The organism is Priestia sp. P5 (assembly GCF_029522155.1).
Classification (GTDB): domain Bacteria; phylum Bacillota; class Bacilli; order Bacillales; family Bacillaceae_H; genus Priestia; species Priestia megaterium_E.
In genome coordinates this window covers 1-57,671 of sequence record NZ_JAKWFJ010000001.1, presented here as the reverse complement: position 1 = coordinate 57,671, position 57,671 = coordinate 1, and the positions used below count along the sequence as shown (strand labels likewise).

Annotated in this window: 57 protein-coding genes, 3 tRNA genes, 2 riboswitches and 1 other annotated feature; of the genes, 19 read left to right on the top strand and 41 right to left on the bottom strand. The window is 38.7% G+C overall.

What is annotated here, in order from left to right; genetic code table 11:
• Window positions 1–40: 40 nt before the first annotated feature.
• On the bottom strand, window positions 41–757 hold the full coding sequence (locus tag MMB69_RS00300; RefSeq protein ID WP_221784712.1) for a pseudouridine synthase: 717 nt from the start codon (window positions 755–757) through the stop codon (window positions 41–43).
• A gap of 50 nt (window positions 758–807) precedes the next feature.
• A complete protein-coding gene (locus MMB69_RS00295) occupies window positions 808–2,451 on the bottom strand; it encodes a putative polysaccharide biosynthesis protein (protein ID WP_014457980.1) in 1,644 nt (547 codons plus the stop codon).
• Window positions 2,452–2,662: 211 nt separating this feature from the next.
• Between MMB69_RS00295 and MMB69_RS00290 the strand changes: the two genes are divergently transcribed.
• Window positions 2,663–3,934, top strand: coding sequence for a BaiN/RdsA family NAD(P)/FAD-dependent oxidoreductase (locus MMB69_RS00290; protein ID WP_221784713.1), 1,272 nt, complete (start codon window positions 2,663–2,665; stop codon window positions 3,932–3,934).
• Between the two features lie 4 nt (window positions 3,935–3,938).
• On the opposite strand, the gene MMB69_RS00285 is transcribed toward MMB69_RS00290, so the two are convergent.
• The 8 genes from MMB69_RS00285 to MMB69_RS00250 form a co-directional block, all read right to left on the bottom strand.
• A complete protein-coding gene (locus MMB69_RS00285; protein WP_013059521.1) occupies window positions 3,939–4,118 on the bottom strand; it encodes a sporulation protein Cse60 in 180 nt (59 codons plus the stop codon).
• Between the two features lie 211 nt (window positions 4,119–4,329).
• Entirely contained in the window at window positions 4,330–4,641 is a 312-nt protein-coding gene (locus MMB69_RS00280) for a rhodanese-like domain-containing protein (protein WP_014457977.1), read from the bottom strand.
• Between the two features lie 239 nt (window positions 4,642–4,880).
• On the bottom strand, window positions 4,881–7,295 hold the full coding sequence (gene leuS / locus MMB69_RS00275; protein ID WP_221784714.1) for a leucine--tRNA ligase: 2,415 nt from the start codon (window positions 7,293–7,295) through the stop codon (window positions 4,881–4,883).
• 64 nt (window positions 7,296–7,359) lie between these two features.
• Window positions 7,360–7,578, bottom strand: a binding site (T-box leader).
• A gap of 243 nt (window positions 7,579–7,821) precedes the next feature.
• The gene (locus MMB69_RS00270) at window positions 7,822–8,013 is read right to left on the bottom strand and encodes a hypothetical protein (RefSeq protein ID WP_221784756.1); all 192 of its coding nucleotides are present in this window, start codon (window positions 8,011–8,013) and stop codon (window positions 7,822–7,824) included.
• Window positions 8,014–8,077: 64 nt separating this feature from the next.
• A complete protein-coding gene (locus MMB69_RS00265) occupies window positions 8,078–9,400 on the bottom strand; it encodes a GntP family permease (RefSeq protein WP_014457974.1) in 1,323 nt (440 codons plus the stop codon).
• 156 nt (window positions 9,401–9,556) lie between these two features.
• The gene (locus MMB69_RS00260; RefSeq protein ID WP_029319939.1) at window positions 9,557–10,744 is read right to left on the bottom strand and encodes an MDR family MFS transporter; all 1,188 of its coding nucleotides are present in this window, start codon (window positions 10,742–10,744) and stop codon (window positions 9,557–9,559) included.
• Window positions 10,745–10,902: 158 nt separating this feature from the next.
• Entirely contained in the window at window positions 10,903–11,058 is a 156-nt protein-coding gene (locus MMB69_RS00255) for a hypothetical protein (RefSeq protein WP_013059527.1), read from the bottom strand.
• 12 nt (window positions 11,059–11,070) lie between these two features.
• Window positions 11,071–11,334, bottom strand: a complete 264-nt coding sequence (locus tag MMB69_RS00250; protein WP_013059528.1) for a YtzC family protein — start codon at window positions 11,332–11,334, stop codon at window positions 11,071–11,073.
• Between the two features lie 169 nt (window positions 11,335–11,503).
• Between MMB69_RS00250 and mnmL the strand changes: the two genes are divergently transcribed.
• Together mnmL and mnmM are read left to right on the top strand one after the other, a co-directional pair.
• Window positions 11,504–12,466, top strand: a complete 963-nt coding sequence (gene mnmL, locus MMB69_RS00245; protein ID WP_221784715.1) for a tRNA modification radical SAM protein MnmL/YtqA — start codon at window positions 11,504–11,506, stop codon at window positions 12,464–12,466.
• Window positions 12,463–13,032: a tRNA 5-(aminomethyl)-2-thiouridylate-methyltransferase MnmM gene (gene mnmM, locus MMB69_RS00240; protein ID WP_221784716.1), complete on the top strand. Its 570-nt coding sequence runs from the start codon at window positions 12,463–12,465 to the stop codon at window positions 13,030–13,032. The genes mnmL and mnmM overlap by 4 nt, the downstream gene beginning before the upstream one ends.
• A 12-nt stretch (window positions 13,033–13,044) precedes the next feature.
• Here the strand turns inward: mnmM and MMB69_RS00235 are convergent, their stop codons facing one another.
• Both MMB69_RS00235 and MMB69_RS00230 read right to left on the bottom strand, forming a co-directional pair.
• Window positions 13,045–14,103 carry a tetraprenyl-beta-curcumene synthase family protein gene (locus tag MMB69_RS00235; protein WP_057233135.1) on the bottom strand — a complete coding sequence of 353 codons (1,059 nt, stop codon included), beginning with the start codon at window positions 14,101–14,103 and terminating at the stop codon, window positions 13,045–13,047.
• Between the two features lie 31 nt (window positions 14,104–14,134).
• A complete protein-coding gene (locus tag MMB69_RS00230; protein WP_013059532.1) occupies window positions 14,135–14,911 on the bottom strand; it encodes an alpha/beta fold hydrolase in 777 nt (258 codons plus the stop codon).
• A 107-nt stretch (window positions 14,912–15,018) separates the two neighbouring features.
• Here MMB69_RS00230 and MMB69_RS00225 point away from each other — a divergent pair, with 107 nt between their 5' ends.
• The 3 genes from MMB69_RS00225 (at window position 15,019) to MMB69_RS00215 (ending at window position 17,425) form a co-directional block, all read left to right on the top strand.
• Entirely contained in the window at window positions 15,019–15,546 is a 528-nt protein-coding gene (locus tag MMB69_RS00225; protein ID WP_014457969.1) for a gamma carbonic anhydrase, read from the top strand.
• Between the two features lie 191 nt (window positions 15,547–15,737).
• A complete protein-coding gene (locus MMB69_RS00220; protein WP_221784717.1) occupies window positions 15,738–16,262 on the top strand; it encodes a phosphatase PAP2 family protein in 525 nt (174 codons plus the stop codon).
• A 17-nt stretch (window positions 16,263–16,279) separates the two neighbouring features.
• Entirely contained in the window at window positions 16,280–17,425 is a 1,146-nt protein-coding gene (locus MMB69_RS00215; protein WP_221784718.1) for a glycosyltransferase family 4 protein, read from the top strand.
• A gap of 31 nt (window positions 17,426–17,456) precedes the next feature.
• Here the strand turns inward: MMB69_RS00215 and metK are convergent, their stop codons facing one another.
• Window positions 17,457–18,659, bottom strand: a complete 1,203-nt coding sequence (gene metK, locus MMB69_RS00210) for a methionine adenosyltransferase (protein ID WP_013059536.1) — start codon at window positions 18,657–18,659, stop codon at window positions 17,457–17,459.
• A gap of 132 nt (window positions 18,660–18,791) precedes the next feature.
• Window positions 18,792–18,909: riboswitch (SAM riboswitch) on the bottom strand.
• 374 nt (window positions 18,910–19,283) lie between these two features.
• On the opposite strand from metK, the gene pckA reads away from it, so the two are divergent.
• Complete coding sequence (pckA, locus tag MMB69_RS00205) at window positions 19,284–20,873, top strand: phosphoenolpyruvate carboxykinase (ATP) (RefSeq protein ID WP_221812661.1); 1,590 nt, start codon at window positions 19,284–19,286, stop codon at window positions 20,871–20,873.
• Between the two features lie 34 nt (window positions 20,874–20,907).
• On the opposite strand, the gene MMB69_RS00200 is transcribed toward pckA, so the two are convergent.
• Together MMB69_RS00200 and MMB69_RS00195 are read right to left on the bottom strand one after the other, a co-directional pair.
• Complete coding sequence (locus tag MMB69_RS00200) at window positions 20,908–21,150, bottom strand: DUF2584 domain-containing protein (protein ID WP_013085261.1); 243 nt, start codon at window positions 21,148–21,150, stop codon at window positions 20,908–20,910.
• A gap of 54 nt (window positions 21,151–21,204) precedes the next feature.
• Window positions 21,205–21,987: an alpha/beta hydrolase family protein gene (locus MMB69_RS00195; protein WP_221784720.1), complete on the bottom strand. Its 783-nt coding sequence runs from the start codon at window positions 21,985–21,987 to the stop codon at window positions 21,205–21,207.
• Between the two features lie 172 nt (window positions 21,988–22,159).
• On the opposite strand from MMB69_RS00195, the gene MMB69_RS00190 reads away from it, so the two are divergent.
• Genes MMB69_RS00190 through MMB69_RS00180 form a run of 3 tightly spaced genes read left to right on the top strand, consistent with a single transcriptional unit; the run spans window position 22,160 to window position 24,723 of the window.
• Window positions 22,160–23,158: an ABC transporter substrate-binding protein gene (locus tag MMB69_RS00190; RefSeq protein WP_221784721.1), complete on the top strand. Its 999-nt coding sequence runs from the start codon at window positions 22,160–22,162 to the stop codon at window positions 23,156–23,158.
• Between the two features lies 1 nt (window position 23,159).
• Window positions 23,160–23,930 carry an ABC transporter ATP-binding protein gene (locus MMB69_RS00185; protein WP_277447003.1) on the top strand — a complete coding sequence of 257 codons (771 nt, stop codon included), beginning with the start codon at window positions 23,160–23,162 and terminating at the stop codon, window positions 23,928–23,930.
• Window positions 23,917–24,723, top strand: coding sequence for an ABC transporter permease (locus tag MMB69_RS00180; protein ID WP_277447002.1), 807 nt, complete (start codon window positions 23,917–23,919; stop codon window positions 24,721–24,723). The genes MMB69_RS00185 and MMB69_RS00180 overlap by 14 nt, the downstream gene beginning before the upstream one ends.
• A 46-nt stretch (window positions 24,724–24,769) precedes the next feature.
• Here MMB69_RS00180 and ytkD read toward each other — a convergent pair whose 3' ends face one another.
• From ytkD to MMB69_RS00155, 5 genes are all read right to left on the bottom strand, one after another.
• The gene (gene ytkD / locus MMB69_RS00175; protein WP_221784753.1) at window positions 24,770–25,240 is read right to left on the bottom strand and encodes an RNA deprotection pyrophosphohydrolase; all 471 of its coding nucleotides are present in this window, start codon (window positions 25,238–25,240) and stop codon (window positions 24,770–24,772) included.
• Window positions 25,241–25,344: 104 nt separating this feature from the next.
• Window positions 25,345–25,665 carry a hypothetical protein gene (locus tag MMB69_RS00170; RefSeq protein ID WP_028410467.1) on the bottom strand — a complete coding sequence of 107 codons (321 nt, stop codon included), beginning with the start codon at window positions 25,663–25,665 and terminating at the stop codon, window positions 25,345–25,347.
• Between the two features lie 74 nt (window positions 25,666–25,739).
• Entirely contained in the window at window positions 25,740–26,165 is a 426-nt protein-coding gene (locus tag MMB69_RS00165) for a phage holin family protein (RefSeq protein ID WP_014457957.1), read from the bottom strand.
• A gap of 81 nt (window positions 26,166–26,246) precedes the next feature.
• Entirely contained in the window at window positions 26,247–26,687 is a 441-nt protein-coding gene (locus MMB69_RS00160; RefSeq protein WP_013059546.1) for a Dps family protein, read from the bottom strand.
• A 163-nt stretch (window positions 26,688–26,850) separates the two neighbouring features.
• Complete coding sequence (locus tag MMB69_RS00155; protein WP_013059547.1) at window positions 26,851–27,324, bottom strand: S-ribosylhomocysteine lyase; 474 nt, start codon at window positions 27,322–27,324, stop codon at window positions 26,851–26,853.
• Window positions 27,325–27,474: 150 nt separating this feature from the next.
• Between MMB69_RS00155 and yidD the strand changes: the two genes are divergently transcribed.
• Complete coding sequence (yidD, locus tag MMB69_RS00150; protein WP_221812662.1) at window positions 27,475–27,702, top strand: membrane protein insertion efficiency factor YidD; 228 nt, start codon at window positions 27,475–27,477, stop codon at window positions 27,700–27,702.
• 3 nt (window positions 27,703–27,705) lie between these two features.
• Here the strand turns inward: yidD and MMB69_RS00145 are convergent, their stop codons facing one another.
• Complete coding sequence (locus MMB69_RS00145) at window positions 27,706–28,278, bottom strand: beta-class carbonic anhydrase (RefSeq protein WP_013085269.1); 573 nt, start codon at window positions 28,276–28,278, stop codon at window positions 27,706–27,708.
• Between the two features lie 119 nt (window positions 28,279–28,397).
• Here MMB69_RS00145 and MMB69_RS00140 point away from each other — a divergent pair, with 119 nt between their 5' ends.
• Window positions 28,398–29,585 (top strand): GTP-binding protein, encoded by a 1,188-nt coding sequence (locus MMB69_RS00140; RefSeq protein WP_221812663.1) that lies wholly within the window; start codon window positions 28,398–28,400, stop codon window positions 29,583–29,585.
• A gap of 83 nt (window positions 29,586–29,668) precedes the next feature.
• The gene (locus MMB69_RS00135) at window positions 29,669–30,628 is read left to right on the top strand and encodes a metal ABC transporter substrate-binding protein (protein WP_221779468.1); all 960 of its coding nucleotides are present in this window, start codon (window positions 29,669–29,671) and stop codon (window positions 30,626–30,628) included.
• 29 nt (window positions 30,629–30,657) lie between these two features.
• Here MMB69_RS00135 and MMB69_RS00130 read toward each other — a convergent pair whose 3' ends face one another.
• Window positions 30,658–30,903 carry a type B 50S ribosomal protein L31 gene (locus MMB69_RS00130; protein WP_221784725.1) on the bottom strand — a complete coding sequence of 82 codons (246 nt, stop codon included), beginning with the start codon at window positions 30,901–30,903 and terminating at the stop codon, window positions 30,658–30,660.
• 152 nt (window positions 30,904–31,055) lie between these two features.
• On the opposite strand from MMB69_RS00130, the gene MMB69_RS00125 reads away from it, so the two are divergent.
• Window positions 31,056–32,390, top strand: coding sequence for a cytochrome ubiquinol oxidase subunit I (locus tag MMB69_RS00125; RefSeq protein ID WP_221784726.1), 1,335 nt, complete (start codon window positions 31,056–31,058; stop codon window positions 32,388–32,390).
• 15 nt (window positions 32,391–32,405) lie between these two features.
• The gene (locus MMB69_RS00120) at window positions 32,406–33,443 is read left to right on the top strand and encodes a cytochrome d ubiquinol oxidase subunit II (RefSeq protein WP_217026759.1); all 1,038 of its coding nucleotides are present in this window, start codon (window positions 32,406–32,408) and stop codon (window positions 33,441–33,443) included.
• Between the two features lie 29 nt (window positions 33,444–33,472).
• Here the strand turns inward: MMB69_RS00120 and MMB69_RS00115 are convergent, their stop codons facing one another.
• Genes MMB69_RS00115 through MMB69_RS00105 form a run of 3 tightly spaced genes read right to left on the bottom strand, consistent with a single transcriptional unit; the run spans window position 33,473 to window position 35,038 of the window.
• Window positions 33,473–33,931, bottom strand: a complete 459-nt coding sequence (locus MMB69_RS00115) for a flavodoxin (protein ID WP_221812664.1) — start codon at window positions 33,929–33,931, stop codon at window positions 33,473–33,475.
• A 15-nt stretch (window positions 33,932–33,946) separates the two neighbouring features.
• Complete coding sequence (locus MMB69_RS00110) at window positions 33,947–34,702, bottom strand: hypothetical protein (protein WP_260507777.1); 756 nt, start codon at window positions 34,700–34,702, stop codon at window positions 33,947–33,949.
• A 54-nt stretch (window positions 34,703–34,756) separates the two neighbouring features.
• Complete coding sequence (locus tag MMB69_RS00105; protein WP_221812665.1) at window positions 34,757–35,038, bottom strand: DUF2325 domain-containing protein; 282 nt, start codon at window positions 35,036–35,038, stop codon at window positions 34,757–34,759.
• 207 nt (window positions 35,039–35,245) lie between these two features.
• On the opposite strand from MMB69_RS00105, the gene MMB69_RS00100 reads away from it, so the two are divergent.
• Both MMB69_RS00100 and MMB69_RS00095 read left to right on the top strand, forming a co-directional pair.
• Window positions 35,246–35,404 (top strand): DUF1540 domain-containing protein, encoded by a 159-nt coding sequence (locus MMB69_RS00100; protein ID WP_013059558.1) that lies wholly within the window; start codon window positions 35,246–35,248, stop codon window positions 35,402–35,404.
• A 66-nt stretch (window positions 35,405–35,470) separates the two neighbouring features.
• Window positions 35,471–35,674 (top strand): hypothetical protein, encoded by a 204-nt coding sequence (locus MMB69_RS00095; protein ID WP_013059559.1) that lies wholly within the window; start codon window positions 35,471–35,473, stop codon window positions 35,672–35,674.
• Between the two features lie 29 nt (window positions 35,675–35,703).
• Here MMB69_RS00095 and MMB69_RS00090 read toward each other — a convergent pair whose 3' ends face one another.
• The 8 genes from MMB69_RS00090 to MMB69_RS00055 form a co-directional block, all read right to left on the bottom strand.
• Window positions 35,704–36,747: a ribonucleotide-diphosphate reductase subunit beta gene (locus MMB69_RS00090; protein WP_013059560.1), complete on the bottom strand. Its 1,044-nt coding sequence runs from the start codon at window positions 36,745–36,747 to the stop codon at window positions 35,704–35,706.
• A gap of 16 nt (window positions 36,748–36,763) precedes the next feature.
• The gene (locus tag MMB69_RS00085) at window positions 36,764–39,007 is read right to left on the bottom strand and encodes a ribonucleoside-diphosphate reductase subunit alpha (RefSeq protein ID WP_269871785.1); all 2,244 of its coding nucleotides are present in this window, start codon (window positions 39,005–39,007) and stop codon (window positions 36,764–36,766) included.
• A 133-nt stretch (window positions 39,008–39,140) separates the two neighbouring features.
• A riboswitch (cobalamin riboswitch) is annotated at window positions 39,141–39,326 on the bottom strand.
• 278 nt (window positions 39,327–39,604) lie between these two features.
• Window positions 39,605–40,708, bottom strand: coding sequence for an o-succinylbenzoate synthase (gene menC / locus MMB69_RS00080; protein ID WP_221812666.1), 1,104 nt, complete (start codon window positions 40,706–40,708; stop codon window positions 39,605–39,607).
• 3 nt (window positions 40,709–40,711) lie between these two features.
• A complete protein-coding gene (locus tag MMB69_RS00075; RefSeq protein ID WP_277447000.1) occupies window positions 40,712–42,175 on the bottom strand; it encodes an o-succinylbenzoate--CoA ligase in 1,464 nt (487 codons plus the stop codon).
• A gap of 82 nt (window positions 42,176–42,257) precedes the next feature.
• A complete protein-coding gene (gene menB, locus MMB69_RS00070; protein ID WP_013085280.1) occupies window positions 42,258–43,076 on the bottom strand; it encodes a 1,4-dihydroxy-2-naphthoyl-CoA synthase in 819 nt (272 codons plus the stop codon).
• Between the two features lie 16 nt (window positions 43,077–43,092).
• On the bottom strand, window positions 43,093–43,902 hold the full coding sequence (gene menH / locus MMB69_RS00065; protein ID WP_221812668.1) for a 2-succinyl-6-hydroxy-2,4-cyclohexadiene-1-carboxylate synthase: 810 nt from the start codon (window positions 43,900–43,902) through the stop codon (window positions 43,093–43,095).
• A gap of 3 nt (window positions 43,903–43,905) precedes the next feature.
• The gene (gene menD, locus MMB69_RS00060; RefSeq protein ID WP_221812669.1) at window positions 43,906–45,660 is read right to left on the bottom strand and encodes a 2-succinyl-5-enolpyruvyl-6-hydroxy-3-cyclohexene-1-carboxylic-acid synthase; all 1,755 of its coding nucleotides are present in this window, start codon (window positions 45,658–45,660) and stop codon (window positions 43,906–43,908) included.
• On the bottom strand, window positions 45,647–47,068 hold the full coding sequence (locus MMB69_RS00055; protein ID WP_221812670.1) for an isochorismate synthase: 1,422 nt from the start codon (window positions 47,066–47,068) through the stop codon (window positions 45,647–45,649). The genes menD and MMB69_RS00055 overlap by 14 nt, the downstream gene beginning before the upstream one ends.
• A gap of 352 nt (window positions 47,069–47,420) precedes the next feature.
• Here MMB69_RS00055 and MMB69_RS00050 point away from each other — a divergent pair, with 352 nt between their 5' ends.
• Together MMB69_RS00050 and MMB69_RS00045 are read left to right on the top strand one after the other, a co-directional pair.
• Entirely contained in the window at window positions 47,421–48,173 is a 753-nt protein-coding gene (locus MMB69_RS00050) for a TraR/DksA C4-type zinc finger protein (protein ID WP_277446998.1), read from the top strand.
• 93 nt (window positions 48,174–48,266) lie between these two features.
• Window positions 48,267–49,064, top strand: coding sequence for a TIGR00266 family protein (locus MMB69_RS00045; protein WP_264409270.1), 798 nt, complete (start codon window positions 48,267–48,269; stop codon window positions 49,062–49,064).
• Window positions 49,065–49,105: 41 nt separating this feature from the next.
• On the opposite strand, the gene MMB69_RS00040 is transcribed toward MMB69_RS00045, so the two are convergent.
• The 8 genes from MMB69_RS00040 to MMB69_RS00005 all read right to left on the bottom strand — a co-directional run bounded on the left by MMB69_RS00040 (window position 49,106) and on the right by MMB69_RS00005 (window position 57,621).
• Window positions 49,106–51,514, bottom strand: coding sequence for a glycogen/starch/alpha-glucan phosphorylase (locus MMB69_RS00040; RefSeq protein WP_264408635.1), 2,409 nt, complete (start codon window positions 51,512–51,514; stop codon window positions 49,106–49,108).
• A 13-nt stretch (window positions 51,515–51,527) separates the two neighbouring features.
• Window positions 51,528–52,958: a glycogen synthase GlgA gene (glgA, locus tag MMB69_RS00035; protein ID WP_050688669.1), complete on the bottom strand. Its 1,431-nt coding sequence runs from the start codon at window positions 52,956–52,958 to the stop codon at window positions 51,528–51,530.
• Window positions 52,955–53,980: a glucose-1-phosphate adenylyltransferase family protein gene (locus MMB69_RS00030; protein ID WP_025750736.1), complete on the bottom strand. Its 1,026-nt coding sequence runs from the start codon at window positions 53,978–53,980 to the stop codon at window positions 52,955–52,957. The genes glgA and MMB69_RS00030 overlap by 4 nt, the downstream gene beginning before the upstream one ends.
• A 22-nt stretch (window positions 53,981–54,002) precedes the next feature.
• Entirely contained in the window at window positions 54,003–55,154 is a 1,152-nt protein-coding gene (locus MMB69_RS00025) for a glucose-1-phosphate adenylyltransferase (protein ID WP_016765788.1), read from the bottom strand.
• Complete coding sequence (gene glgB / locus MMB69_RS00020; RefSeq protein ID WP_264408637.1) at window positions 55,105–57,066, bottom strand: 1,4-alpha-glucan branching protein GlgB; 1,962 nt, start codon at window positions 57,064–57,066, stop codon at window positions 55,105–55,107. The genes MMB69_RS00025 and glgB overlap by 50 nt, the downstream gene beginning before the upstream one ends.
• 294 nt (window positions 57,067–57,360) lie before the next feature.
• Window positions 57,361–57,432, bottom strand: a tRNA-Glu gene (locus tag MMB69_RS00015).
• Window positions 57,433–57,452: 20 nt separating this feature from the next.
• Window positions 57,453–57,543 (bottom strand) — tRNA-Ser (locus MMB69_RS00010).
• A gap of 3 nt (window positions 57,544–57,546) precedes the next feature.
• A tRNA-Asn gene (locus tag MMB69_RS00005) sits at window positions 57,547–57,621 on the bottom strand.
• Between the last annotated feature and the right edge of the window lie 50 nt (window positions 57,622–57,671).

The following is a 57,671-nucleotide window of genomic DNA, read 5'->3' as shown; positions in this document are numbered from 1 at the left end:
AACCATTTTAGACTTAGGTTCCTTTTTCTTTCGCCTCTTCTTAGGCATTTGATTTTTGTAATAAAGCTAGTTCTTCTTCCGTTAACTCCCTGTATTCTCCTAAATCTAACGACTCGTCTAATAGCAAAGCTCCCATAGATAAACGTTTTAAATACGTTACTTTTTTTCCTCTTGCTTCAAACATACGCTTCACTTGATGAAATTTCCCTTCAACGATCGTTAATTCAATTTCTGATTCCACACCGCTTGTTAGTACCTTTAACTCTGCTGATTTTGTTACGTATCCATCATCAAGAGTGACACCCTGTCTAAATGCTTCAGCATCTTCTTCAGTCACCGGTGCATTAATTTTTGCAAAATACGTTTTAGGAACGTGCTTTTTAGGAGATAGCAGCTGATGTGCAAGCTGACCGTCATTTGTCAGCAGCAAGAGCCCTTCTGTATCTTTATCTAAACGCCCTACCGGAAATGGATTATACACAGCATCGTCAAGTTCAAGTAAGTCCAAAACTGTTTCATGAAGAGAATCTTCCGTCGCTGATATGACACCTTGCGGCTTATGCAGCATAAAGTAAACAAATTCTCGGTAAGAAACGGCTTCGCCATGCACAGTTATTTCTTGTTCATCTGGATTAACATGTACCTTAGCATCTTTAACCGCTGTACCGTCTACCTTAACAGCTCCAGTCTTTAAAAGACCTTTAACTTCTTTTCGGCTTCCGTACCCAATGGTAGAAAGCAATTTATCCAAACGCATGTAATATCCTCCTTTTTTTGAAAAGAAGATGACTCTAACGAGTCATCTTCTTATGCACTGCGCTGTTTATTTCGGCGCAGTATCTTTCGTTCAATTGCACCTGTTACCCTCGCTCCCATTACTTTTTCAAGCAGGCTTGAACGATAGGTAATAATAAAGTAAATAAGGCCGCCTACTGCTGCTCCTATAATCGTAATAACAGTGGCAGAGAATCGTCCTGGCTCTGTAAACAGACCAATCACTGCTGCGACAATTTTTACGCTGATTCCCATAATCGCAACAAAAATGAGAATAAGCACAGAGCGTTTTATAAACTCACTGTAGTTGTATTTTGCGTGTTTTTGAATAAGCGCAAACATATAAACAAGAGATACGATATAGCCTAGTGCTGTCGCTAAAACTGAACCAATCTCGTGGAACATAAGAATAAATGGAACGTTCACGACAATTTTCACAATCAATCCAAATAATAGACTTAAAACAGCATATTTTTGTTTGTTGATTCCTTGTAAAATAGCTCCATTAACCGTGAAAAATGAGAACAATAAGGCTACTGGTGCATAGTAAAGCAAGACATTTCCACCCGCATCCGATGCATCTGTTCCAAAGAAAAACGTATACGCTGGGCCAGCCAAAGCCATTAATCCTACAGATGCTGGCAGCACAAGAAACATAATCGTTTGATATGTTTGATCAATTTGCTTTTGCAGTACGTTATAATCTTTATTCACAAAGGAACGTGTAATCGTTGGTACAAGAGTCAAACCGAACGCAGTAGCTAATGAAACAGGAATCATCACAAGCTTTGGAACATAAGACTGAACAATTCCGTTCATTGACTCTGCTATTTCTTTTTGTCCAGCCGCTACCATCGCACGGTTAAATGTGAATTGATCCACATACTGATAAAGCGGAATAGCTAAGCTGACAAAGACATATGGCAATGAATACGTAAGCAGCTCTTTAAAGATGGATACGGTAGAAATACGCGTCGGCGTTACCGTCTGCTCATTCACCATTTTATCGAGATGTGGCTTTCGTTTTTTCCAGTACCAAATTAATACGGCCAGTCCAGCAAGAGCTCCTACAAAAGCCCCCATCGTAGCAAATCCAACGGCTAGTGCAAGACTTCCATGGACAACTTTGATGACGATATAGGTAGATGCCAATAAAAAGACAACCCGCACAAGCTGTTCAACTACCTGTGAAACGGCTGTTGGCCCCATAGACTGGTGACCTTGGAAAAATCCCCGCATTAAACTCATCATCGGTACTACAATTAACGCAACACTAACCATTCGCATAACCATTACTACATCTTCTAAGGAGTTATTTAAATCAGAACCTCCCAGTGTAATTCTAGACATAACAGGAGCTAACGAATATAAAAGTAAAAATGCAAGTATTCCTGTGACAAGCATTAATTTCATGCCGGCCCGGTACATTCTTCTACTCGTATAGTAATCACCGAGTGCATTATATTTTGATACAAATTTCGATACGGCCATTGGCATACCGGCTGTAGCAATACTTAAATAAATAGCATATTGGTTATATCCGTAACCAAACAGTGCTCCCCCTACGGTTCCAACAAGGATCGCAAATGGAAATAAATAAATCATTCCCAAGATTCGGGATACATAGGTGCCAAGCGTCAGCACAAAGGTCCCTCTTAACAATTTTGAATCAGACATACGTTTGCCTCCGATACTTAATGTTACATACTGATAATAATGATAGAATTGAAAAGAAGCAAGTGACAGTATACACTAAGAAAGGTCTTATACTCACTCGCACTCGTCAACAAACTAAAAAAACAAAGACTATAGCCCATTTTATCCAATGTTGAGAGATTTGTCAGTGAACAAACTAAAATTTTTTAAGAATAGACAGGTTGGTGAAAGTATGATATATGATGTAGTCGTAATCGGAGGAGGACCTTCTGGTTTGATGGCATCGATTGCAGCTGGTGAGTCAGGTGCAAACGTATTATTAATTGATAAAGGCAATAAACTTGGACGAAAGCTGGCCATTTCTGGAGGCGGACGCTGTAACGTAACAAACCGCCTTCCGATTGATGAACTTATTAAACACATTCCAGGAAACGGACGCTTTTTATACAGTGCGTTTTCTGTTTTTAATAACGAAGATATCATCTCTTATTTTGAAGGCCTTGGAATTAAATTAAAAGAAGAAGATCACGGGCGTATGTTTCCGGTCAGCAATAAAGCGCAATCTGTTGTTGATGCATTAATTAGCGAACTTCACCGTCTTCGTGTGACAATTCGCACAAACACAGCCGTTAAACGCGTAAACTATGAGAATAACACGGTGAAAGAAGTAGTGCTTCAAAATGGAGAAGCAATCCAAACGAAAAGCGTTGTGATTGCAGTAGGCGGAAAATCAGTGCCTCATACGGGTTCAACAGGAGACGGCTATCAATGGGCAAAAGATGCAGGTCATAAAATTACGGAGCTTTATCCCACAGAAGTTCCTATTACATCTAGCGAACACTTTATTAAAACCAAGACGCTTCAAGGTCTATCGCTTCGCAGTGTAGGACTAAGCGTGCTTAATAAAAAAGGCAAGCCTGTCATTACTCATCAAATGGATATGATTTTCACTCACTTTGGCATCTCTGGCCCTGCCGCTCTTCGCTGCAGCCAATATGTTGTTAAAGAGTTAAAGAAACAAAAAAGCAACACTGTTCAAATGTCTCTTGATTTATTTCCTAGCCAAAACGAAGAAGATATTTTCCAAAAATTAGCCGAAATGACAAAAGAAGAGCCGAAAAAAGCGATTAAAAATGTCTTAAAAGGTTTTGTATCTGAACGCTATCTATTATTTTTACTTGAGCAAGCAGACATTGATAGCCAAGCTCTAGCGGGACAGCTTCAGCATGAGAAACTGAGAGAGTTCTCGAGAATGTGCAAACGATTTGAATTTGCTGTAAACGGCACGCTTTCTCTAGAAAAAGCATTCGTCACGGGAGGCGGCGTATCCGTTAAAGAAATTCACCCAAAGGAAATGTCTTCGAAATTTATGCAAGGTCTTTACTTCTGCGGGGAAATTCTTGATATCCACGGATATACTGGAGGATACAATATCACTTCTGCCCTTGTAACAGGCCGTTTGGCTGGCAGTAATGCAGGAGAATTTGCAACAAGCCTAGCATAATATGCTAGGCTTTATACATAACCATGGCTGAAAAACAGTACACCTGCTCATCACGATCAACATCCACTGTCACTTGATACTTAATATCAACGACGTCTTCATCCTCTAATTTCCGTAAAAATCGATTCACCGCAAATTCTAAATCTTTTTCATGCTCTTTATCAAACATTTTCACTTGTATCACAGCTTCTACCACCTTGTCCTATCAAATTTGCTTCAATCAGAATGGACTGCTTCTCTCAATGATGGCTTTCGTACTGATTTTCAACTTCTTCCTACCTCTATTTTTATGAAGACTTTTATAGATTTAGTCATCATTTGTTTTGCTACTATCATTTTAGTCGGATGGTAGAAGTTTAATTCAAAAAAAAAGCGCCTGTCAAAGGCGCTTTTTCTTATTTATTAACCGTTTTTCCTTCCCACTCTAACATACCGCCAACCATATTTGTTACTTTATAACCTTGTTCTTGAAGGTAGTAACATACGTTTTCACTACGGCGTCCAGAACGGCAAATGAAAATATATTCTTTGTCTTTATCGAAATAATCCACATTAGTTGGAATATCATTCATGCGAATGTGTTTAGCAGTTGGAATCATTCCTTCTGCTACTTCCTCATCTTCGCGCACATCAACTAAATGAAGCTCTTCTCCATTTTCAACGCGTTTTTGAAGCTCTTCAGGCGTAATCACTTTTACTTCTTCCATCTTCGTCATTCCTCTCTATTCTTTCATTCAGCTTGCTATCGCTATTGTAGCAAATTCAAATACCTTTATGCCACTAAATAAGAAAAGCTTAAGCAGCAGCCTACCTAAGCTTTTCCAATCGTAGTTAAAGGTTTAACTAAGGGCCTGATGTCAACCCTGAAAGGGGGACATCAGACGCTTAGGTCTAGAACAGACCCCCTGACTTCTCTTTAGTCAGGGGGTCTGTTCTACATCAATACTTAATTAGCTACGATGTTTACTAATTTACCAGGCACAGCAATCACTTTGCGCACTGTCTTACCTTCAATGAACTCTTGAACATCTTCATTAGCCATTGCAATATCTTGAAGCTCTTCACGAGATGCTTCAGCAGGTACGTTTAATTTTGCACGTACTTTACCGTTAATTTGAACGACAATTTCCACTTCATCATCTACAAGTTTCGCTTCATCAAACGCAGGCCAAGCCTCATATGAAATTGTATCTTCGTGACCTAGTTTGCTCCATAATTCCTCAGTCGTATGAGGACAAATTGGTGCTAATAGCTTCACAAATCCTTCTACGTATTGCTTTGGCAGCACGTCAACTTTGTATGCGTCGTTGATGAATACCATAAGTTGAGAGATACCTGTATTAAAACGAAGGCCTTCGTAATCTTCCGTTACTTTTTTCACCGTTTGGTGATATACGCGTTCGAGTGTAGTGTCATTGCTTTCTTGAACCTTGCTGCTTAATTCACCGTTATCGTCAACAAGTAAGCGCCATACACGATCTAAGAAACGGCGTGCACCATCAAGCCCTTTTGTTGACCAAGCAATTGATGCATCTAAAGGTCCCATGAACATTTCGTAAAGGCGAAGCGTATCTGCACCGTGGCTTTCTACGATTTCGTCTGGATTTACAACGTTACCTTTTGACTTACTCATTTTTTCATTGTTTTCTCCAAGAATCATACCTTGGTTAAACAGTTTTTGGAACGGCTCTTTTGTTGGAACTACGCCGATATCATATAAAAACTTATGCCAGAAACGAGCATACAATAGATGAAGAACAGCGTGTTCAGCTCCACCTATATAAATATCAACCGGCAACCATTCTTTTAATTTGTCTGCATCTGCTAACGCTTCACTGTTTGTCGGATCAATGTAGCGTAAGTAATACCAGCAGCTGCCTGCCCATTGAGGCATTGTATTTGTTTCGCGGCGCCCTTTTTTGCCCGTTTCCGGATCTACAACGTTCACCCAGTCATCAATGTTTGCTAATGGAGATTCACCTGTACCTGACGGCTTGATTTCAGTTGTTTTTGGTAAAACAAGCGGAAGCTGATCTTCAGGAACTGCAGTTGTTGTGCCATCTTCCCAATGAATAACAGGAATCGGTTCACCCCAGTAGCGCTGACGGCTGAATAACCAGTCACGCAGACGGTATGTTACTTGTTTTTCACCTTTTTCATTTGCTTGAAGCCACTGAATCATATTTGAAATTGCTTCTTCTTTATCTAGACCATTTAAGAATTCTGAATTAACGTGCTCGCCGTCGCCTGTATAAGCTTCTTTCGAAACGTCTCCACCCGCTACTACTTCTTTAATCGGCAGTTCAAATTTAACAGCAAACTCATAATCACGCTCATCATGAGCGGGAACAGCCATAATTGCACCTGTACCATAGCTCATTAGAACATAGTCAGCAATCCAAATTGGCATTCTCTCGCCGTTTACAGGGTTAATTGCATAAGCACCGGTAAATACGCCTGTTTTGTCTTTAGCTAAGTCTGTACGTTCTAAATCGCTTTTGCTTTTAATTTGATCTAAATACGCTTCTACCGCTTCTTTTTGTTCGGCTGTCGTAATTTTATCCACAAACGGATGTTCAGGTGCTAAAACGGCATACGTTGCCCCAAATAGCGTATCAGGACGCGTTGTGAACACAGTAAATGTTTCGTCATATCCATCAATTGTGAAGTGAACGTGAGCTCCTTCAGAGCGTCCGATCCAGTTTCGCTGCATTTCTTTAATACTTTCTGGCCAATCAAGATCATCTAAATCTTCTAGTAAACGATCTGCATAAGCTGTGATTTTAAGCATCCACTGCTTCATTGGACGACGCTCAACCGGATGCCCACCGCGCTCACTTTTGCCGTCAATAACTTCTTCGTTTGCAAGTACTGTTCCCAACGCAGGACACCAGTTAACAGCTACTTCATCCACATAAGCTAAGCCTTTTTTATATAGCTGTAAGAAAATCCACTGCGTCCATTTATAGTAGTTAGGATCAGTTGTATTAATTTCACGCTCCCAATCGTAAGAGAAACCTAGCGATTTGATTTGACGACGGAAATTATTAATGTTAAGTTCAGTGAACTCAGCCGGATCGTTTCCTGTATCTAATGCATACTGCTCAGCAGGTAGTCCGAATGCATCCCATCCCATTGGATGAAGTACATTGTATCCTTGCATACGCTTCATACGAGATAAAATGTCCGTTGCTGTATAACCTTCTGGATGCCCAACGTGTAAACCCGCCCCAGATGGATAAGGGAACATATCTAATGCGTAAAACTTACGCTTTCCTTCATCTTCTGTTGTTCTAAATGTTTTATTTTCTTCCCAAACTTTTTGCCATTTTTGTTCGATCTTTTCATGATTAAAAGCCATACATAATCCTCCTTGTACGCTCCAGCTGTATTTAATTAAACTAAAAAACCCCTCATCCCTCAAACAAAGGGACGAGAGGTTGAATAAACTTCCCGCGGTACCACCCAAATTAGCACAATTATGTACTCACTCATTTTCCTTAACGCGGATAGACGGTAAATGTTACTTTCCTTCACATTTACAACTCCAAGGTGAGTTCATGAACGCTCGTTTGCTGACTCGCACCACCCGTCAGCTCTCTTAGCTCGCTTCGTTCATTACTATTCCTTATCATAGTTTTTACATCATACTACCTTGTATTGTAAATAATATGTTCGTAAACTGCAAGTTGTTCAACGGATTTTGTAAAAGTTTCTGCACTGCAGCACTGCTTTGTTGCTAAATCTTCTCTTTCATTCTTATATATGAACAACTTCTCCCAAAAACATACATCCACGGCCAAACAAAAAAGACAGTGAGACATAACTAAATCAATCCAATTTAAAGACGAACAAATAGGATAAATGCGCTAGTATGAATCTCTTGGTTACACCGCTGTTGATTTCCGTGCAAGACTTCTCTTTCCGCGGGCAGCCAATGAGCCTCCTCGTTGCATACACTCATGCGGGGTCTCACCTATTTCAGGAGTCTTTGTCTTGCCCTCCACTCCACTGCTCGAAGCACCTAAACAAATGAAACCTACGTTCACCATAAACATAAAAAAATCCGAACGATTCATCGTTCGGATCTTCCTTCACCTAAAATACTTTTATTCCAGTCTCTACTTTCTTTAGCGGCTATTATTAAATGCCAAATCCAAAAGAAAACAGGATAATCGCAAGTACAAGACCAACAAGCGGAACAATTACCGTCATAGCTGCAACTGATCCATACGCATCTTTATGAGTTTCTCCGCAAATAGAATTAATTGTGGTGACGACATAACCATTATGAGGCAATGAATCTAATACTCCAGAGGAAATAGCTACTACGCGATGGAGAGCTTCTGGATTTACACCAGCATCTAGATAGTGAGGGGCTAAAATTGGCAGTGCAATCGCCTGACCTCCTGAAGCCGAACCTGTCATCCCCGCGATAACACTCACCGCAATAGCTCCCCCAATTAACGGACTTCCTGGAATATGCGTCATGGCATCTACAGCTACTCCAAACGCGGGAACAGCCTTAGCAACCCCTCCAAAACCTACTACAGCGGCTGTATTCCCAATCGCAATTAACGCACCCAAGGTTCCTTCTGAAGCTGCATTCCAAAATCCTTTAAAATGCTTTCGGTTCACAATATAAGTGACAATGATACCACTTAAAAGTGCGACAATCAACGCAGATTGCTGAAGTGGCTTATGAAGTGCAAAAGAAATAATGAGCACGACCACAAGGGGAAGCAAACTTAATAACGGATTAGGAAGAGACTGATTTTCCGTTACTGCTGGATCTTTCTCGCGTGATACAAAACGCTCTCCATTTTTAACTGCTTTTGAAATCAAGCGCTTTAACCACCAGTAGCCGAATACAGCCATCACTACCGCTACAACTAAACTAACTTCCCATCCTGCATACGGACTAGTCTTCAAATATTCAATTGGAATCCAGTTTTGGATTTCAGGCGATCCAGCCGAGGTCATCGTAAACGTAACGGAACCGAATGCTAAAGCAGCAGGGATAAATCGCCTCGGCAAATCAGCCTGTTTGAATAAGCTTAAAGCCATTGGATAGACAGAGAATGCTACTACAAACAGACTGACTCCTCCGTATGTTAAGACCGCACAGGCAAGTACAATCGCCAACACTGCTCTTTTCATTCCTAGTTTACTGACAATCCAGCGAGAAACACTATCAGCGGCCCCGCTGTCTTCCATTACTTTTCCAAAGACGGCGCCCAATAGAAACATTAAATACCAAGAAGCAATAAATCCTGTGAAACCAGACATGTAATTTCCAACAAAATTTGCTTCTCCTTCTTTCACCAGCTGTGGAAATAAAGGCATTCCGCTTGTTAACGCAACAACTAAAGCACTGAGCGGACCTGCTATAAATAAATTCATGCCTCTCATCGTTAGTACAATGAGCAGCAATAACCCTCCAATTAATCCAATCATACTAAGCATGTTTAGCCCCCCATGAAGTCATATAATTAGAAAACGCTTACATATTTACAGGTATATACTCCTTTCTTTGCTTGTCACAACCCTTACTATATTATTAAAGGAATACCGAAGACATTCCTACGTTTATTCAGCAGTCAAAAATAAAACCACCTCTATTTATTTAGAGATGGTTAGTGAACGCTGACGTTTTTCTTTTAATTTATAATCGTATATCCATGTTGTACACATGCTGAATAGCAATAGCCCAATTAATAAATAGCACAGCGTAGACATATTAAACGCATCGAAAATAACGCCTCCAAAGAGAGGACCAATCATTTTACCTGCAGTAGCCATGCTGTTAACTACGCCTTGATAAAATCCCTCTTTTCCAGATGGAGCCAACTGACTTGCAACAGCTGGAATGGCTGGCCAAACGAACATTTCTCCAATTGTTAACACAACCATTGCTGTTAAGAACTGCGGAAATGTTGTAGCATTCACCACGATAACAAAAGAAGCCACAAAAATAACCGTTCCAATTAGGACCTGTACTTTTAACGTTTTTGCTACTTTTTGAATGATGGGTACGATCAAAGGCTGACCGACTACAATTAAAATCCCGTTAATCGTCCAAAGCAAACTGTAGCTAGAAAGAGGTATATTCAGCTCACGCGTATGCGTAGCAATCGTTGTTTGCCACTGAACATACGCAACCCAGCATAAGACATACCCCGTACATAAAATAAGAAGAGCAGTCAGCTTCGTTTTATGCCCAATGCTTCCTGCTTCATTAAGGACATTCGTTTGTCCAACGGTAACCGAAATATGACGATATGAAAAAATAGCAATAAGCAGAAAAATAACGTACAAAATTGTATTAGCTAAGAAAATATACGTAAATGAATAAGACGCTACAATGCCCCCTACCGCGGCGCCAATAGCTACTCCTGCATTTTGAGCAACGTACATCGCATTAAATGCTTTTCTTCCGCCTTGTGGCCAAACGGACCCTGCCATTGCATACATAGATGGAAACACAATACCAGATCCAAACCCTACAACAACCAAGAGAACAACGTATGTAGGCCAACCATGGAAAAACACGAGTCCCACTAATGCAATAAGAGTAATAATAATTCCTGATAAAATGGATTTATATCCTCCTATTTTGTCAAAAAGCGTTCCTCCAAGCAAATTTCCTACTACGCTTGCAGCAGAATTCAGCATAAGAACCACTCCTGCGACGGATAATGACTTTCCTAAATGTTCATTTATATAAATTGTATTGAGAGGCCATAAAAATGAAGCTCCCGTTACGTTTACAAGCATACCAATAATCAAAAACCAAAGTGATTTGGGCATTGATCTCCCCCCTATCTATTCGAATGCCAACGTACATTCTAGTCTTTTCTTAAAGGGTTCGCAATGCTTTTACATATAGACAATTTATTTGAAATTCGCTGACTATTTAAAAAGGTGATTTCACATGACAATATCATGCAAAATCACCTTTTTACCGCTTACTTTTGCTTCGAACGAACCGGCTGGGCACGCTTGCTGTTTCGTGCTTTTAATTCTTTTACCGGATCAAAATCTTTTCCTAGCTCAATGTCATTACTGTTGATCCCGTTTTTTGTTTTTTGTTCCGGATTATTTTGATTTGAACGCGTTGCCATAAAATCCTCTCCTTAATGCTGAGTTGTGATCAATTTATTTTGCAGCTGCTGAACTTGCAGGCGCATGCGATATAGCTGCTCTCTTTGCTGTGCATTTGCACTGTGAGAAAACTCTTCAATTTCTTTATAAGCATTTTCTAATTTTTCCTGTGCTTTTGTATATTCAGTGTCGTTATAATGTTCTTGCTTCATGCCTTCCTGCAACTGACCTTGTCCAAAGCGAATAGCATCTTCACACTGTTGCATAAGTTGATCCACTGCTTGACGAGTTGTCATTCTCTATTCCTCCTATTCGTTCATTTCTGTCTTATTTTGCGCAACTTTACTTCCCTTTACGACAAGAAGAACCTGTTAAATATAAGCATCCTTAAATTTGTTTGGCACTTTTTCACGTTTTTGATACAATTTGTTGATGTATATTGCATGTAAAAAGGAGGTTGCTGATTTGAATCAGACAAACCCATTTCCGTATAAATCTGAAAACAAACGTTATCATACCTGGAATTACCACTTACGTAACCACTTTGGCCATAAGGTATTTAAAGTAGCCTTAGATGGAGGATTTGATTGTCCAAACAGAGACGGCACGGTAGCTCACGGCGGCTGTACGTTTTGCAGTGCTGCCGGTTCGGGGGATTTTGCCGGAAACAGAGCGGATGACCTTGTGACACAATTTAATGAAATCCGTGAAAAAATGCATCATAAATGGAAAGACGGAAAATACGTTGCTTACTTTCAAGCATTTACTAATACTCATGCTCCTGTCGAGGAGCTTCGTGAAAAATATGAAGCTGTCTTAAAGCTTCCCGGAGTTGTTGGGCTTTCTATCGCCACGCGCCCTGACTGTCTCCCCGACGATGTGGTGGAGTACTTGTCTGAATTAAATGAACGAACTTATCTATGGGTAGAGCTTGGACTGCAAACTGTTCATGAACGAACTTCACTGCTTATCAACCGGGCACACGATCATCAATGCTATGTAGATGGCGTAGCAAATCTTCGAAAACACGGTATCCGCGTTTGTTCTCATATCATTGATGGCTTGCCTTTAGAAACACCTAATATGATGATGGAAACGGTACGAGAAGTAGCAAAATTAGACGTTCAAGGAATTAAGATTCATCTGCTTCATTTGCTAAAAGGAACTCCTATGGTCAAACAGTATGAAAAGGGCCTTGTTGAATTTCTTTCATTTGAAGAATACGTAAAACTTGTATGCGATCAGCTTGAAGTAATTCCTCCTGAGATGATTGTTCATCGTATTACAGGCGATGGACCGATAGACCTCATGGTTGGACCGATGTGGAGCGTGAATAAGTGGAGCGTGTTAAATGCCATTGATCAAGAGCTCGAACGTCGCCAAAGCTATCAAGGAAAATATTACGAAAAAGAGTTGATGGAAAGATGAAAATAGAACGTATCCTGCCTTTTGCCCGCACGTTGCTCACTAATGCTGTGGCGGAAGGAGATGTCGCGATTGATGCTACAGCAGGAAATGGACATGATACATTATTCTTAGCTAACTTAGTCGGAGATACAGGTCATGTATATGGATTTGACATTCAGCCCCAAGCCATTCAAGCAACTCAGCAGCGATTGACAGAACATCATGTAGAAAAACGAGTCACGCTTATCCAAGAAAGCCATAGCAATATAAACATGCTTCCCCACTCTATTAATGGACGAGTCACAGGAGCTGTCTTTAATTTAGGTTATTTACCAGGTGGAGATAAAGACATCGTCACCACTTCTGAAACAACAATCTCTGCAATTGAGCAGTTACTTGATTTGCTAGCACCTGAAGGAGTGATTGTGCTCGTTATTTATCACGGACACGAACAGGGGAAACAAGAAAGAGACGATTTACTAACGTATGTCCAGAATCTTGATCAAAAAGACGTTCACGTTTTACAATATCGTTTCATGAATCAGCAAAACAACCCTCCCTTCATCATTGCTATTGAAAAAAGATAAGCCGCATATGGCTTATCTTTTTAACATTCGGTACAAGCGTCCGTTGATATAGAAAAAGTAGCTGAGAGCTCCCCCCGCTTTTATTAACCTACGTGCATTCACATGAACATGTTTTTGTGCCCTCACTTTTTGATCCGACAAATAAACGCCCAAGAGTCCTTTATAGATAAAGCAGTGAAAGTGATAATCCGGCAGTTTTTTAGCATATTCGTCCGCTTTTACGACAAAATGCAAAAAGCGATCCATCATTTGCTGATAATGAGGATAATAAAAACAAAAGTTCAAATCTCCTCCTGCTTTATCTTCTTCTTGGTCAATTAAATAATCGAGTAAAATATGTAAGCCTTGAATATAAGGAAAATATCCTGCTTTTATTTTCTGCGTCATTTCTTCGGTCATCTCTTCTTGAAAGCTATAAGCAACTAAACAAAAAATTCCTAACGTTGAACCAGAGCACGCTGAAAATTCATACCACTCCATTTCAGGAACACTGTGCCGGTGAGCATCGAACCAATTCTCTAATCGTGGAACTCTTTCCTTGATTTCAACATGCTTATGTATTTGCAAATCACAATAATAATTAGCTAGTTCTAATAAATGTGAAGAGACTATATGGTAATTACAAGCTTTTCGCAAGGACTGCTGACAAGTCTGGACAAGTCCGGCTAAGTATCCTCCGTCGTCTTTATCCGTTCGAAAACGATAGTAATCCCCAAGAGGTGCATGAGGGGTCAACGCATCTGGCATCGATTCATGTAAGGCGGCAAAATCTTTAGGATCAAGCGAGTTGCTGCGGTCACATAAGTTATCTAAGTAATCGCTGATTGTTTGATAGGCAACAATAAATTTCACGCATTCAATCATGTTTTCTTTCGCTAAAATCGATAGGATACCGCCTCCTTCACAATGAAAAGTTTTTGTATCGATACTTGCCAATGCTTGAGTACGCAATTCTTTATTAGGAATCTCTTTTGCTCGTTCGCGCCAATGATTAAGCTCATGATGAACGACAGGAAACACTTCTCGATAAATTTTTCTCATTAAGGAAATAGGATGAGACGGAATCTTCATTTATTTTCACCTCAATTTCTTACCGCACTTATTAAATGTGAAGATCAACAAAACTTTTCGCATATGTAAAAACGTATTCTCTTTCAGGCTCATTAAAGATTTCGTGATACAGCTGAGACCATTCTTTGTAGATTTTTTCACTTAGCTCTATTTCATCAAACCACTGCCTAACAATCAGCTTTTCAATAATTTTATCTTCTCCTGCCTGCATCACAAGAAGCGGGACATCAGGCAAACGATCGATATCTTTAAAAGCTAAGTTGACAGCTTGGATCAATTCCCGGTACCATCTTACAGAAACTTTTGTAACATACAGTGAGTCGTTTTCATCTTCATCTCGAACTTCTTGGTTTCTTGTTGCTTTTTCAACAGTGAGACCCAAATCAAAAAGTTTGTTCGGCATGACTTTATTCAACCCTTTAGATAGCATATCTAAATAAGCCGGTACTTGCTCTTTTAATCCTAGACAAGGAGAGGAGAGAATCGCACCCCATATAGGGAGGTTTTTTGTCTGGAGCGTACGAATAACCGCCAGTCCTCCCATACTGTGGCCTAACAGAAAAATAGGCAAATCATATTTTTGCGCTTCACGTACCCATTCTTCCACTTCATACACATATTCATCAAAGGATAGGATATGTCCTCTTCTTCTTGTTGTTAAGCCTTGGCCAGGAAGGTCTCCCATAATTACGTGCATTCCAACCGAACGCCACATCTCAATCAGCCAGCGATAGCGTCCGTGATGCTCCGCTGCTCCATGGACCATGACAATAACGCCTTTTGGATTTACTGCTTCCCATTTATGCATTTGAGTTACTCCTTCTTCCTTTTTTTGTTTACCTGCTTAAAAAACCTTTGTACACTTACATTAGAAGATTTACTACTTTTTTTCAACTAATAAAGGGAGATGATTTGATGATTTATCCGTATAAAGAAAAAATGCCTACCATTGCACCCAGTTGCTTCATCGCAGACTATGTAACGATTACTGGAGACGTCACCATCGGTGAAGAAAGCAGCATTTGGTTTAACACTGTTATTAGAGGAGATGTTTCACCTACGATTATTGGTAAACGAGTAAATATACAAGATCAATCAACACTCCATCAAAGCCCAAATGCTCCTTTGCTTATTGAGGATGATGTAACAGTAGGACATCAAGTTATTTTACATAGCTCCATCATCCGCAAACGCGCGCTCATTGGCATGGGTTCTATTATTTTAGACGGTGCGGAAATTGGTGAAGGTGCTTTTATCGGTGCTGGAAGCTTAGTGCCTCCCGGTAAAAAAATACCGCCTAATACTCTCGCACTCGGCCGACCTGCTAAAGTGATCCGCACTCTGACAGAAGAGGATTTAAAAGATATGCAGCGCATTCGCACAGAATACGTAGAAAAAGGGCAGTATTATAAGTCTATTAAGAAATCTGATTCTTCATTATAAAGGAAACGTTCCCTCAGAAAGTCATACTGAGGGAATTTCTTTAGTATCTCCACAAACTCTCCAATCATGTTCTATTCTCTCCACAATTGTAAAGAAATTTCCATATTAATTTACATCGTTTTAGTACTGCCTCCACAATTAAAGATTAAACTGAATAATAAAGACGTATTTATTGAAAAGGGAGCGACTCTATGAAAGCCAAGTTAATTCAGTATGTATACGATGCCGAATGCCGATTATTCAAAAGCGTAAACCAACATTTTGATCGAAAGCACTTAAATAGATTTTTACGTTTACTAACTCACGCCGGAGGAGCCACGTTTACCATTGTGATAGCGTGCTTGCTGCTATTTCTGCATCCTTCATCCGTCGCTTACGCTTGTGGGTTTTCTCTAGCCGTTAGTCATATTCCTGTGGCCATTGCTAAAAAACTATATCCGAGAAAACGACCTTATATTCAATTAAAACATACAAAAGTATTAGAAAATCCATTAAAAGATCATTCATTTCCATCTGGGCATACAACAGCTATTTTTTCGTTGGTTACCCCTCTTATGATTGTTTATCCAGCCTTCGCTGCTGTTCTTTTGCCTCTTGCAGTAACGGTAGGAATTTCAAGAATTTATCTCGGTCTGCACTATCCGACGGATGTCATGGTGGGCCTGATACTGGGCATCTTTTCAGGTGCTGTTTCACTGAACATATTTTTAACTTAATGATAGGAGGAGTACTAATGAGAATTGCTTTATTTACGGATACATTTGCTCCAGAAGTTAACGGAGCTGCTAAAACACTTTATCAATTTACTCAGTACGTCAAATCAAAGCAAATTCCCATCCAGGTATTTGCTCCAGAATTTGCTCATGATCAGTCATTTTCAACGTATGTTCACCGTTCGCCCAGCATGCCGTTTTTTCTTTATCCAAACAGCCGCTTTTCATTGCCAAACGTTCTAAAAATTAAAAAGCAGCTGCAGGAATTCAATCCTTCTATTATTCATTTGGCCACTCCTTTTACAATGGGGCTTTGCGGCTCCTATTACGGGAAAAGATTAGGTGTTCCTCTTGTCGGCTCTTATCATACCAATTTTGATGATTATTTATCTCACTATGAACTTGAAAAAATGCGTGTACCACTGCAAAAATATATGAAATGGTTTTATAAACCTGTACAAAAAATATTCGCTCCCTCTGAAGTGACCAAACAGCAGCTAGAAGAGCAAGGGTTTCACAACGTAGCTATTTGGGCGCGAGGAGTAAATCATAGATTATTTCATCCCCACTATGACCGCTTTGATATTCGTATTAAATATAATATTAAAAAGCCCTACATTTTAACGTATGTAGGAAGATTAGCTAAAGAAAAGAACGCTGATTTTTTAATAAAAATTGCACGATCTCTGCCCGATCATATCCGCCATCAAATTCACTGGGTTATTGTGGGAGACGGCCCTTTAAAAGAACAAATGCAGCAGCAAGCATCTGAGCATATGACATTTACAGGCTTCCTTGAAGGTAAGCAACTTGCTCATATCTATTCATCATCTGATTTGTTTGTTTTTCCTTCAGAAACAGAAACCTTCGGAAATGTTGTGCTGGAGTCTCTTGCTTCTGGAACTCCTGTAGTGGCAGCAAATGCAGGAGGAGTTAAACAGATGGTTCAGCACGGGCGAAACGGCTACCTTTGCAAACCTCACTCCTTAGAAGAATTCAGTTCGGCTATTACAGATTTACTCGATGATTTGCATCAGCGGCTTCACTTTGGGCATGCAGCGAGACAATATGCTCTTACTCAATCATGGGACGCCATTTTTCAGCATTTGCTTTCAGAATATGAAGGTGTCGTAGAAAAATCTGCTGCAGGTATTCAATGGGCATAAAAAAATCTCCGTTTTCACGGAGATTTTTTTACTATTTAGCTAAAGCTTGAGTTTTTAATGCTTCCGCTTTGTCTGTGAACTCCCAAGGAAGCTCCACATCCGTACGACCAAAGTGGCCGTAAGCTGCTGTTTGCTTATAAATTGGGCGACGTAAATCAAGCATTTTAATGATGCCTGCTGGACGTAGATCAAAGTTTTTGCGTACTACGTCTACTAGTACTTCTTCAGAAACTTTTCCTGTACCGAATGTATCAATTGAAATAGATACTGGCTGTGCAACACCAATTGCATATGCTAGTTGTACTTCACATTTATCAGCAAGATCAGCTGCTACAATGTTTTTCGCAACATAACGAGCTGCATAAGCTGCTGAACGGTCTACTTTTGTTGCGTCCTTACCAGAGAATGCACCGCCGCCGTGACGAGCATATCCGCCGTAAGTATCAACGATAATTTTACGACCAGTTAAACCAGCATCTCCTTGAGGACCGCCGATTACGAAACGTCCTGTTGGGTTAATGAAATACTTTGTATTTTCATCAATTAACTCGTTGGGAACAACTGGATTAATAACATATTCTTTTAAGTTACGTTGAATTTGCTCTAACGTTACTTCTGGGTGATGCTGAGTTGAAATAACAATTGTATCGATGCGAACAGGTTTGTTGTTTTCATCATATTCAACTGTTACTTGTGTTTTACCATCCGGGCGAAGGTAAGGAAGAATTTCTTCTTTACGTACTTCTGTTAGACGGCGAGCAAGTTTATGAGCTAATGAAATTGGAAGAGGCATTAATTCTTTTGTTTCGTTACATGCATAACCAAACATTAACCCTTGGTCTCCAGCTCCGATTGCTTCGATTTCTTCATCTGACATTTGACCTTCACGTGCTTCTAACGCCTGGTCTACACCAGCAGCGATATCAGCTGACTGCTCGTCGATAGATGTTAATACTGCACAAGTTTCAGCATCAAATCCGTATTTTGCACGAGTATAGCCAATTCCTTTAATTGTTTCACGAACTGTTTTAGGAATATCCACGTAAGTAGAAGTTGTAATTTCACCACTTACTAAAACTAAACCAGTTGTTACGCTTGTTTCACAAGCAACACGAGCATTTGGATCCTTTGCTAGGATAGCATCAAGAATTGAGTCAGAAATTTGGTCACAAATTTTATCGGGATGTCCCTCTGTAACAGATTCTGACGTGAACAGACGACGTTGTGTTGACATCAGTTTTCCTCCTTATAAATACGATACATTGTGATACGGTACTCATTCCCTTATTTTCATTACACGTTAAAAAATATAAAAAAACCTTTCCTTGTATCGAGGAAAGGTATCAAATTCTACATAAGCCTTTCACTCTTATCGATCAAGGTTGTGCCCTTGCATCAGGTTAGCACCTTATCGTCTACACAAAAAAATGACGATGGTTGCTGGGTTTCATAGGGCCTGTCCCTCCACCAGCTCGGGATAAGAGAGTATCCGTTCAAGGACATATAATACATGAAAAAGCGCTTCACTGTCAACAACATTCAAATGGAAATCATCTCTTTATGTTTGAATCGGTTTTAATGTAACATACTCAAATTCTGAAATAGTACATCTTATTAAGAATTATTACTAAGTTTGGTTAATAAGACAGATCAAAATGAGGCTTTCACTTAAAATAGCTTCACTTTTTTCGCTTCTAGCACATATACATGTGTCTAAAATAGGTATAACGTACATTTTTTTATAATACACAAACATTTTTAGTTAAATAGTATAGAATAATTAAATAAATGTGTTATACTAATTATAAATTTCAAACATTAATGAATAAATAATAGCTAAAAAAGGAAGGTAGTGCACATGAGTACTGTTGATATGTCTATCGAATTAAATGGTTTGCTTCAATTAAAAACAACAAAACACCAATTATCTGTTCCACAACTTGTTGAAAAAATTCTAGCTCGACGCGAAGGAACGCTGACTTCTACAGGTGCTGTGTCAGTCGAAACTGGGAAATATACAGGTCGCTCTCCTTTAGATAAATTTATTGTAAGCGATGCTGTGTCTTCAAAAACGGTTGAATGGGGACCTGTCAATCAGCCAATTTCTGCTCAGCGATTCGATGCGCTATACAAAAAAGTCTTAACCCACTTAAAGAAGCAGGATGAACTTTTTGTTTTTAATGGATATGCTGGAGCTGATAAAAAGTATCAGTTACCAATTCAAGTAGTTAATGAATTTGCATGGCACAACCTATTCGCTCAGCAGTTATTCATTCGCCCTTCAGCCGAACAAAAAACAAATGATGATGTGAAGCCGTTTACAATTGTAGCAGCTCCAACGTTCAAAGCTGATCCTGAAACAGACGGGACAAATTCTGAAACCTTCATTATTCTTTCGTTAGAGCGACGTATTGTGCTAATTGGAGGAACTGAATACGCTGGTGAAATGAAAAAATCTATTTTCTCAGTGATGAACTTCTTGCTTCCTCAAAACAATATTCTATCCATGCACTGTTCTGCTAACGTAGGAGAAGAAGGTGACGTTGCATTATTCTTTGGTTTATCTGGAACGGGTAAAACAACGCTTTCTGCTGATGCAAACCGTCGTTTAATCGGAGATGACGAGCACGGTTGGTCAAGCTCTGGTGTATTTAATATTGAAGGAGGATGCTACGCGAAGTGCATTCAGCTTTCCGAAGAAAAAGAACCGCAAATTTTCAATGCAATTCGCTTCGGCGCCGTACTGGAAAATGTAGTGTTAAATCAAAATACGAAAGTAGCAGATTACAATGATAATAGTTTAACAGAGAATACTCGTGCCGCTTATTCAATTGACTCTATTGATAATACGGTATTGCCAAGCGTTGCTGGGCACCCTACAGCTATTGTCTTTTTAACTGCTGATGCCTTCGGCGTCTTGCCTCCAATCAGCAAGCTTACAAAAGAACAAGCGATGTACCATTTTCTGAGCGGATACACTAGTAAGTTAGCTGGAACAGAGCGCGGCGTAACATCGCCACAGGCTACTTTCTCTACATGCTTTGGTGAGCCTTTCTTACCTCTTGCTCCAACAACTTATGCAGAAATGCTAGGAAAGAAAATCGATGAACATAATGTAAATGTCTACCTTGTAAATACTGGATGGACCGGCGGTGAATACGGCGTGGGCGAACGAATGAAGTTAAGTTACACTCGATCTATGGTTCAAGCAGCCCTTGAAGGAGAACTAGCTAATACCGAAACAGTAACAGATGCTATTTTTGGTTTATCGATTCCAACTCATGTTCCGGGAGTTCCTGATGAAGTGCTTCAGCCTTCTAAAGCATGGAACGATGCAACAGCTTATAATCAAAAAGCAACTGAGCTTGCTGCTAAATTCAAAGCTAATTTCAAGCGTTTTAATGATGTAGCATCTGATATTTCAACATTAGGCGGACCTAGAGTCTAATAAAAAACCGATCGTCTTAGAGACGATCGGTTTTTTAATTAGTCGAGTGTAATTTTGTCAGTTCATATGTGACAATGGTTTTTTCCTGTTCCATTTCTACCTTACGCACAACAGCAGTTCCAATACATTCTCCAGTTTTCGTTTTGTGAATGTTTAATGGAATATCTAACGGATACAAGCGATATCCTTTTTTCTCAATTTGAAAAATGTTATCCGTTACACGCTTTTCGTTGCCTTTTGTCACAATCATTGTATTTAATTCTAGCGGCATCCCCATTTTTTCTCACTCCTCACTGTTATTCTACTTGTTTTCTCTATCGTAGCATATCTTTTATTGCGCTTTCATCCACTTCGTTAACTTCTTCACCGTTTCTCGGTTTTCTTTTGGTGGAAAAGCATGTGGAAAGTTTTCGAAGTACCAGCTGGTAACTTTTTTATTGGACTTCTTTAGTTTAGATTCGAGCTGATAGGAATGATCAATCGACACGTTTTTATCTTCTAAACCATGAATAAGCAAGACCGGCGGCTCGACGAGATGAGCACGGTGCAAAGGTGTCCTCCATTCGTATCTTTCAGGATATTTAGAAGGCGTTCCTCCAATCACCCGCTTCATCATTCTTCTTAAATCTTCTCTTTCTTCATATGTCAGCACCATATCCGTGACGCCTCCCCATAACACAAGAGAGCGGCTGTCGTTTTTTTCAATGGCTGTGAGTAAAGCCATCACTCCCCCTCTTGAAAACCCAAAAATATGAATGCGGTCACGGTTGACGTTAGGGAGCTGTTTCAATAAATCGTAAGCAGCAAAAGCATCGTAACGATCATCTCCTGCAAAATCTTCGTTTCCTTCGCCTCCTTGATTTCCCCTATAGAACGGAGCCATCACAATAAAACCTTGAGAAGCAAATTGAATGAGTCGAGCAGGACGAACCGTTCCTACGTTCTTAATACCTCCTCTCAAGTATAAAAAGCCGTCATACATTCCTTTTTCTTTTGGCTCTGCGAGCATTCCTTTAATCTTAAGCCCTTGACATGCATATGTAATCACCCACAGCGCCACGCGAGGGTTTGATGATGGGAAACGCTGTTTATGAAGAATTGTTCCATCTTTCATTTTTTTCCTCCATTCTTTATACGACTGGTATACTTTTTCCCGCCACGGTGGACTTTCAATCGTTGGCTAATACTTCTTTGATTTTCCACATGGTTATGTAGGCACTCACCTTCTTCTACTTTCTTACATACATTATCATAAAATATTTTATTCTTTTAAGGAGGTTTGCTTTATGAAACCAATCAAATGGCTCTTTTCTTTGCTTGCTATTATGATTTTACTCATCCCACTAATTAGCTGCAGTAAAACAACATCTGTACAAACGGTTCGTGTCGGCGAAGTAACTCGCTCTATCTTTTATGCTCCCCAGTACGTCGCTATTTCAAAAGGCTTTTTTGAAGAAGAAGGACTAAAGGTAGATTTAAAAACAACGTGGGGCGGAGATAAGACAATGACGTCACTTTTATCTGACGGCATCGACGTCGCCTTAGTCGGCTCTGAAACTTCGATCTACGTATATGCACAGGGCTCTAGTGATCCCGTCATCAACTTTGCGCAGCTAACCCAAACAGACGGAACATTTCTAGTAGCGCGTAAAAAAGTCGATCAATTCTCATGGGATCAGCTTAAAGGCAAAACGTTTCTTGGTCAACGTAAAGGCGGCATGCCGCAAATGGTAGGGGAATATGTGTTGAAACAGCATAATATTGATCCTAAAAAAGATGTAAAACTCGTTCAAAACATTGATTTTGCTAACGTTGCGAATGCTTTTGCTTCTGGTACTGGAGATTACGTTCAATTATTTGAGCCAACGGCTAGTATTTTAGAGAAACAAGGAAAAGGACATATCGTTGCTTCCTTCGGAAAAGAATCAGGAACAGTTCCTTATACAACATTTATGGCCAAAGAAAGCTATTTAAAAGATAACCCTGAAGCAGCAGCTAAATTTACTCGAGCTATTTACAAAGCACAAAAATGGGTGAATACACATAGCACAGATGAAATTGCTGAAGTGGTTGCACCGTATTTTGAAGATACACCTAAAGACACGCTAAAAACCGTAATTGACCGCTATAAATCCCAAAAATCTTTTGCAACCAACCCTTTATTAGATCAAAAAGAGTGGGATCATTTACAAAAAATAATGGATGAATCTGGAGAACTTCCAAGACACATCGATCACAACAAGCTAGTCAACACAAAATTCGCAAAAGATGCAATGAGTGAGTAATATGACAAAACTTCACATTCAAGATGTTCAGCATATGTATCTTACGACAAAGTCTGCTACCGCTGCACTTGAACATATTAATTTGTCTATTGAAGAAGGAGAATTTGTTTCCTTTCTCGGCCCAAGCGGATGTGGAAAAACGACGCTTCTATCGATTATTGCAGGCTTGATTGAACCAACGTCCGGCTCTGTCACAATAGACGGTGAAAATATCGGAACATCAGTCCCAAACATCGGTTATATGCTTCAACAAGATTATTTATTTCCGTGGAAAACCATTAAAGAAAATATTTTACTTGGTCTTGAAATTCGCGGACAGCTAACAGATAAAACAGAGAGTAAAGCACTGTTACTCCTAAAAGAAATTGGTCTACAAGGCGTAGATGACCTATATCCACACCAGTTATCCGGAGGCATGAGACAACGCGTCGCTTTAGTCCGAACACTTGCCATTGACCCCGCTATTTTACTCTTGGATGAACCTTTTTCAGCACTTGATTTTCAAACAAAACTCAAGCTTGAAGAACTTGTCTCCAAAACGCTGATGACTTATCAAAAAACGGCTGTTTTGGTCACGCACGATATCGGCGAAGCCATTGCTATGAGCAGCCGAATCTTTTTATTCTCAGCCAAGCCGGGAAAAATCGCAAAAACATTCACGGTTCCTTCTATTTTACGAACCCTTTCTCCGTTTGAAGCACGACAGCATCCTGTCTATAACGATTTATTTATGGACATATGGAAGGAGCTTGATCAACTTGAAACCCACTAGCTCCCTAGATACTCTTCACGAAAGCTACCTTCGCAAGGTTCGGGGCGAAAAACGATTAGTACTGAGCGTGCAGCTGGTCATGTTCTTAGCCTTTTTTAGCTTCTGGGAACTGACTTCTCGTTTAAAGTGGATTGACCCTTTAATTTTCAGTTCTCCTACTAAAGTATGGCATTTATTTCTAATTAAACTTGCCGACGGCTCGCTTGCAGAACATATTGGTTTTACATTATTTGAAACGGTTCTTGGCTTCATTCTAGGCACATTACTAGGTATTTTACTTGCAACGGCCCTTTGGTATTCAACTAGGCTTGCACATATATTAGATCCTTACCTCGTTATCTTAAACGCCATGCCTAAAGTAGCGCTGGGCCCTATTTTAATTGTAGCAATCGGGCCAGGATTTTTCTCAATTTTAACGATGGGAGCGATTATATCCGTTATCATTACATCCATCGTCGTTTACACAGCCTTTAAAGAAGTTGATCCAAACTATATTAAATTACTAAAAAGCTTCGGGGCAACGAAAACCCGCTGTTTTAAAGAAGCTATTCTTCCAGCTTCCATGCCTGCCATTATTTCCACATTTAAAGTAAATGTCGGCTTATCTTGGGTAGGCGTCATCGTAGGAGAATTTTTAGTTTCTTCGAAAGGGCTTGGATATATGATTATTTATGGTTTCCAAGTCTTCAACTTTACTCTTGTTCTTCTCAGCTTATTATTAATTGCCATTTTCGCTACGATTATGTACCAAGGCGTTGCTTATTTAGAAAAGAAATTGATCCGACGCTCATAAAAAATCCCCCCGTACAAACGGGGGGATTTTTATTGATACGATGCTTTTACAAAAATGTTCTCTTTACATATTTCATTACATATTGTAAAACATTATCTTTCATGATGAAGCTGTATGCATCATCTTTTTGAATGCCCGAAGGTAGTTCATCAATCATTACGGGACCATCTGTTTCCATGTAGTCTTCTTTTTTAATTACATTTCCAATAGTAGCAAAATAAATATTTTTAATAATGGTCTTTCCTTTACTTACTACTTTGTACTGACCAATATAAGTCAAAGAAGAGACTTCTCCGCCTGTTTCTTCAAATACTTCTCGAACCGCTGCTTCTTCTGGTACTTCATTGCCTTCTAGTTTTCCTCCGGGAAATTCTAAACCTCGTTTTGAGTGATTCGTTAGCAACCATTGATTTTCATACCTGCATACGACCCAAACATGACGTGGAGTTTTCGAGAATGGATTTTTTTCAAATGATAAAAATACTTGATTATGATATGCATCCTTAAATGTGTACATGGTCGACTCAAACTCCATTTGATTTTTCCCTTATTTTATCATACATTACGGACATACCTGATAAGAAAAGTATGCTCGTACTTTTTTTATTTGCTTTTTACCCCTTATTCCATTCTATCTGAAGATAAAATATTCATCTGTTTGATATGTGATTTTGTTTCATCGTCTCCCAGCTTATAAAGCATGGCATATATGTCAACTGTTGTTTTATCGTACATATCATTTTGAGAATCATGATGATACTCCAGATACGGAATATGTGATCGCCAAAAGCTTGACCAATCGCTTGAAGCGCGCTGATCTAAATAGGTTCTCAGCTGCTCCACTTCTTCATCTGTTGCTTCAATCGCATAATTCCAATCTGAAGCAGTATTTGACTGATTGATTTCTCCTGAACTCAGAGATACATAATATTTTTTTGTCATGAAAGATATTCAGCTCCTTCTTTCTAGTGCCAACTTATCTTTCTTATTTGTATCTTATTCTTTTTTTATACACTCTAAGATTTAAAGCGGTCTTTTAAAATCGCTATTGCTTTTTTTAACGGCTCTGGAATCGGAACCCCTACAATTCTTGCGTTTTCTGTAATTGAAATCATTTCGTTTAAAATATAGAACAAAATAGCTCCATCTCGAATAATATGACCGTTTTCCCAAAATACAGAATCGATAAAGTTTGCTACAGCAATCATGGCAAAAATAAAAATCTTTTTGGCAATTCCTTTAAAACCTACTTTGCTAGATAAACGTTTATTTATAAAAGCTGCAATCGTGCCTGTCAAGTAATCCATTGCCACTAATGCTACTAAAGCCATTAGTAAATAGTCCCACTCTCCAAATAAAAAAAAAGCCAGTGAACCTAAACTTGAAATTATCAAGACAGAAAGCTTCTGCATATCCACTTTTTTCACCCTTTCAGCAGTCATATCTCTACAGTATATGCCGGTGAAAAAAAAGTGTTCGTCCATCTTATCATAAAAAAACCTGCGATTACTCGCAGGTTTTAATTATTTTCCTAGGAATGATTTTAACATCCACGTATGCTTTTCTAAGCTTTGATGAATGGCTAGCAGCATGTCTCCTGTTGTTTCATCGCCCGCTTCACCGGCTGCGTCCATTCCTTCTTTTAATTCAGCAGTTAGCGTATCAAAATCGCTTACTAAAGAAGCAACCATGTCTTTAGCCGTTTCGCTTCCATCCGCTTCTTTAATAGAAGAAAGTTCTAACGATTCTTTCATTGTTGCCACAGGTTTTCCTTCTAATGCTAAAAGGCGTTCTGCAAGGTCATCAATAATGGTAGCTGTTTCCGTATACAGCTCTTCAAACTTTTCGTGAAGAGTGAAGAATTGTTCACCTTTTACGTACCAGTGAAAGTTATGAAGTTTTATGTACATTACACTAAAATTCGCTACTTGTTTATTAACGATTTCATTTACGTTTGCTGCCATGTTTTTCGCTCCTTTGTGAACTCTTTGTATAATATAGTTGTACCCTTTTTTAGTTGATTAAAACATTTTTTTCATAAAAAGAGACATTTCCCTTTCTTTAGACTCAGAGAAACTTCTTCATCTTTTTTCAAATAAAATAAGCAGCCCAGCGGACTGCTTATTTTTAGCCAAATACTTTTTCTAAATCTTCTTTGTCCTGTTCTAGCCAGAACTTCATCAAGCGTTTTGCTCCTTCTAAATCGTGAAGTTTCGCTTGACCGCACTGCTTTTCGTTTGCTGCTGGAATTTCAGTAATGTTAATTGCATCTTTTAACGTATCGTCTAACAAATCAATAATTTCACGTACAGTCGGCTCACCGCTCACTACTAAGTAGTACCCTGTTTGACATCCCATAGGCGAAATATCAATAATATCAAAGTGATCGTATTTTTCTACATGAGTACGAATATTAAAAGCTAATAAATGCTCTAGCGTATGAATAACGTCCGGCTTCATTGCTTGTTTGTTTGGCTGGCAAAAACGAATATCAAATTTATTTACAACGCCGTCGCTTCCCACTTTGTGAACACCGCAGTGTCTTACGTAAGGTGCTTTAACCGCATTATGATCTAGCTCAAAACTTTCTACTGATGGCATAATACCACTCCTTTTTTCTTCTTTCACCTATCATAACATGCAATTCCGATATATTTCATCCATTTAATAACCTTTATTTCTTTTAGTTGCTTTTTATTCCTTCTATCCCTTATAGTATGAGCAAACACGAAAGAAAGAACGTGATAATAAATGGTTGCAAAGCTTTTGCTTTTACTTATAAAAGGATATCAAAAAGGAATTTCACCTTTTCTTCCGGCAAGGTGCCGGTTTTACCCTACTTGCTCCCAGTACGGAGTTGAATCCATTAAACGCTTTGGTGCCGTAAAGGGATCTTATTTGACTGTAAAACGTATTTTAAAATGCCACCCGTTCCATCCGGGTGGCATCGATGAAGTACCTGAGAAAAAATCACACTAAGCTTTAGTTGTTTTCGATTGCTTCATACCCATTTACAACAACATCTAGCTTTCCTGTATTTGGATCAATAACTAGTCCATGTACAGGAGTATCTTTTGAAAATAGAGGATGATTACGGATTGTCTCTACACTATGCTGAACAGTCTCTTCTACTGAATCAAAACCCGTTAACCATTGTTTCAAGTCCATAGAATATTCAATGGTATTAATCACTTCATCTGAGATGCCTTTTGCTCTTACTTTCTCTAAAAAAGGTTCCGCCTGAAGTTTACCTGCTCCGCAGTCATGGTGACCAATTACACATACCTCATCTGCTTGAAGCTCGTACACAGCTACTAAAATGCTTCGCATAATACTTCCAAATGGATGTGAAACAAGTGCTCCTGCGTTTTTAACAATTTTCACGTCTCCGTTGCGCAAATTCAAAGCGTGTGGAAGTAATTCTACCAATCTTGTGTCCATACACGATAAAATAACCATTTTTTTATCAGGGAATTTGCTTGTTTCGTAAAGTTCATACTTCTTTTCTTCTACAAATTTTTGGTTGAATTCTAAAACATCTTGTAATAAGCTCATCTGCTGTCTTCTCCTTCATAAAAAAAATTCTTTCTTGTATTATAATACTTTTTCCTATAAGATGAAAAGTGTTAAATCGTAATCATTATTATTTATAAACAAGAAAGTAGGTTATAACAGTGAAAAAAATTCCCGTTACCGTTTTAAGCGGATACCTTGGTTCAGGTAAAACAACTCTTTTGAACCATATTTTAAAAAATAAAGAAAGTTTAAAGGTCGCGGTCATTGTCAATGACATGAGCGAAGTAAATATTGATGCAGACTTAGTTAAACAAGGCGGATTCTCTCGAACAGAAGAAAAACTTGTTGAAATGCAAAATGGCTGTATTTGCTGTACGCTTCGAGACGATCTAATGAAAGAGGTAGAACGCCTAGCAGACAATGGTGATATTGATTATATTATCATTGAATCTTCCGGAATCAGCGAACCTATCCCTGTTGCTCAAACATTTACTTATATTGATGAAGAGCTTGGCATTGATTTAACTCAGAAATGTTCGTTAGATACGATGGTCACTGTAGTAGATGCCAATCGCTTTTGGGAAGACTTTTCATCCGGCGAAAGCTTATTAGACCGCAAAGAAGGAACAGATGAAAACGATACAAGAGAAGTGATTGATTTATTAATCGATCAAATTGAATTTGCAAACGTCATTTTATTAAACAAAGTTGATTTGTTAACAAAAGATGATGCAGATGAGCTGCAGGCTGTTCTTCACAAATTAAACTCAGAGGCCACTGTTATCCAAACAATTAATAGTGAGGTAAAACTTGAATCCATACTTCATACCGACTTATTCGACTTTGAAAAAGCTAGTCAAGGAGCCGGGTGGATTAAAGAATTAAATGAAGAACACCATACGCCTGAAACAGAAGAGTTCGGTATTTCTTCTTTTGTATATAGAAGGAATCGTCCCCTTCATCCTGAACGTTTTATGAAATGGTTAGAGAATTGGCCGGTTGATATTGTACGTGCAAAAGGATTTTTCTGGCTTGCTTCACGTAATAATATGGCAGGACTTCTTTCTCAAGCGGGTACGTCCATTATGATTCAAGGCGCGGGTGAATGGGTAGCAACTTACGCACCGGAAGAAAGGGAACAAACCTTAAAGGAAGAACCTGAATTACGAGCAAAATGGAATGAGCAATTTGGAGATCGTATTAACGAGCTCGTGTTCATTGGTATTGATATGAACAAAGCTGAAATAATTGAAACTTTAGACCACTGCCTGCTGACAAATGAGGAAATGAATCAAGATTGGGCTACTCTCAAAGATCCCCTTCCTAAGTTTACAGTAAGCGCGTAAATTTTTAGTTTTCAAATCGTAATAATTACGATATAATAACATAGGTCATAAATGGTTACGATACGAACGGAAGGAGCAACATAATGAAATTCAAACCACTTTTAATGGTGCTTGCATTAGGAATTGGAACAGCTCTTGCAGGATGCAGTTCAAGCAGTGCAAATAACGCATCTGATAATAAAAATAAAAAATTAGAAGTTTACACAACAATTTACCCTTTACAGGACTTCACTGAAAAAATCGGTGGAAAATATGTAGAAGCTAAAAGCATTTTACCAACCGGTGTAGATGCTCACTCATTTGAACCTACCACAAAAACAATGGTCAAAATCGCAAACGCGGACGCATTCGTTTACTCAGGAATTGGGCTTGAAGGCTTTGCAGATAAAGCACAGTCTACACTTAAAAATGAAGATGTCGCTTTAGTAGAAGCTGCAAAAGGAATTGAACTAGCAAAGAGTTCTGAAGATGAGCATGCCCACGAAGACGAACATGCACATGAAGAAGAGCATAACCACGGAGATACAGACCCTCACGTTTGGCTTGATCCTGTTTTAGCTATTCAATTAGCAGAAAATATTAAGAATGAACTTATTGAATTAAAACCAGATAAAAAAGCAGAGTTTGAAAAGAACTTCCAAGCGTTAAAGACTCAGCTTGAAGATGTAGACCAAGAGCTAAAAACAACGATTGGCGACGCACCTCATAAAGAAATTTTAGTATCACATGCAGCCTATGGCTACTGGGAAAAACGATACGGCTTAAAGCAAATTAGCGTAGCTGGTTTATCTCCTACAAATGAGCCGTCTCAAAAACAATTAGAAAACATCGTAAAACAAGCAAAAAAAGACCATATCAAATACTTTATCTTTGACCAAAATTTAAAGCCTAAAGTGTCTACGCTTGTAAAAAATGAAGTGGGAGCTCAAGCTTTAACCCTTCATAACTTAGAGTCATTAACGAAAAACGATGTTAAAAATAAAGAAGATTATTTCTCCATTATGCAACACAACATTGATACGCTGAAAAAAGCATTATATTAATAAAAAAACTAGCCTCCCGGCTAGTTTTTTTATTGTAATTTATATTTTTGCTTAAAGCGTTCTACACGGCCGCCTTTATCAGCAAATTTTTGTTTTCCTGTATAAAATGGATGTGTATCCGAACTGATTTCAACTTTTAAAAACGGATATGTGTTGCCATCTTCCCATTGAACGGTCTCATTTGATTGTTTTGTAGATCCTGATAAAAATGATGTTCCGCTATTTGTATCCATAAATACAACTTTACGATAGTCTGGATGAATATTTGTTTTCATTAAATATCTCTCCTTTAAATCAATATATACTTATTATAATCGTAATGATTACTATTTTCAAGTTATATGTTTTACCAATTCTGATGCATAAAGCGTGGTAAAAAGTGGACAATAAGGTTTATCAATACTTTACTGGAAAGGTTGAAAAATGAATGGATCATTTAGTTACTGCACGTTCAATGTTTGGTCTGAACATGGGAGTACATATCATCTTTGCCACTCTTGGCGTCGGCATTCCTCTCATGATTTTATTGGCTGAAATTCTTTACTACAAAACAAAAGATAAAGATTATGAACTTATGGCACAGCGCTGGACAAAAGGAGCTGCTGTCCTGCTTGGAGTCGCTATTCCTACGGGAACGATTGCTGGTGTACAACTAGCGTTGCTTTGGCCGGGTTTTATGGAAATCGTAGGAAAAGTGATGGCTCTTCCTTTTCAAATTGAAATTTATGCTTTCTTTATTGAGGCTCTTTTTCTCTCTATTTACGTATACGCAGCGGACCGTATTTCTCGAAAAATGAGGATTATCAGTCTAATTTTAGTAGCAATAGGAGCTCTTGCCTCTGCCGTTTTAATTACAAACGTGCACGCATTTGAAGGAACACCTGCTGGCTTTCGAATTTTAAATGGCGAAATTGCAAGCGTAGATCCTTGGGCAGCTTTCTTTAATCCGAGTTTCTTTGTAACGTCCGGTCACGTAGCCGTTTCTGCTTATACAACCGGAGGCTTTGTCATTGCTTCAGTCGCTGCCTTTAAAATGCTTCGTGCGCGAAAACATAATCCAAGAGAATATAAATTTCATCATAAAGCGTTGATGATGGGATTAGTAATTGGCGGGATTTTTTCTTTTGTAACAGCTTTGAATGGACATGAATCGATGCAAAAAGTATACGAATATCAACCCGAAAAACTTGCAGCAGCTGAAGGTCTATTTGAAACGCAAGATCATGCGCCATTAGCTTTAGGCGGATTTACAGATGAAAAAGAACAGCGAGTCAAGTATGGAATTGAGTTTCCGTGGATGCTCAGCTTCTTGTCGGGTAATAGCTTTAATACAGTGATTACTGGACTCAATGACTTCCCTAGGGATTATTGGCCGCCGCTTTTTGTGCACACCTTGTTTAACGGTATGGTCATTATCGGATCGATTTTAATTTTAGTGGCGCTAGTGGGCGTTGTTTGGTACAAGTTTTTAAAGAAGAAAAGCTTCCCGAAAATTTTCATGTGGGCATTTGTCGCAACCGGTCCTCTCGCGATCATGGGCATTGAATTCGGATGGATTTTTGCATGTACAGGAAGACAGCCGTGGGTCATTTACCGCATTATGCGTACATCGGAAGCGGTTACTACTTCTGCTAATTTGCATATTCTATTTTTTTTATTTTTGCTTGTTTATATCGTACTTGTGGCCGCAGTCGCCCTTGTACTGGTGTTTTATTTCAGAAGAAATCCGCTTTCTAAAGAGCTTGCTGCGCAAGCAGATTAAAAAGGATGTGAGAATATGGGTGATTCATTACTAGCAATTACTGTAATATGGGGCTTCATTTTTATCTATGCCGTAATGGGAACGATGGACTTTGGAGCTGGTTTTTGGTCGATGGTATATATTAACCGTACGAAAACAAATGCTACAGATGTAGCAAACAGATATCTATCGCCTACTTGGGAAGTAACCAATGTATTTATCGTTGCGATTGTTGTTGCGCTGTTTAGCTTTTTTCCTCGAGCTACATTTACGCTTGGAACAGTGCTACTAGTACCGGGAAGTATCATTTTACTTCTCTTATCTATTCGAAGCGGATTTTTAGTGTTTTCACACTATGCTAGCAGCTTCAAATATCGGAGAGCGTTGGTTTATGTATCCGGTATATCTGGCGTATTAATTCCTGCTTTTTTAATCGCCGTACTGCCAGTAAGTCAAGGTGGATTTATTGATGTAATTGACGGGACGCAGCGATTAAATTTAGCAAGAGTGTTTTCAAGTCCGCACGTCTATTCATTTATTGGTTTTGCCATTACCTCTTCCCTGTTTCTTTCGTCTCTTTTATTAGCAGATTACTCGAAGTCATCTGACGAAATGGAAGCTTATGCGGTCTATCGGCGCGATGCGCTCATTACAGGACCTCTTTCACTGCTAATGGCTATCTTTATTATGATTACAATGCAATCAGAAGCAAGCTGGTTATATGATAAAATGATGCAGTTTAAGCCTCTTCTTTACGGATCTGTAGGTCTATTTGTAATAGCTGGTATTGCTCTGCTGCTGCCTTCTCAAAAAGGAAAAGGAATGCCTCGTTTAGCCGTGGTATCAATCGTCCTTCAATATTTCTTAGCAAGTTACGTATACGGACGAAGTCATTTACCGTATGTCGTGTATCCAAACGTAACGATTGAGAATGGATTTACACATCCCGATGCGTTCCATTCGTTATTTATTGTGTATATTGTTGGCTTTGCGATTTTATTTCCTGGATTCTTTTATTTCTGGCGTCTATTTATGAAAGATAATAAAGAATACAGCAAAAAGAAGCCATATTAAAAACCCGGTCAGCACTTGACCGGGTTTTCTTATGAAGCAGCAGATTTTGCTACTATTTCAGCAAAATCTTTAGCAAATACCTTACATTTCTCTACATCTTCTCCAAAGGGAGAGAGCTCGATTTTCAAACCGGGAACGGCTATATTTCCGTTACGTTCCTTTATTTTTTCTTCAATTAAATCAACTGCTCCGCAAAAAACATCATATGATGAATCACCTGAACCAAATACAGCCATCTGCTTTTGACTGAGATCTATATCATCCATTTCATCATAAAGATCTAAAAAATCATCTGGCAGCTCTCCATCTCCCCACGTATAAGCTCCAAAGATAATAGATTCTGCGGATACAAGGTCAGAAGCATCAATGTCATATACTTCTGCTCGTTTCACATGCAATCCATGCTTGAGTAATTCTTCTTCAATCAAATCGGCTATCGCTTCTGTGTTGCCTGACATACTCGCATAAGCTAGTAAGATTTCCTTCATGTAAATGACGCTCCTTTACACCAGCAGTGTGGGCCGCACATCCCCTTCTTCACAACATTCTTGCTTAAGAGGACAGTTTTCACACTCACTGGATGCATAATTCTTTTGAAAATGTTTTGGTTCCATTAAGACACTTTTGACAATATGTAGTTGAAGTATGGCTTTTTTATAATCGCCTGGTGTAATATGATAAGTTGTTGTTTCTCCAGTTAATAATGAATAAAAACGAATTTGTTCAGGAACTTTTTTAAAAGCTTGTCTCGAAAAAACGATAATAAAGTCTTTCATTGCGTTCTTCACTTCTTCATGGTCATCTAGAATGAATTTTGTTACCGTATAAGACTTCTCTGTCCATGCAGCAAAATCAATGGTTAGAGAAAGGTTGCTTTGAATTTCTTCTATATAAACGCTGTATTTCTCAAACACAAAAAGCGGTAGTTCCACATGTGTTTTCTCGCCTAAAAACCTCAGTAAATAATCGCTTACTTTAGCTAACACATCGTAATAGTGAATGGGTGATGAAAACATATTTGGCTTTAGGTGCCAATATTTTTCAATAAGCTGTAAAACATAGAGGGTTGAGCGATACTCAACTGGCTTGCTATAGTATGTTTTAATGATTTGATGGACAGTTACTTGAACAAGCTGTTTCCAATCTATAGATGTTTTTTTCAAAAGAAGCTGCTGCTGATAAAATTTGTACGGACATCGAATAAATTGTTCGATGTGTTCGTTAGAGAGTGTCTTTATGTGCACTTTTATCGGTTCCACCTATGTCTCACCACCCTAATTGAAATTCATTCTCAATAATGATTAAAAATTAAATCATGAAATTTGCTCAATCACTTTACGAATAGCACTCCATGAATGTTTGACGAAATAAATCGGTTTTTTTTGTTTTTTTGCTTTCTCTTTAATGACTTTTGCCATATTGTGATTAATAAAATCCGTAATAACTAATACAAACCCAATATGTTCGGGTATTTCTCGCTTCACCATATTGCTTTTACGGCCATCTAAATGAATGACTTCATTAAATCCTTCTCCCGCTAAACGATCTGCAATATGCTTTAACCTGTCTCCTCCTACAACCATAACTGATGACATGTTTGTTCCCTCCCAATTAATTATTCATTTAATGATTTGACAACAACCTGTATTCTTTACTATATACACAGTTTAATTGAGAATGATTCTCTTTGTCAATGTTTAATTGATAAAAATTCTCAATTAAAATGAAAGTCTACCACCTTTCTTATAAGTTAGTTGAATTTTGACCATACTATAGCTATCACATACAAAGGAGGGTTAACGTTGGAACAAAACATTCTTTGTGAAGTAAATAACTGTCACTTTTGGAAAAATGGAAATCACTGCAGCGCAGAAGAAATTTACGTGGTAAGTCATAGCGGAAAACATGCAGCAAGCAGTTATGAAACAGACTGTAAAACGTTCAAGCCAACTGAAGCGTAACCCGCAAAAGGACAGCCTCTGGGTTGTCTTTTTTCTCTCTTCAAGATCATAAAAAAGGAGACTAGTATGAAAACTGAACAATTGATTCATTTTTTTAAAGAAGAAGCAATAAAAGCAAATGAACAAACCTTTCCAATCTATGTACAATCGTTCACTCATTTATGGACATACAAATGGGGAACACTTGAAAACATTCCAGAAGAAATTGATGACTTAATTACTACACGTGCGTTAGAACTTGGACTTATTCACTTAAAAAAAGCTGACTAATCAATAAGAAAATTAGTCAGCTTTTGTGTTTATAGGTCATCAAATCCATTCGCATCTGATGCTTTTGTATATTGTCGTGATTTCTGTTCAAAGAAATCCGTTTTCCCTAAATCTACCTCTTGGTAAGCAATAATCCAACGAAGGGGATTTTCAATCGGTGCTTCTGGGAAAGCAGCTCGACCGAACCCTAACTGATTACAGCGTTTATTCGCCATATATTCAATGTACTGCTGCAGTTCTTTCATCGTAATGCCGTCGAATTTTTCTCCAATAACAGATTCCGCCCATTCAATTTCAAGACGAGCTGCCTCTTGGAACGTTTCAACTACAAACGTTTCTAGCTCCTCCGTACGATAAGCTGGATTTTCATTTAGTACTTCCTTGAAAATCTTTTCGAATAACCCAACGTGAAGCTGTTCATCACGATTGATATAGTTAATCATAGTAGATGTCGCCACCATCTTTTGATTTCTCGCAAGATTATAGAAAAACGCAAATCCGCTATAGAAGAAAAGGCCTTCTAAAATAACATCATATACCATAGACTTCAAAAAGTTTTCAACCGTTGCTTCTTCGCTAAATGCTTTATATCCGTTTGTAATAAAGTCATTTCTAGCGCGAAGCTTTTCGTCTGTGCGCCAGTATTCAAATACTTCATCTTGTTTTCCTTTTGGTACAAGACTTGATAAAACATATGAATACGAATGATTATGAACCACTTCTTGCTGCGCTAAAATAATCATTAGAGCATTAATCGAAGAATCGGTTACATAATCAGCTACTTTGCTAGCATAATCTGATTGAATACTGTCCAGTAGCGCCAGCAGGCCAATAATTTTTAAAAAGCTCTCTTGTTCGTCAGCCGTTAACTGAGGGAACTGCTTAATATCTTGACCCATATTAATTTCAAACGGCGTCCAGAAGTTAGCTAGCATACGTTTGTATTTAGGGAACGCCCATGAAAATCGGACGTCATCCCAGTTTAGAATATTTGAGCTCTTGCCGTTAATGATTCCTGTCGAACGGTTCGGAGCTGTTTCGTTCATTAATTCTCGTTTTAACATGCTTGTCATCAATTATTCACTCCTTTTAACTATGACAGCTTTCACATTCTTCAATGACTTCACTTGATGTTGAACGTACGTAGTAGGTCGTTTTTAACTTTTCTTTCCATGCCGTCATATGAAGATCCAGCAGCTCTTTTGCTCGGATATCATTTTGCACATATAAGTTGAATGAAATGGATTGATCAATATGGCGCTGTCGCTTGGCGTTTTGCTTAATGCTCCAATGCTGATCAATTAAATAAACGGACTTATAATACCAGTTTGTTGCTGGCGATAAATCTGGTGCCGTCACTGGGATTTTATAGTTTTTCTTTTCCTCTGAATAAAACTTACGAAAAATCGGATCAATACTTGCAGTAGAACCCGCGATAATAGATGTTGATGAATTAGGTGCTACAGCCATTAAGTATCCATTTCTTATCCCATTACTTTGAACTTCGTTACGCAGTTCACTCCACGCTTCGCTTGTGTATTTACGTGTTTCAAAATAAGCGCCTGACTCAAAATCTGAGCCTTTAAATAATGGATATGCGCCTTTTTCTTTAGCTAAGTTCATGCTTGCCTGTACGGTTAAGTAAGCAATTTGCTCATACAATTCATCGCAGTATGCTACCGCTTCATCTGTTTCCCATGCTATTTTCTTTAAGGCAAGCAAATGGTTCCAACCAAATGTACCAAGCCCTACTGCGCGGTACTTTTGGTTTGTTAGTTTTGCTTGAAGTACGGGCAAATCATTTAACTCAATAACGTTATCAAGCATGCGTACTTGAATTGGAATTAAACGTTCAAGCACATCTTCAGTTACGGCTCTCGCTAAGTTGATAGATGAAAGATTACATACAACAAAATCGCCCGGATTCTTTGTAATAATAATTTTTCCGTCTTCCGTAATTTCCTCTGTTACGACCGTTGTGCTTTGGTTTTGCGTAATTTCTGTACATAAGTTGCTGCAGTAGATCATGCCATCGTGGCGGTTTTGATTAGCTCGGTTAACCGTATCACGATAGAACATATAAGGCGTTCCCGTTTCAAGCTGCGAAAGCATAATGCGCTTGAAGATTTCAATAGCAGGTACTGTTTCTCTTGAAAGCTGTTCATTATTTACACACTCAGCGTAACGAGTGCGGAACGAACCGCTGCCTTCTTCTTCATCGTAAAAATCTTCTAACGAATAGCCCATCAGCGTACGAACTTCGTGAGGATCGAATAAGTGCCAGTCTTCACGTGCTTCTACTTTTTCCATAAACAAATCTGGCAAACATACGCCAGTGAATAAATCATGCGTGCGCTGGCGTTCGTCACCATTGTTCAAACGCGCGTCTAAGAATGAAAAGATGTCTTTATGCCATACGTCTAAATATACGGCAATAGCTCCTTGTCGTTGACCTAGCTGATCGACACTTACAGCCGTATTATTTAGTTGTTTCATCCATGGAATTGTTCCTGATGATACGCCTTTAAAACCTTTTATATCACTTCCTCGGCTTCTAATATGACCGAGGTAGACACCAATTCCGCCTCCATTTTTACTAAGCGTGGCCAAATCTGTATTGCTATCATAAATACCGCGTAAGCTGTCATCAATCGTATCAATAAAGCAGCTAGATAGCTGTCCGTAGCTCTTTCCTGCGTTTGAAAGCGTTGGTGTGGCAACTGTCATATATAGACTAGAAAGCGCCCAGTACGCTTCTTTTACTAATGCTGTTCGATTTTCTTTCTTTTCTTGAGACATCAGCGTCATAGCAATGATAAGAAAACGTTCTTGCGGTAATTCGTATACGCGCTTATCATGTGATGTCGCTAAATAGCGATCTGCTAATGTCAACAATCCAATGTATGTAAATAAACGATCGCGTTCAGGAATAATGACTGAAGCAATTTCATTAATTTCTTCTTCTGTATATGTTTTTAATAGTTGTTTATTATAAATGCCGATTTTTGTTAGTTCTTGAATAAGCTGATAAAATGAACCGTACTTCTCTTTTTTATCATAACCTCGGTTGTCCGCTGCTTTTCGATATAGTTCGTTTAAGTATACGTCTGCCGCTACGTACGTCCAATCTGGTTCTTCCATTGAAATACGCTCTAAGGCTGCTAAAATTAGGACGTTTGCAACCTTTTCGTCCGTCATATTTTCCTTTACTGTAACAGTTTGAATAACCTTTTCCTCATACAAAGAAAAATCAAGCTGCGTAAATTCTTTTTTTAAACGTTCAATATATGCAGTTAATTCATGTAGAATTGTAGGCTTTAATGTATTCACCATAAATATGGCTCCTCTCTTCACTTCAAAATAAAAAATCGCTCACCGTACCTCGGTGAGCGAATAGAACGAAGATAGAAGAAGACACTAAGTCTTTTCTCAATCCTCGCTCTACCCTCTCACCTCCCGAAGAAGATAAAACGACATAAAAAAGGCAGGTCTCCTGACTTATGCTTCTTTTTACTTTAAGGCCTTCCCATGATGTTTACTCACAGTGGATCTCCTTATTTCATCAGCATTCACAGTTGCGGGGACAGCTTTGGATTTTCACCAAATTCCCTTTTAAGTCTTTTTATCAGACACCTTTTTCACTGGAAAACACAAAATATAGTATTTTATTATTGTTTAACAAACAACATATTGTGTTATGTTATAAACACATTATATAGGACAACTTAGAAAACTAGCAACCTATTTTCAAAAATAATTTTGTTTTTTACGATAAAATCCTTCGACTTTTTTCATCAAACTATTCCATCATAACATGTTTTGACACGCTTGATGGAACAATGTGCTCTTTTTAAAAAATTTGTCCTATTTTTCTACTAAACATTGACAACCTCAATAAAAAAACCGTTTTTCATAAAAAACGGTTTTTAATTATTTGTATTCTTTTTCAAATGCTGTGATTGTTTTGATAAAATTTTTATCAATATCGTATCCTATCCCCGGTTTTTCCTTCACCTTTATTACTCCGGCTTCCACCTCTACTTCGGGCTTAATAATATCTTTTTCCCAATAGCGAGACGACGCAGAAATGTCACCTGGTATCGTGAAAGAAGGCAGTGTGGCAAGGGCAATGTTATGAGCTCGTGAAATCCCGGCTTCTAACATTCCTCCAACCCAAAGTCTTACACCATGCTGGGCGCATAAATCATGAATTTGCTTTGCTACGGACATTCCGCCAACTCGACCGATTTTCACATTGATAATCTTACAGCTTCTTTGTTCAATTGCATGACGTGCATCTTCATAGCTCACAATACTTTCATCTAAGCAAATCGGCGTCTTCATTTGCTTTTGTAACAGTCGATGATCAAGGATATCATCAGAACTTAACGGCTGTTCGATCATCATTAAATTCAATTCATCTAGTTTCTTCAACGAATTACTATCGCTTAACGTATAGGCTGAATTGGCATCAGCCATAAGAGGAATGCTTGGAAATTCATCTCGAATTTGTTTTAGTAACCCATAGTCAGCACCCGGCTTAATTTTCACTTTAAAGCGCTTATAACCATCTTTCATGTAAGTTTTTATTTGTTCTTTCATTATGGAAATATCATTTAAGCCAACTACCACTCCAGCTTCTACAGCAGACCTTACTCCTCCAATTACTTCAGATAACGGCTTGTTTTGCCGCTTTGCATACAAATCCCATACAGCACAGTCTAAAGCTGCTTTAGCCATGTTATTTCGCTTTAGAGGTTTGAATAACTTTTGAACATCCTCTGGTTTTTGAAGCTGATGATGAAGAAGCGAGGGAATTAAAAAATCGTCTAACATATGAAAACATGTCTGAATCGTTTCTTCCGTATACCAAGGAGATGAAAAAGCAACGACTTCTCCCCACCCTGTAAATCCTTGTTCATCTTCTACTTCAAGCAAAATCAATTCTCGATCCTGCACTGTACCATAGCTTGTTGAAAAAGGAGAAAGAAGCTTCATGTCAATTTTATAAAGATGTACTTTTTTTATAATCATCGATTAGCTCCCTTTCTGTATGAACGATGATAGCTTCCGGCGTATGATTTTATTAGAAGCCGTTCGCGGCAGCTCCTCTACTCGAACGAAATACTTTGGAAGTTTGTACTTTGCTAAAAATTGTTGAATGTGTAAAGATAATTCTTCATCTGAAACGTCTTCGTTTACAACAATACATGCAGCTGGCACTTGTCCCCATTTTTCATCAGCTACTCCCGTTACACCGGCCTCTTTAACAGCGAGATGCTTCAACAAAACATTTTCAATTTCAGCTGGATATACATTTTCTCCACCTGAAATAATAAGGTCTGAACGTCTGTCTAACACATATAGAAAGCCTTCTTCATCCACTTTCCCGATATCTCCTGTATAGAACCAGCCTTGTTGAAGGGCTTTTTTAGTAGCTTCAGGTTTATTTAAATATCCTTTTGTAACATTTGGACCTTTAACAATGATTTCTCCTGCTTCACGTGTTTCATTTCCATTCTCATCTACAATTTTCATCTCACACGGAAATAATGGTTTACCTGCTGATCCCAGTTTTCGCAAACTATCTTCAGGTGAAAGCGTAACGAACTGTGAAGATGTTTCTGTCATTCCATACGTTTGATAAACAGGAATTTCTTTATTCACACAAGCCTCTAAAATAGTAAGCGGTGCGGGTCCTCCTCCTAAAAGCATGCAGCGAAACGTATGCGGATATTTCCGTTCCCCTAACTCATCGAGCATATTGGATAGCATGGAAGTGACAACCGAAATAATTGTTACCCCTTTGTTTTCAATCGCTTCATTTACTGCTCCTGCTTCAAATCGTTCTTCTAAAATGATTTTCATTCCGTAAAAAACGCTCCGCATTAAAATAGATAAGCCGCTAATATGAAACAAAGGAACCGCTATAAGCCAGCAGTCTTTTTCATTTAATCCTAAATTAAGTGCTGAGCCAACGGAACTCCACCAGTGATTTCCATACGTCTGCAGCACTCCTTTTGGATGACCCGTTGTTCCAGACGTATACATAATGGTGAATGTCTCCTCGAGATTCCACGTTTTTTGAAAATCCGTTTCTGCTTCTGGAGAACTTTTTAAAGCAGGTAAAGGAAGCTGAGTAATGGAACTTTGGAATTCTCTCATTAAAAATGTTTCATCCGTAATAAGCAACGACACGTTTGCATCTGTTAGCTGATAATTAATTTCTTCGTTTGTCAAACGCGTGTTGACGAGCAGCAACCTTGCGCCAATATAAGAAACCGCATGTAAAATCTCAATAAACTCCACGCTATTTTTCATGTATAAAGCAATGGTATCGCCTTGCTTTACACCGTTAAACGAAAGCTGCTGCGCTACTTTTTGAACACGTTTATGAAGCTCTTGAAACGTAAGAGACGTTTGCGGTGTTTCTACCGCCACTCGATTTGGCGTCAAATATGCTCTTTGCATAAGCCCATTAGGAATCGTTTGGCTACTCATGAATTTCTCTCCTTTTTATACTGATTAACTAAATTAAATTGAAAAAACAGCCTGATGATAATCACCAAGCTGTTTCAGCTGTTTAAGGGAAACGTGGGAACTGTTGGAAGTCTGGATTGCGTTTTTCCTTAAATGCATCGCGACCTTCTTTTGCCTCATCGGTTGTGTAATAAAGAAGCGTTGCGTCACCCGCAAATTGCTGGATACCAGCTAAGCCATCCGTATCAGCATTAAATGCTGCTTTTAAGAAACGAAGAGCGGTTGGACTTTTTTCTAACATCTCTTCACACCATTGAATTGTTTCAGCTTCAAGCTGTTCTAATGGAACGACCGTGTTTACTAATCCCATGTCTAGTGCTTCTTGAGCGTTGTACTGACGGCATAAGAACCAGATCTCACGCGCTTTCTTATGACCTACGATGCGAGCTAAGTAACCAGAGCCATATCCTGCATCGAAGCTTCCAACTTTAGGACCTGTTTGTCCAAAGACTGCGTTATCCGCTGCAATTGTTAAGTCACATACAACGTGAAGAACATGGCCACCACCAATTGCATAGCCTGATACCATGGCAACAACCGGCTTTGGAATTACGCGAATTAAACGCTGTAAATCTAGAACGTTTAGACGTGGAATTTCATCTTCTCCTACATAGCCGCCGTGGCCGCGAACTCTTTGGTCTCCGCCTGAGCAAAATGCTTTATCCCCAGCACCTGCTAATACAATTACTCCAACGCTTGCATCGTCACGAGCATAAGCAAATGCATCGATCAATTCCATTACTGTTTTTGGACGGAATGCATTGTGCACTTCCGGACGGTTAATCGTAATTTTAGCGATTCCGTTATATGTTTCGTATAAAATGTCTTCATACTGACGTACTGATGTCCATTCAACTGTCATCTTTATTTCCTCCTAATTATGTAGTAGCTAAGAACTCACTTACTATTCTACCAAAAATCTCGGGTTGTTCCACGTGAATTGCATGGCCTGTCCCTAAAATAATTTTAGAAGTAGCATTTGGTATTAATGTTTGCATTTCTTTGGAAATTAAACAAAACTTTTGATCTACTTCTCCTGTAATAAGCAAAACCGGCATCAACAGATCGTCCAGCTTCTCCCAAAGGGACGGCTGGACTCCTGTTCCCATTCCTTTCAAACTGTTGGAAAGGCCGATCTCTGTATGCGAAAGTCTTTCTTTACGCACCGCTTCTTGAACATGACGAGGCAATTGCTTTTGAGAACGAAAAAGAGGGATTTCCTCCCAATAGTTCACAAATTCTTCAATCCCATTTTCCATAATGCGGCTCGCCAGCTGTTCATCTTTTTCTTTTCTTAGCTTTTGTTCTTCTCGCGTTTTTAAACCAGGCGATGCGCTTTCTAATACCAACTTTTTCACAAGGTGTGGATATCGCTGAGCAAATGAAAGAGCAAGTCTTCCTCCCATCGAATATCCGATTACATTCACCTGTGATAGAGATAGCTGTTGAAGCAGCTCATGCAGTGATTCAACAACTGCTTCCATTGAATATGGTTTGATTTCTTTCGGAGCTGCTGATTGGCCATGACCAATAATATCAACAGCAATCACCTGATAGTCTTTAGCGAATTTCTTCATAAAGGTACGCCATGTTTGAGAAGAACCGGTAAAACCGTGAAGCAGAAGCAACGGCTCTCCTTTCCCCTCGGTGTGCACATAGTAAGATAAACCATTTAATTGATAAATCATTGCTTATTCCTCACCGTTTGACAAATTTATTTCCTCGGAAACAAGTTTCCACAAACTGCGATGAGTCTCTACATTTTCTGTACGAGTTGTACGAATCTCTACAACATGCAACCCGCCTTTTGCGAAAGCATGATTCATTGCATGTCGAAATTCTTCCCAGCTGCTTGCTGAAGAAAATGTGCCATCATACAGACGAGTGGCATGCTCAAAGTTTAATCCAGTTGGCGTACCGAATAAAAATTCAAAGTGCTTTTCTTGTTTTGATTGAGGTAAAAATGAAAAAATTCCTCCGCCGTCATTGTTAACTAGCACAACGGTTAAATTTAAATTATGCATTTTAGCTGCCAGAAGACCATTTAAATCGTGATAAAACGATAGGTCACCAATAAATAAAACGGTGTGATCGTAAGCCGTGCTTACGCCTAGAGCAGACGAAACTACACCATCAATTCCATTTGCGCCCCGATTTACAAAGAGTGGAATATCTTTTTCCGTATTTAAGAAGAAAGAATCAATATCTCGAACAGGCATTGAATTTCCAGCAAACAAAGCCGTGCCTTCAGGTACTACATCAACAATTTCTTGAACTACTTGTCCTTCGAACCATTCCTGGCCAGAAGTTAATGTTCTCAGAGCCTGTGCAGTTTGAGCATTAATCTTTTTCCACAGACTCAGCCATGAAGTAGATTCCTCTTGATTCGCTGAAAGACGCTTGATCAGTTCTTCACAAAATAATGTCTCATCGGCTTCAATCATCACTGTCGAACGCAAAGTAGGGTCTCTCCAGCCTTTACCTTGGTCAACTACAAACATTTCTGTCGGCTCGTGTGCTTTCAAAAATTGCAATAGCGGTTTCGATACCGGCATCGCCCCAAAACGAATGACAACTTCCGGGTGAAAACGCTCATCAACCTTATCACTTTTTAAAAATGTATCATATGTCTCTATTACATTTTCTTTTGAATGCTTGCCGCTTCTTAATTGTGATAACGGATCTGCGAGCACCGGAAAGCTTAAAGATTCAGCTAAATGGCATATGCTGTCTACTGCTTTTAAAGACATTTGATCTCCGCATATAATAAGTCCTTTTGTTGTTCCCTCTAAGCGCTTCGCAATTTCTTCGAAACCTTTTTCAGATAGAGATGCTTCTCCATGAATAGCAGCTACATATGATTTACCGCGTTTCCCTTGACTCCATAAATCTTCAATAGACAAATCTGGTACAATCGGTTCACGTAAAGGTACGTTAATGTGTACAGGACCGCTCGGTATAGCTTGAGCTGTATGAACAGCCCTTGAAGCGACTGTTCGAATATAACGATTCATATCTGCACTTTCTTCTGGTAAAGCTGTATCTACAAACCACTTCGCATATTGACCGAAAAGGTGATTCTGATTAATGGCCTGCGGGGCACCTATATCCCTTAACTCATGCGGCCGATCCGCTGTGATAACTACTAAAGGAATGCGTGAGTAGTGAGCTTCAATTACTGCAGGATAATAATTCGCTGCAGCTGTTCCAGATGTACATACAAGCGCCACTGGTTTTTTCTTTGCTTTTGCTATTCCTAGAGCAAAAAAGCCGGCGGAACGTTCATCGATATTTAAGTGCACATGAATATCAGGGTGCTCAGCCATAAGCATCGCAATAGGCGTTGAACGTGACCCTGGACTGACCACTACTTCTTCAACATTTGCTTCTACTAATTCATCCACGAATGACGCAATATACGTTGTTAATGATTTAATGTGTTCCACGCATAATCCCTCCTAAAGCTGAAAGCATCGGGTTGAATTTAATTCTTGTTTCTTCATATTCACTTTCAGGCGTAGAATCTGCTACAATTCCACAGCCCGCAAATAAAACGGCTTCTTTCTGCTGAATAACAGCGGAGCGGATTCCTACTATAAACTCACCGTTTCCGTTGATATCCATCCATCCTAAAGGAGCTGCATACCACCCTCGGTCAAAGGATTCTAGCTTTCGAATAATAGGCAAGGCCTCCTGTTGAGGATATCCTCCTAGCGCTGGTGTTGGATGGAGCTTTTGAATAAATGAAAATAGCGTCACATCTTCCTTTATACGTCCTTTAACAGGTGTATACAAATGTTGAATATGCTTTGTTTTATATAAACTTGGCTTACTTGGAATTTCTACTTCATAACAATAAGAATTCATCGCTTCTTTAATCATATGAACAACAACATCGTGTTCAATTAAGTTCTTAGGATCTTGAAGCAATTCCTCACCTAGTTCGTGATCTTCCTGCCTTGTCTTTCCTCTTGGAATCGAACCTGCTAAACAAGTGGAAAACACATAATCTCCTTGTTTTTGCACTAGCCTTTCTGGGGAAGCGCCGATAAAATGCTGATGCTCTCCCTCTAAAATATATGTGTAGCTAGTTGGCTGCTCCTTTAACAGACGCTGAAGCACGTATTCAGTAGAAATATCTTCATTAAATTTTACTTTTAATTGACGAGCAAGAACCACTTTCTCTATAGCCTGTTGCTTAATTAAAGTAGTAGCTCTTTCAATGTTTCCTTTAAATTTCTCTACCCCAATTTCCTCTTTTTCCAACAGCAAAGGTGAAATATGAGATTCCCCGTCGTACTCTTCACAAAGAACAAGTTTTTGGACCTCTTCGAAATAATTGATGTGCTCTTTTACAGAATCTTGTCCTTTAACCATCATATTAACTGTGAGATATCCTTCTTTATCTACCTGAGTATATAACACAGTGGGAATCATAAATTTTGAACTCGGGAAATCACTCCAATAGTTTTCTCGATACTGATTTGGGTCAAATGAAAATCCTCCAAATAAAAGAGGACCTGTCCCATCCGGGAAAATTTGGTTGTTTTTATAAAGGTCTTCTTTTATAAAGCGCTTCCATTCATTTTCAATGTGGAAATAACGTTCTTTTGCCGCATTGGTGCAAATAGTATGCGCATATCCTAATCCAACAAATGTATAATAACTGTTGGGATCTTTCCAAAAAAAGCGTTCTTTATAAAACTGGTCATGTCCGTTCGCATAAAAAATAAGGGGGTCAATAGGTCTTACTTTTTTCACTAAACTGACCAATTTTGGCTGATTTTCATTTTTTGCACACTCAATCGCATCTTTAATGTATTCTTGTACTAACTGTTCGGTCGTTGCAATCACACTACGTCCCCCCGTTCATCTTTTTTTCTTAAGTCTGTAACTAATTTATTATAAACTTTCAGTTCAAAAAAATCTAGCATCGCGATTCACGAGAAAAAATTAATTTCGCTTGTCTAAATTATGCCTTTTCAGTAAACGAATCAAAAATCTTTATGATCTATTTAGTACTCCTTAGACCTTAAGAACGTTATTTTTATCATACCCTTTTCTATAACCTTTAACTTTCTTTAATTTGCCACTCCTTTTCTCTCTTAGCTTCATGAATACCCCAAATCCTCCTAATATGAATCGTGTTTTTTTGAATTTTTAACACATACTACAAAAGCACACTAAATTTTTAAGGGGGAGCTTCATGACACTTTCAAAACAAGAAATCAGTCAGTTAAAACAAAATTTACAGCAGCAGCAGGCTGATATTCAATCGCACTTTGACCAAAATGATCATTTTGGTCTAACTCGAAGCGACGCTCACGATGCTGTAGGAGAACTTTCAAGCTACGATAACCACCCTGGTGACACAGCCACGGAAACATACGAGCGTGAAAAAGACCTTGCACTAAATGAACATGCAAAACAAGAGCTACATGAAATAGAAGAAGCACTTCAGGCAATCGCTCACAGCACGTATGGAACATGCAAAGTATGTGGAGCAGATATCTCGTTTGAAAGACTTCAGGCTGTACCAACTACTTTATACTGTAGAGAACATAGCCCATCACAGGATATTCCAAAGCACAGACCTGTAGAAGAAAATGTTCTCCATCACCCATTTGGTCAATACGACTATGACGATACCGAAACGACAGGATATGACGCAGAAGATTCTTGGCAAGACGTTGCGCGTTACGGGACGTCTGAATCTCCTTCTGATTTTATAGAAGATACGGCTAACTATAGTGAAACCTATATTGAGGCAGATGAAGCTATCGGGTACGTTGAAGATTATGAAAACTTTGCCGCTACCGATTTATATGGACAGCCTCTTCCTATTTACCCTTCAAAAGAGCATGAGCGATATGAAAATGCACTGGATGAAGAAGGTACGATGACCATATTTGGAGATTTACCGGCCTATGAGAAAGATCCATACACTGAAAAGGAGTAGTTCTTCATACTACTCTTTTTTCTATTTTTAGTAGGAGCTATAGGAGATGACATCGAATGAATAGGAGATTAGAATTATAATGAGGTGAAAATGATGAATGCACATGAAATTGATTACAAATTGTATGGAGATGACATGCAGTTTGTTGAAATTGAATTAGATCCTTCAGAAAGTGTTATAGCAGAAGCTGGAGGAATGATGATGATGGAAGATGATATTGAGATGGAAACCATTTTTGGTGACGGTTCTTCCTCCAACAGCAGCGGGCTTTTTAGTAAACTAAAAGGAGCTGGGAAACGCGTATTAACTGGTGAAAGTTTATTTATGACGGTATATACAAATAACGGCTATCACAAACGAAAAGTATCTTTCGCTTCACCTTTTCCAGGCAAGATTATTCCTGTCGATTTAGAGCAGCTCGATCATAAAATCATTTGTCAAAAGAGCTCCTTTTTATGCGCTGCCAAAGGCGTATCCGTTGGCATTGATTTTCAAAAAAAACTAGGAACGGGCTTCTTTGGCGGTGAAGGTTTTATTATGCAAAAATTAGAAGGTAATGGCTTGGCATTTTTGCATGCAGGCGGGACCATTCATAAAAGACAGCTGCAGCCGGGTGAACGCCTTCGCGTGGATACTGGATGTTTAGTGGCCATGACCCGTGATGTAAACTACAACATCGAATATGTAGGGAAAATTAAAACAGCTCTGTTTGGAGGAGAAGGCATGTTTTTTGCTACTCTGTCAGGACCAGGAACAGTTTGGATTCAATCTCTTCCTTTTAGCCGACTAGCTGATCGCGTTTTATCAAGTGCAGTTTCGCCAACGGGAGGTAAAGGTGAAGGCAGTATCCTTGGTTCTTTAGGTGATTTCTTAAACGGTGACAACAGATAAAATAAAAAAGGTGTAGTCTTTGACTACACCTTTTTTATTTATTAATTTAATAAATTTTTAGTGGAGTGAATTCCCCAAATATCAGATGCATACTCCTCAATCGTTCGATCACTAGAAAAAAAGCCGGAATGTGCAATGTTCGTCGCACTCATTTGAAGCCATTTATTTTCATTTCTATAAGCCTCGTTTACTTTTTGCTGTGCCGTAACGTATGAGTCAAAGTCACGGAGTACATAGTATTCATCATTTTGCATTAATAATGAATCATATATAGGCTCGAACAAGTCATATGTGTCTGGTAGGAAGCCGTTTGTAAGCTGCTCGAGCACTTGTCGAATCCGCTTATCATGATGGTAATAATCATAGGCACGGTATCCCCCATTTTGCTGATAGCTCAACACTTCTTCGGCTTTTAATCCAAAAATAAAGGCATTATCTTTTCCTACTGCCTCGCTAATTTCGACGTTCGCTCCGTCCAGCGTGCCAAGAGTTAACGCTCCGTTCATCATGAATTTCATATTTCCCGTTCCCGAAGCTTCTTTGCTGGCGGTTGAAATCTGTTCACTGACATCCGTTGCAGGAAAGATATACTCTGCAAGTGACACCCGATAGTTTTCTAAAAAAACGACTTTTAAAAACGGTGATGTTTGTGGATCATGATTGACAACATCAGCTACAGAATTAATTAGCTTGATGACTTTTTTTGCATAATAATAACCCGGAGAAGCTTTCGCACCAAAAATAAATGTACGAGGAACGATTTGAAAATTAGGGTCTTCTTTTAATCGATTGTACAAATACATAATGTGCAGCACATTTAAAAGCTGTCTTTTATAAGCATGAAGCCTTTTAACCTGTACATCAAAAATAGAATGTGAATCGATTTTAATTCCCGTTTGCTCTTGAATCATATCCGCAAGCAGCTTTTTACGCTGTTGTTTTACTGTTTTTAGTCCTTGTAAAAAGCTTGGATCTTCCACATACTCTTGGAGCTTTATAAGAGAATGCGGCTGTTTAATCCATTTATCTCCTATCACCTCGGTAATAAGGGAGGAAAGCTGCGGGTTAGCTTTTAACAACCAGCGCCGGTGGGTAATTCCGTTCGTTTTATTGTTAAATTTAGCAGGATAAAACTGATAAAAATCTTTCATTTCTCGTTCTTTTAAAATATCAGTATGAATCTTTGCCACGCCGTTTACTTTATAACTTCCCACAATTGCCAAATGAGCCATCTTTACTAACCCGTGCGCTAAAATAGCCATATTTTCAATCCGCTGCCAGTCTCCTGGATATACTTCCCATAATTCTTTACAAAAGCGTTCATTAATTTCTTCAATAATCATATACACGCGTGGAAGCAAGGGTTGAAATAAGTCAATCGGCCATTTCTCAAGGGCTTCAGAAAGAGTCGTATGATTTGTGTATGATATGGTATTGGACGTAATATGCCATGCATCTTCCCATTCCATTTTTTCTTCATCCAGTAAAATTCTCATTAGCTCAGGAATCGCAAGTACAGGATGCGTATCGTTAATATGAATGGCTACTTTTTCGTGAAAGTTTGTAAGTGTTTGATAGGTATTTCGATGTGCTCTGATAATACTTTGTAAGCTAGCTGACACAAGAAAATATTGCTGTTTCAATCTTAATATTTTACCATCTTCATGTGTATCATCCGGATATAAAAATTCTGATACAGCCTCTGTTTGACGCTTATACTCCATCACATCTTTATGTACTGGAAATGATGAAGGCTCCGCATTCCAAAGGCGAAGTGTATTCACTGTATCTGTTTTATATCCGATAACCGGGATGTCATAAGGAACAGCAGAGACCGGTTCTCCTTTTACATGACGAAAAGAAAATTTTCCGTCTTCCTGTACCATTTCAACTTCGCCCCAAAAATTCACTTCGATAGCTTGATCTAATTTGCGTACCTCCCATGAATTCCCATGCCTTAACCACTGTTCTGGGAGCTCAATTTGAAAGCCGTTTACAATCTTTTGGTCAAACAAACCGTGTTTATAGCGAATCCCATAACCATGGCCAGGAAGATTAAGTGAAGCAAGAGAATCTAAAAAACAAGCAGCCAGCCTGCCTAATCCGCCGTTTCCTAATCCGGCGTCTACTTCTATTTCCTCAATATTTTCAAGTGAAATATTCAGCTCACTTAATCCTTCTTTTACAACTTCCCGAATTCCTAAGTTCAACAGATTTTGACCTAATAGTCTGCCTAATAAAAATTCGATAGAAAGATAATACACTTGCTTTGTATGTGAAGACCTATGAATTTCATTGGTTGAAATCCAATCGCTGCTAATATACTCTCGCACCATATTTCCTAATGTATGATAGTGATCTTGAACAGTAGATTCTTTAAAGCTCTTTCCATATGTCATTTCCAGCTTTTTTAAAAAAGCCTCTTGAAAGCTTTTTTTATCAGAGAACAATCTGCTCACCCTTTCACGATGGAGTAGATGTCAAATTTGAATACAATTGATTATATTTAAATGCCGATTGCCCCCAGCTATAATCCTGACTCATAGCATCCATCATTAATTTTTTCCATACATCTTTCTGGTGATAAAATGAAACAGCTCTTTCTAACGTATGAAGCATGTCATGAGCATTATAATTTTTAAAAGAGAAGCCATTTCCCTCTCCGCTATATTCATTATAAGCTTTGACCGTATCATTCAGGCCGCCCGTTTCACGAACGACTGGAATGGTTCCATATTTTAAGGCTATTAATTGTCCGAGTCCGCAAGGCTCAAAACGGGAAGGCATTAAAAATAAATCCGTACCGGCATAAACTTTATGAGCAAGTTCCTCATTAAAACCAATAATGGCTTTTACTTGTTGCGGGTACGTATCTTCCATCTCACGGAAAAACTGCTCAAACTCGTGTTCTCCAGTTCCTAAAATAACAATTTGGGCCCCTAAGTTAACCGTCTCATGGAAAACGTGCTTAACTAAATCCAATCCCTTCTGCTGAGTTAACCTTGTAACCATCGAAATAATTGGAACATCCTTATTTTCTTCTAATTCAAGATAGCGCTGGAGCTCTTTTTTATTTTTATATTTTCCTTCAATCTCTTCTACCGAATAAGGATAAGATATAAGCTGATCTGCGTCTGGGCTATAAGCTTCTTCATCGATTCCATTTACAATCCCAATCAAATCTTGATTTCGCTGACGCAATAATCCATCTAAACTTTCTCCGTAATATGGCATTTGAATTTCATCTCGATATGTAGGACTTACCGTGGTAATTTTATCAGCTGATACAAGCGCAGCTTTCATAAAATTAATATTCCCATAAAACTCGAGCTGGCTTGTAGTAAAATAATATTCATTTAAATTTAATAACTCATATAAATTGCTCTTAGGGAAAATTCCTTGGAATTGCAAGTTATGAATCGTAAAGACCGTTTGAATATGATCATACATATCATAATTAGCACGAAGTAAAAATGGAATCATAGCCGTATGCCAGTCGTGACAATGAATAATATCAGGCTCATTCTCTAAAAATGGGATAGCTTCAAGCACGGCTCTGCTGAAAAAAGCAAATCGTTCAGCGTCATCGTAGTGCCCATATAAGCTATCTCTTTTAAAATAATATTCATTATCAATGAAAATATATTTAACGCCATCCATCGTTAGCGATTCAATTCCGCAGTACTGTCTTCTCCACCCAACCTGCACATGAATAACTTTTTCAAGCACCATTTCATCTTGATAATGTTGAGGAATCGTTCCGTACTTTGGCATGACTACACATACGTTCGTTCCTAACTTTTTTAATTCTTTAGGCAGGGCACCAGCTACGTCTGCTAATCCTCCTGTTTTAATAAAAGGTACACATTCTGATACAGCAAATAATACATTCACGACTTCATCAACGCTCCTTGAGTTGTTCCTTTAGCAATGACTCTAGGCAGACCTGACTCACCTAGCAACGTTTCATTACTTCCTATTTTCACATCTTTGTCTAAAACAACATTTTCTAATACACTATTTTCTAAAATAACGCCTTTTTGCATCACAATGCTATTCTTAACGACCGTACCTTTTCCAATTTTAACGCCTCGGAAGATAATACTGTTTTCCACATGCCCTTCAATCACGCACCCGTTTGCGATCATTGAGTTTTTCACAACCGCTTTTTTTGCGTAACGAGTAGGCGGTTCATCTTTTACTTTAGTGAAAACAGGACGTTCGTTAATAAATAGCTGCTTCCAAACATCTGGAGATAAAATTTCCATACTTGTTTTATAGTAGGCATCTAAGCTAGAAATCTCAGCCGTATATCCATGGTGCTCATACTTTTCTACACGATGAGATTGTGCCATATATCGAACCATTTCTTTAATCGTATAAAAATCATGCGATTCATTTTGCAAAATATTAACTAGAATCGATTTATTAATAATATACATATTAAGCGATTTATCACCCTGCTTCATTTCAGTAATATCTGCATTTGAAGCAATATGACGTTGTAGCACGTGCTCAAAGTCAACTGTACATATCGTATAACTATTAGCAATTAATACGTATTCCTGCTTACTTCTTAAGAAATAATCAATATGGTAACGGAACTGCGTGAATAGTGATGGACTTTCTAAGTGTAAATCACTTGTCATAGGAGGGAAGATAAACAATCCATCTCGCTTCCGATCCAAATCCCATTCTTTTCCTGAACCTATATGATCCATCAATGCGCGGTAGCGGTCACGAGGAAAAATGGCAACGCTCGAAATTCCAGAGTTCACCATGTTAGAAAGCGTAAAATCGATTAATCGATAGCGCCCTGCAAAAGGAATGGCAGCAATCGATCTATAAAAAGTTAAAGGCTGCAGCGCTGTTGTGTTTGTACAAGCATCAATAATACCAAGCATTTGATTATTCAATGTCGTTCATCCTCTCTGTTCGTTAAATGCATTTAGCAACTGATTCAATCAATTCTTGAGTAACAAGAATTACTTCTTCGCTTCCTTTGGTCGGTCGAATAATAGTACCGTCTGGAACTTCAATATCCGATGGAACAATTGCGTTTTCAATATATACGTTAGAACCTATCTTTGCAGTAGGCATGACAACCGTTTTCTTAACCTCAGAACCTGAGCCGATTTGTACACCTGGAAATAACACGGACTGCTCTACGTTTCCTTCGACAACGCACCCTTCATTTACTAATGACTCCACCACGCAGGCGTTTGGCGCGATATATTGAGGAGGCTGATTAGGGTTAACAGAGTATACTTTCCATGAAGAGTCAAATAAATTAAGCTCGTCTTTATCACATAACAAATCCATATTCGCTTCCCACAAGCTTTTTACAGTTCCTACATCTTTCCAATAACCTTGGAATGGGTATGCAATTAGCTTTTTCTTTTCATCTAGTAAAAGCGGAATAACATCTTTACCAAAATCATGGCTTGAATACGGATTGCGTGCATCCATTTCTAAATATTCTTTTAAAATACTCCATTTAAAAATATAAATTCCCATGGAAGCTAGATTATTTTTAGGACGCTGTGGTTTTTCATCGAACTCCATTACGTCTAGGTCACTATTTGTATTTAAAATACCAAAACGGCTCGCTTCTTCCCAAGGTACTTCAATAACAGAAATCGTTACGTCTGCTTCTTTGTTTATATGATAATCAAGCATATTTTCATAGTTCATTTTATAAATGTGATCACCTGATAGAATCAGTACGTACTCAGGATCATATTGTGTCAAATAGTTCAAATTTTCATAAATAGCACTAGCCGTGCCTTTATACCACTTTACTCCATCTGACTCTGCGTATGGAGGCAATACCGTGACGCCACCATTCCGTCGGTCCAAATCCCAAGCGCTTCCAATTCCAATGTATGAATTGAGAACTAGCGGTTGATATTGGGTTAATACACCTACTGTTTCAATACCTGAATTTGTACAATTACTTAAAGCAAAATCAATAATTCGATACTTACCACCAAATGGTACAGCTGGCTTTGCTAGATTTTTTGTAAGCGAACTGAGCCGACTACCTTTTCCTCCTGCCAATAACATCGCTACGCATTTCTTTTTTAACATGTTGTTTTCTCTCCCCTCGTTTTCTCTTTGCTCGTAGTATACTAATGCCAAACGGCGGAATATTCATTTCAATGCAAAAAGGTTGGCCGTGAAACGATTCATCCACTGATTTTAATGCCTTTTTATTTACAATGCCTGAACCGCCGTACACTTCGTCATCACTGTTAATAACTTCAATGTACTCTGTCTCAACTGGAACTCCAACTTTATAAGAATGATATGGATGCTCAGAAAAATTGCTAACAACTATAAAAATCTCCTGATTTTCTTTCGACTTACGAATAAAAGAGAAAATTTGTTGATGATGGTTGTTAACATCAATCCATTCAAATCCATCTGGATTATGGTCTAATTCGTATAAAGGCTTGCTTCTTTTATAAATCTTGATGAGATCCTTCATATATCCGTTAAGATTGCGATGCATGTCAAAGTCATAAAGCATCCAATCCAACTCCTCTAAATCTTTCCACTCATCAAATTGGCCAAACTCTCCGCCCATAAATAAAAGCTTTTTTCCAGGGTGTGCAAAGAAATATCCATATAGCAGTCGAAGCTGTGCAAACTTGCGCCAGTAATCACCTGGCATCTTATTAAGTAATGATTTTTTCCCATGTACGACTTCATCATGGGAAAGCGGCAAAATAAAATTTTCGTTAAACGCATACATTAGTGAAAAGGTCATTTTATCGTGAAGATAGGGACGTCTTTCCACGCCAGCTTCCATGTATGTTAAAACGTCATTCATCCATCCCATATTCCATTTATAATTAAAGCCTAAACCGCCCTCATACGTAGGCGCTGTAACAAGCGGCCAGTCCGTTGAATCTTCTGCCATCATTAATACCGTTTCATCAGATTCAAAAACAGCTTCATTCAACTTTTTCAAGAAGCTGACAGCTCCATCATTCACTGCTTTTCCAGAAGAATTTTGCCAATAAAGCATATTAGCTACAGCATCTACTCGAAATCCATCTATATGGAAGTACTCCAACCAAAACAAAGCATTCGAAATCAGAAAACTTTGTACTTCAGGCTTTCCTAAATCGAAATTAGCTGTTCCCCAAACGTAGTTTTCACGATCGGGTTCTTTTTTGTATTCATAAGTAGGTTCTCCATCGAACATATACAGACCATGTTCATCCTTACAAAAATGCCCGGGTACCCAATCTAAAAGAACCCCTATATTGTTTTGATGACACTCATCTATAAAGTTCATCAACTCTTTAGGTGTACCGTATCGACTGGTAGCCGAATAGTATCCAGTTCCTTGATATCCCCAGGATCGGTCGAGCGGATGCTCAATGACTGGTAATAACTCGATATGTGTAAAACCTTGTTCAGCAATATAAGGAATAAGCTCCTGTGCTAATTCACTGTATGTATAAAGGCTGCCATCTTCATGAGTCCTCCAAGACCCTGCATGCAGCTCGTAAATACACAGCGGTCTTTCATATATATTTTGCTGTTTTTTCTTTCTACGCCAATATTGGTCGTTCCATTTGTACCCATCCACTGAGTAAACAATAGACGCAGTGTTTGGACGCACTTCACTGAAGAAAGCGTATGGATCTGCTTTTAATTTTTTTTGATTGCTTTGTGTGATGATTTCATATTTATAAATAGTCCCTTGTTCTAATTCAGGGATAAATGTCATCCAAATACCTTCTTCATTAACTTTAACCATTGAATGTTGAAAACCGTTCCATTTATTAAAATCACCTACAACGCTTACACCCTTTGCATGAGGTGCCCACACGCAAAATCGTACGCCTTCAATTCCTTCTACCGTTACCTGATGCGCACCGAAAATAGAGTAACTGCGAAATAAGTTTCCTTCGTGATACAAATGAACATCAAATTCAGTAGGCTGAACCGCTAGATTCACTTTTGCCACCCCTTTAACTTCAAACATAATATACGCACATAATATACGCTTCTTACCACTCATTCCCTTTTACAGTAAAAACATAAACCTTTTCTACAAATATAATAGAATAAATGTTCTTTTAAATTACTCTTTATCCCATACTCTTTATACTTTATTACTTTATGAATAATTCCATATGACATAGGGAAAATCCTGCTTAAAACTTACTTTTTATTCTGAAAATTCATGGTAATTATTCCTAACTATTATTTCTGTTTACTTAATCTTTAAAAAAAGCGCAAATAAAAAAGGTTTGCATATATGCAAACCTTTTTGAGATGACCCGTACGGGATTCGAACCCGTGTTACCGCCGTGAAAGGGCGGTGTCTTAACCGCTTGACCAACGGGCCATATTTAAATTTAAAACGACTGGCGGAGAAGGAGGGATTTGAACCCTCGCGCCGCTTACACGACCTACACCCTTAGCAGGGGCGCCTCTTCAGCCACTTGAGTACTTCTCCGTATGGCTCCACAGGTAGGACTCGAACCTACGACCGATCGGTTAACAGCCGATAGCTCTACCACTGAGCTACTGTGGAATATGGTGGGCCTAAGTGGACTCGAACCACCGACCTCACGCTTATCAGGC

Bases quoted from the DNA above. Each gene is read 5' to 3' on its own strand.
- MMB69_RS00190 (WP_221784721.1), top strand. From the start codon at position 22,160: ATGAAACCAATCAAATGGCTCTTTTCTTTGCTTGCTATTATGATTTTA.
- MMB69_RS00025 (WP_016765788.1), bottom strand. From the start codon at position 55,154: ATGTTAAAAAAGAAATGCGTAGCGATGTTATTGGCAGGAGGAAAAGGT.
- MMB69_RS00045 (WP_264409270.1), top strand. From the start codon at position 48,267: ATGAATGCACATGAAATTGATTACAAATTGTATGGAGATGACATGCAG.
- MMB69_RS00235 (WP_057233135.1), bottom strand. From the start codon at position 14,103: ATGAAGATTCCGTCTCATCCTATTTCCTTAATGAGAAAAATTTATCGA.
- MMB69_RS00090 (WP_013059560.1), bottom strand. From the start codon at position 36,747: ATGACAAGCATGTTAAAACGAGAATTAATGAACGAAACAGCTCCGAAC.
- MMB69_RS00220 (WP_221784717.1), top strand. From the start codon at position 15,738: ATGAAAGCCAAGTTAATTCAGTATGTATACGATGCCGAATGCCGATTA.
- MMB69_RS00195 (WP_221784720.1), bottom strand. From the start codon at position 21,987: ATGAAAGATGGAACAATTCTTCATAAACAGCGTTTCCCATCATCAAAC.
- MMB69_RS00270 (WP_221784756.1), bottom strand. From the start codon at position 8,013: ATGAATCGTTCGGATTTTTTTATGTTTATGGTGAACGTAGGTTTCATT.
- leuS (WP_221784714.1), bottom strand. From the start codon at position 7,295: ATGGCTTTTAATCATGAAAAGATCGAACAAAAATGGCAAAAAGTTTGG.
- MMB69_RS00155 (WP_013059547.1), bottom strand. From the start codon at position 27,324: ATGCCATCAGTAGAAAGTTTTGAGCTAGATCATAATGCGGTTAAAGCA.
- MMB69_RS00105 (WP_221812665.1), bottom strand. From the start codon at position 35,038: ATGTCATCAGTTATGGTTGTAGGAGGAGACAGGTTAAAGCATATTGCA.
- menB (WP_013085280.1), bottom strand. From the start codon at position 43,076: ATGACAGTTGAATGGACATCAGTACGTCAGTATGAAGACATTTTATAC.
- MMB69_RS00075 (WP_277447000.1), bottom strand. From the start codon at position 42,175: ATGAGTAGCCAAACGATTCCTAATGGGCTTATGCAAAGAGCATATTTG.
- menH (WP_221812668.1), bottom strand. From the start codon at position 43,902: ATGATTTATCAATTAAATGGTTTATCTTACTATGTGCACACCGAGGGG.
- MMB69_RS00050 (WP_277446998.1), top strand. From the start codon at position 47,421: ATGACACTTTCAAAACAAGAAATCAGTCAGTTAAAACAAAATTTACAG.
- MMB69_RS00300 (WP_221784712.1), bottom strand. From the start codon at position 757: ATGCGTTTGGATAAATTGCTTTCTACCATTGGGTACGGAAGCCGAAAA.
- MMB69_RS00165 (WP_014457957.1), bottom strand. From the start codon at position 26,165: ATGACTGCTGAAAGGGTGAAAAAAGTGGATATGCAGAAGCTTTCTGTC.
- MMB69_RS00115 (WP_221812664.1), bottom strand. From the start codon at position 33,931: ATGAAGGAAATCTTACTAGCTTATGCGAGTATGTCAGGCAACACAGAA.
- MMB69_RS00295 (WP_014457980.1), bottom strand. From the start codon at position 2,451: ATGTCTGATTCAAAATTGTTAAGAGGGACCTTTGTGCTGACGCTTGGC.
- MMB69_RS00280 (WP_014457977.1), bottom strand. From the start codon at position 4,641: ATGGAAGAAGTAAAAGTGATTACGCCTGAAGAGCTTCAAAAACGCGTT.
- MMB69_RS00265 (WP_014457974.1), bottom strand. From the start codon at position 9,400: ATGCTTAGTATGATTGGATTAATTGGAGGGTTATTGCTGCTCATTGTA.
- MMB69_RS00135 (WP_221779468.1), top strand. From the start codon at position 29,669: ATGAAATTCAAACCACTTTTAATGGTGCTTGCATTAGGAATTGGAACA.
- MMB69_RS00250 (WP_013059528.1), bottom strand. From the start codon at position 11,334: ATGACAACTCGTCAAGCAGTGGATCAACTTATGCAACAGTGTGAAGAT.
- MMB69_RS00200 (WP_013085261.1), bottom strand. From the start codon at position 21,150: ATGGGGATGCCGCTAGAATTAAATACAATGATTGTGACAAAAGGCAAC.
- yidD (WP_221812662.1), top strand. From the start codon at position 27,475: ATGGTTGCAAAGCTTTTGCTTTTACTTATAAAAGGATATCAAAAAGGA.
- MMB69_RS00130 (WP_221784725.1), bottom strand. From the start codon at position 30,903: ATGAAAACAAATATTCATCCAGACTATCGTAAAGTTGTATTTATGGAT.
- mnmM (WP_221784716.1), top strand. From the start codon at position 12,463: ATGAAAATAGAACGTATCCTGCCTTTTGCCCGCACGTTGCTCACTAAT.
- MMB69_RS00170 (WP_028410467.1), bottom strand. From the start codon at position 25,665: ATGACAAAAAAATATTATGTATCTCTGAGTTCAGGAGAAATCAATCAG.
- metK (WP_013059536.1), bottom strand. From the start codon at position 18,659: ATGTCAACACAACGTCGTCTGTTCACGTCAGAATCTGTTACAGAGGGA.
- MMB69_RS00085 (WP_269871785.1), bottom strand. From the start codon at position 39,007: ATGGTGAATACATTAAAGCCTACAATTCTACATGAATTAACTGCATAT.
- MMB69_RS00145 (WP_013085269.1), bottom strand. From the start codon at position 28,278: ATGAGCTTATTACAAGATGTTTTAGAATTCAACCAAAAATTTGTAGAA.
- MMB69_RS00095 (WP_013059559.1), top strand. From the start codon at position 35,471: ATGAAAACTGAACAATTGATTCATTTTTTTAAAGAAGAAGCAATAAAA.
- ytkD (WP_221784753.1), bottom strand. From the start codon at position 25,240: ATGTACACATTTAAGGATGCATATCATAATCAAGTATTTTTATCATTT.
- MMB69_RS00215 (WP_221784718.1), top strand. From the start codon at position 16,280: ATGAGAATTGCTTTATTTACGGATACATTTGCTCCAGAAGTTAACGGA.
- pckA (WP_221812661.1), top strand. From the start codon at position 19,284: ATGAGTACTGTTGATATGTCTATCGAATTAAATGGTTTGCTTCAATTA.
- MMB69_RS00160 (WP_013059546.1), bottom strand. From the start codon at position 26,687: ATGGCAGCAAACGTAAATGAAATCGTTAATAAACAAGTAGCGAATTTT.
- MMB69_RS00230 (WP_013059532.1), bottom strand. From the start codon at position 14,911: ATGCATAAATGGGAAGCAGTAAATCCAAAAGGCGTTATTGTCATGGTC.
- glgB (WP_264408637.1), bottom strand. From the start codon at position 57,066: ATGTTTGAAGTTAAAGGGGTGGCAAAAGTGAATCTAGCGGTTCAGCCT.
- MMB69_RS00260 (WP_029319939.1), bottom strand. From the start codon at position 10,744: ATGCCCAAATCACTTTGGTTTTTGATTATTGGTATGCTTGTAAACGTA.
- MMB69_RS00255 (WP_013059527.1), bottom strand. From the start codon at position 11,058: ATGGCAACGCGTTCAAATCAAAATAATCCGGAACAAAAAACAAAAAAC.
- MMB69_RS00225 (WP_014457969.1), top strand. From the start codon at position 15,019: ATGATTTATCCGTATAAAGAAAAAATGCCTACCATTGCACCCAGTTGC.
- MMB69_RS00185 (WP_277447003.1), top strand. From the start codon at position 23,160: ATGACAAAACTTCACATTCAAGATGTTCAGCATATGTATCTTACGACA.
- menC (WP_221812666.1), bottom strand. From the start codon at position 40,708: ATGATTATAAAAAAAGTACATCTTTATAAAATTGACATGAAGCTTCTT.
- MMB69_RS00125 (WP_221784726.1), top strand. From the start codon at position 31,056: ATGGATCATTTAGTTACTGCACGTTCAATGTTTGGTCTGAACATGGGA.
- MMB69_RS00290 (WP_221784713.1), top strand. From the start codon at position 2,663: ATGATATATGATGTAGTCGTAATCGGAGGAGGACCTTCTGGTTTGATG.
- MMB69_RS00120 (WP_217026759.1), top strand. From the start codon at position 32,406: ATGGGTGATTCATTACTAGCAATTACTGTAATATGGGGCTTCATTTTT.